The sequence below is a fragment of the Gordonia jacobaea genome (genome assembly GCF_001186365.1).
Classification (GTDB): Bacteria; Actinomycetota; Actinomycetes; order Mycobacteriales; family Mycobacteriaceae; genus Gordonia; species Gordonia jacobaea.
The window spans coordinates 170,626-228,296 of record NZ_LDTZ01000020.1 but is presented as its reverse complement, the minus strand read 5'-3'; the positions used below and the strand labels follow the sequence as shown (position 1 = coordinate 228,296).

Annotated in this window: 47 protein-coding genes and 2 pseudogenes; 30 read left to right on the top strand and 19 right to left on the bottom strand. The window is 65.4% G+C overall.

Going from position 1 to position 57,671, the window contains the following annotated elements; genetic code table 11:
- Positions 1-42: 42 nt before the first annotated feature.
- The 7 genes and pseudogenes from ABW18_RS17660 to ABW18_RS17630 form a co-directional block, all read right to left on the bottom strand.
- Positions 43-756, bottom strand: a pseudogene (locus ABW18_RS17660) (DUF1365 domain-containing protein); the annotation flags it as partial.
- The gene (locus tag ABW18_RS17655) at positions 753-2,102 is read right to left on the bottom strand and encodes an NAD(P)/FAD-dependent oxidoreductase (RefSeq protein WP_197494440.1); all 1,350 of its coding nucleotides are present in this window, start codon (positions 2,100-2,102) and stop codon (positions 753-755) included. The gene ABW18_RS17655 and the pseudogene ABW18_RS17660, both read right to left, overlap by 4 nt.
- A 76-nt stretch (positions 2,103-2,178) precedes the next feature.
- The gene (locus tag ABW18_RS17650; protein WP_049700270.1) at positions 2,179-2,595 is read right to left on the bottom strand and encodes a YccF domain-containing protein; all 417 of its coding nucleotides are present in this window, start codon (positions 2,593-2,595) and stop codon (positions 2,179-2,181) included.
- Positions 2,596-2,634: 39 nt separating this feature from the next.
- A pseudogene (locus ABW18_RS17645) lies at positions 2,635-4,407 on the bottom strand (dipeptide ABC transporter ATP-binding protein).
- The gene (locus tag ABW18_RS17640) at positions 4,407-5,387 is read right to left on the bottom strand and encodes an ABC transporter permease (RefSeq protein ID WP_049700269.1); all 981 of its coding nucleotides are present in this window, start codon (positions 5,385-5,387) and stop codon (positions 4,407-4,409) included. Before ABW18_RS17640 ends, ABW18_RS17645 begins: the two are co-directional and overlap by 1 nt.
- The gene (locus ABW18_RS17635) at positions 5,380-6,306 is read right to left on the bottom strand and encodes an ABC transporter permease (RefSeq protein ID WP_083444445.1); all 927 of its coding nucleotides are present in this window, start codon (positions 6,304-6,306) and stop codon (positions 5,380-5,382) included. The genes ABW18_RS17640 and ABW18_RS17635 overlap by 8 nt, the downstream gene beginning before the upstream one ends.
- A gap of 4 nt (positions 6,307-6,310) precedes the next feature.
- Positions 6,311-7,897: a peptide ABC transporter substrate-binding protein gene (locus tag ABW18_RS17630; RefSeq protein WP_420841313.1), complete on the bottom strand. Its 1,587-nt coding sequence runs from the start codon at positions 7,895-7,897 to the stop codon at positions 6,311-6,313.
- A gap of 214 nt (positions 7,898-8,111) precedes the next feature.
- Between ABW18_RS17630 and ABW18_RS17625 the strand changes: the two genes are divergently transcribed.
- The 10 genes from ABW18_RS17625 (at position 8,112) to ABW18_RS17580 (ending at position 18,043) form a co-directional block, all read left to right on the top strand.
- A complete protein-coding gene (locus ABW18_RS17625) occupies positions 8,112-8,369 on the top strand; it encodes a hypothetical protein (RefSeq protein WP_049700268.1) in 258 nt (85 codons plus the stop codon).
- A 107-nt stretch (positions 8,370-8,476) separates the two neighbouring features.
- Entirely contained in the window at positions 8,477-9,745 is a 1,269-nt protein-coding gene (locus ABW18_RS17620) for a helix-turn-helix domain-containing protein (protein WP_049700267.1), read from the top strand.
- Positions 9,746-9,833: 88 nt separating this feature from the next.
- A complete protein-coding gene (locus tag ABW18_RS17615; RefSeq protein WP_049700325.1) occupies positions 9,834-10,502 on the top strand; it encodes a response regulator transcription factor in 669 nt (222 codons plus the stop codon).
- 74 nt (positions 10,503-10,576) lie between these two features.
- Positions 10,577-11,677 carry a sensor histidine kinase gene (locus ABW18_RS17610; protein ID WP_049700266.1) on the top strand — a complete coding sequence of 367 codons (1,101 nt, stop codon included), beginning with the start codon at positions 10,577-10,579 and terminating at the stop codon, positions 11,675-11,677.
- Positions 11,665-12,666: a hypothetical protein gene (locus ABW18_RS17605; RefSeq protein ID WP_152930131.1), complete on the top strand. Its 1,002-nt coding sequence runs from the start codon at positions 11,665-11,667 to the stop codon at positions 12,664-12,666. Before ABW18_RS17610 ends, ABW18_RS17605 begins: the two co-directional genes overlap by 13 nt.
- A gap of 183 nt (positions 12,667-12,849) precedes the next feature.
- Positions 12,850-13,947 carry a baeRF11 domain-containing protein gene (locus ABW18_RS17600; protein ID WP_152930130.1) on the top strand — a complete coding sequence of 366 codons (1,098 nt, stop codon included), beginning with the start codon at positions 12,850-12,852 and terminating at the stop codon, positions 13,945-13,947.
- A 3-nt stretch (positions 13,948-13,950) separates the two neighbouring features.
- Positions 13,951-14,916: a linear amide C-N hydrolase gene (locus ABW18_RS17595; protein WP_049700263.1), complete on the top strand. Its 966-nt coding sequence runs from the start codon at positions 13,951-13,953 to the stop codon at positions 14,914-14,916.
- A gap of 157 nt (positions 14,917-15,073) precedes the next feature.
- A complete protein-coding gene (gene exaC / locus ABW18_RS17590) occupies positions 15,074-16,597 on the top strand; it encodes an acetaldehyde dehydrogenase ExaC (RefSeq protein WP_049700262.1) in 1,524 nt (507 codons plus the stop codon).
- A gap of 130 nt (positions 16,598-16,727) precedes the next feature.
- A complete protein-coding gene (locus tag ABW18_RS17585; protein WP_049700261.1) occupies positions 16,728-17,192 on the top strand; it encodes a DUF779 domain-containing protein in 465 nt (154 codons plus the stop codon).
- Positions 17,193-17,350: 158 nt separating this feature from the next.
- A complete protein-coding gene (locus ABW18_RS17580; RefSeq protein ID WP_049700260.1) occupies positions 17,351-18,043 on the top strand; it encodes a hypothetical protein in 693 nt (230 codons plus the stop codon).
- Between the two features lie 70 nt (positions 18,044-18,113).
- Here the strand turns inward: ABW18_RS17580 and ABW18_RS17575 are convergent, their stop codons facing one another.
- On the bottom strand, positions 18,114-18,722 hold the full coding sequence (locus ABW18_RS17575) for a dihydrofolate reductase family protein (protein WP_049700259.1): 609 nt from the start codon (positions 18,720-18,722) through the stop codon (positions 18,114-18,116).
- Positions 18,723-18,963: 241 nt separating this feature from the next.
- Between ABW18_RS17575 and ABW18_RS17570 the strand changes: the two genes are divergently transcribed.
- Both ABW18_RS17570 and ABW18_RS17565 read left to right on the top strand, forming a co-directional pair.
- A complete protein-coding gene (locus tag ABW18_RS17570; protein ID WP_049700258.1) occupies positions 18,964-19,530 on the top strand; it encodes a hypothetical protein in 567 nt (188 codons plus the stop codon).
- Between the two features lie 151 nt (positions 19,531-19,681).
- A complete protein-coding gene (locus tag ABW18_RS17565; protein ID WP_049700324.1) occupies positions 19,682-21,817 on the top strand; it encodes a DUF2254 family protein in 2,136 nt (711 codons plus the stop codon).
- On the opposite strand, the gene ABW18_RS17560 is transcribed toward ABW18_RS17565, so the two are convergent.
- Together ABW18_RS17560 and ABW18_RS17555 are read right to left on the bottom strand one after the other, a co-directional pair.
- Complete coding sequence (locus ABW18_RS17560; RefSeq protein ID WP_152930129.1) at positions 21,784-23,127, bottom strand: sensor histidine kinase; 1,344 nt, start codon at positions 23,125-23,127, stop codon at positions 21,784-21,786. The two genes, ABW18_RS17565 and ABW18_RS17560, sit on opposite strands and share 34 nt — an antisense overlap.
- Complete coding sequence (locus tag ABW18_RS17555) at positions 23,124-23,762, bottom strand: response regulator (protein ID WP_049700257.1); 639 nt, start codon at positions 23,760-23,762, stop codon at positions 23,124-23,126. Before ABW18_RS17555 ends, ABW18_RS17560 begins: the two co-directional genes overlap by 4 nt.
- Before the next feature lie 325 nt (positions 23,763-24,087).
- Between ABW18_RS17555 and gltB the strand changes: the two genes are divergently transcribed.
- Complete coding sequence (gene gltB, locus ABW18_RS17550; RefSeq protein ID WP_049700256.1) at positions 24,088-28,671, top strand: glutamate synthase large subunit; 4,584 nt, start codon at positions 24,088-24,090, stop codon at positions 28,669-28,671.
- Positions 28,664-30,118: a glutamate synthase subunit beta gene (locus tag ABW18_RS17545; RefSeq protein ID WP_049700255.1), complete on the top strand. Its 1,455-nt coding sequence runs from the start codon at positions 28,664-28,666 to the stop codon at positions 30,116-30,118. Before gltB ends, ABW18_RS17545 begins: the two co-directional genes overlap by 8 nt.
- 148 nt (positions 30,119-30,266) lie before the next feature.
- Here the strand turns inward: ABW18_RS17545 and ABW18_RS17540 are convergent, their stop codons facing one another.
- The gene (locus ABW18_RS17540) at positions 30,267-30,701 is read right to left on the bottom strand and encodes an SRPBCC family protein (RefSeq protein ID WP_049700322.1); all 435 of its coding nucleotides are present in this window, start codon (positions 30,699-30,701) and stop codon (positions 30,267-30,269) included.
- A 178-nt stretch (positions 30,702-30,879) separates the two neighbouring features.
- Between ABW18_RS17540 and ABW18_RS17535 the strand changes: the two genes are divergently transcribed.
- Positions 30,880-31,743, top strand: a complete 864-nt coding sequence (locus ABW18_RS17535) for a cutinase family protein (RefSeq protein WP_152930128.1) — start codon at positions 30,880-30,882, stop codon at positions 31,741-31,743.
- A gap of 131 nt (positions 31,744-31,874) precedes the next feature.
- The gene (locus ABW18_RS23025; protein WP_197494607.1) at positions 31,875-32,030 is read left to right on the top strand and encodes a hypothetical protein; all 156 of its coding nucleotides are present in this window, start codon (positions 31,875-31,877) and stop codon (positions 32,028-32,030) included.
- A 12-nt stretch (positions 32,031-32,042) separates the two neighbouring features.
- Here the strand turns inward: ABW18_RS23025 and ABW18_RS17530 are convergent, their stop codons facing one another.
- Positions 32,043-32,267 (bottom strand): RNA-binding S4 domain-containing protein, encoded by a 225-nt coding sequence (locus ABW18_RS17530; protein ID WP_049700253.1) that lies wholly within the window; start codon positions 32,265-32,267, stop codon positions 32,043-32,045.
- Positions 32,268-32,334: 67 nt separating this feature from the next.
- Here ABW18_RS17530 and lysX point away from each other — a divergent pair, with 67 nt between their 5' ends.
- From lysX to ABW18_RS17490, 8 genes are all read left to right on the top strand, one after another.
- Positions 32,335-35,745 carry a bifunctional lysylphosphatidylglycerol synthetase/lysine--tRNA ligase LysX gene (lysX, locus tag ABW18_RS17525; RefSeq protein ID WP_152930127.1) on the top strand — a complete coding sequence of 1,137 codons (3,411 nt, stop codon included), beginning with the start codon at positions 32,335-32,337 and terminating at the stop codon, positions 35,743-35,745.
- Between the two features lie 3 nt (positions 35,746-35,748).
- On the top strand, positions 35,749-36,636 hold the full coding sequence (locus tag ABW18_RS17520) for an alpha/beta fold hydrolase (protein ID WP_197494606.1): 888 nt from the start codon (positions 35,749-35,751) through the stop codon (positions 36,634-36,636).
- 60 nt (positions 36,637-36,696) lie between these two features.
- Positions 36,697-37,191 (top strand): ribonuclease E activity regulator RraA, encoded by a 495-nt coding sequence (rraA, locus tag ABW18_RS17515; RefSeq protein WP_049700252.1) that lies wholly within the window; start codon positions 36,697-36,699, stop codon positions 37,189-37,191.
- A 28-nt stretch (positions 37,192-37,219) separates the two neighbouring features.
- Entirely contained in the window at positions 37,220-38,800 is a 1,581-nt protein-coding gene (locus tag ABW18_RS17510) for a succinic semialdehyde dehydrogenase (protein ID WP_268760681.1), read from the top strand.
- 77 nt (positions 38,801-38,877) lie between these two features.
- Positions 38,878-40,089, top strand: coding sequence for a PQQ-dependent sugar dehydrogenase (locus tag ABW18_RS17505; protein ID WP_049700250.1), 1,212 nt, complete (start codon positions 38,878-38,880; stop codon positions 40,087-40,089).
- 46 nt (positions 40,090-40,135) lie between these two features.
- Positions 40,136-40,939 (top strand): cyclase family protein, encoded by an 804-nt coding sequence (locus tag ABW18_RS17500; protein WP_049700319.1) that lies wholly within the window; start codon positions 40,136-40,138, stop codon positions 40,937-40,939.
- 122 nt (positions 40,940-41,061) lie between these two features.
- On the top strand, positions 41,062-43,164 hold the full coding sequence (locus tag ABW18_RS17495; protein WP_049700318.1) for an ArnT family glycosyltransferase: 2,103 nt from the start codon (positions 41,062-41,064) through the stop codon (positions 43,162-43,164).
- A gap of 135 nt (positions 43,165-43,299) precedes the next feature.
- A complete protein-coding gene (locus ABW18_RS17490; RefSeq protein WP_049700249.1) occupies positions 43,300-44,160 on the top strand; it encodes an alpha/beta fold hydrolase in 861 nt (286 codons plus the stop codon).
- Between the two features lie 23 nt (positions 44,161-44,183).
- Here ABW18_RS17490 and ABW18_RS17485 read toward each other — a convergent pair whose 3' ends face one another.
- On the bottom strand, positions 44,184-44,918 hold the full coding sequence (locus ABW18_RS17485) for a hypothetical protein (protein WP_235434429.1): 735 nt from the start codon (positions 44,916-44,918) through the stop codon (positions 44,184-44,186).
- Between the two features lie 121 nt (positions 44,919-45,039).
- Entirely contained in the window at positions 45,040-45,732 is a 693-nt protein-coding gene (locus tag ABW18_RS17480; protein WP_049700247.1) for a DUF6474 family protein, read from the bottom strand.
- A gap of 132 nt (positions 45,733-45,864) precedes the next feature.
- On the opposite strand from ABW18_RS17480, the gene ABW18_RS17475 reads away from it, so the two are divergent.
- Positions 45,865-47,577 (top strand): TM0106 family RecB-like putative nuclease, encoded by a 1,713-nt coding sequence (locus tag ABW18_RS17475; RefSeq protein WP_049700246.1) that lies wholly within the window; start codon positions 45,865-45,867, stop codon positions 47,575-47,577.
- Here ABW18_RS17475 and ABW18_RS17470 read toward each other — a convergent pair.
- Positions 47,527-48,450: a hypothetical protein gene (locus tag ABW18_RS17470; protein WP_049700245.1), complete on the bottom strand. Its 924-nt coding sequence runs from the start codon at positions 48,448-48,450 to the stop codon at positions 47,527-47,529. The two genes, ABW18_RS17475 and ABW18_RS17470, sit on opposite strands and share 51 nt — an antisense overlap.
- 312 nt (positions 48,451-48,762) lie before the next feature.
- On the opposite strand from ABW18_RS17470, the gene ABW18_RS17465 reads away from it, so the two are divergent.
- Genes ABW18_RS17465 through ABW18_RS17455 form a run of 3 tightly spaced genes read left to right on the top strand, consistent with a single transcriptional unit; the run spans position 48,763 to position 51,071 of the window.
- On the top strand, positions 48,763-49,302 hold the full coding sequence (locus ABW18_RS17465; RefSeq protein WP_414651994.1) for an XRE family transcriptional regulator: 540 nt from the start codon (positions 48,763-48,765) through the stop codon (positions 49,300-49,302).
- A gap of 21 nt (positions 49,303-49,323) precedes the next feature.
- Positions 49,324-49,866, top strand: coding sequence for a hypothetical protein (locus ABW18_RS17460; RefSeq protein ID WP_049700243.1), 543 nt, complete (start codon positions 49,324-49,326; stop codon positions 49,864-49,866).
- 11 nt (positions 49,867-49,877) lie between these two features.
- Entirely contained in the window at positions 49,878-51,071 is a 1,194-nt protein-coding gene (locus ABW18_RS17455; RefSeq protein WP_049700242.1) for an MAB_1171c family putative transporter, read from the top strand.
- Between the two features lie 25 nt (positions 51,072-51,096).
- Here ABW18_RS17455 and ABW18_RS17450 read toward each other — a convergent pair whose 3' ends face one another.
- The 3 genes from ABW18_RS17450 to ABW18_RS17440 all read right to left on the bottom strand — a co-directional run bounded on the left by ABW18_RS17450 (position 51,097) and on the right by ABW18_RS17440 (position 53,350).
- A complete protein-coding gene (locus ABW18_RS17450; RefSeq protein ID WP_049700241.1) occupies positions 51,097-51,858 on the bottom strand; it encodes an SDR family NAD(P)-dependent oxidoreductase in 762 nt (253 codons plus the stop codon).
- A gap of 119 nt (positions 51,859-51,977) precedes the next feature.
- Positions 51,978-52,706, bottom strand: a complete 729-nt coding sequence (locus ABW18_RS17445) for a TMEM165/GDT1 family protein (protein ID WP_049700240.1) — start codon at positions 52,704-52,706, stop codon at positions 51,978-51,980.
- A gap of 119 nt (positions 52,707-52,825) precedes the next feature.
- Positions 52,826-53,350, bottom strand: a complete 525-nt coding sequence (locus tag ABW18_RS17440) for a hypothetical protein (protein ID WP_049700317.1) — start codon at positions 53,348-53,350, stop codon at positions 52,826-52,828.
- Positions 53,351-53,513: 163 nt separating this feature from the next.
- Here ABW18_RS17440 and ABW18_RS17435 point away from each other — a divergent pair, with 163 nt between their 5' ends.
- A complete protein-coding gene (locus ABW18_RS17435) occupies positions 53,514-55,706 on the top strand; it encodes an ABC transporter ATP-binding protein (protein ID WP_235434430.1) in 2,193 nt (730 codons plus the stop codon).
- The gene (locus tag ABW18_RS17430; RefSeq protein ID WP_049700316.1) at positions 55,703-56,449 is read left to right on the top strand and encodes an energy-coupling factor transporter transmembrane component T family protein; all 747 of its coding nucleotides are present in this window, start codon (positions 55,703-55,705) and stop codon (positions 56,447-56,449) included. The genes ABW18_RS17435 and ABW18_RS17430 overlap by 4 nt, the downstream gene beginning before the upstream one ends.
- Before the next feature lie 502 nt (positions 56,450-56,951).
- Here the strand turns inward: ABW18_RS17430 and ABW18_RS17425 are convergent.
- Entirely contained in the window at positions 56,952-57,581 is a 630-nt protein-coding gene (locus tag ABW18_RS17425) for a superoxide dismutase (protein WP_005206140.1), read from the bottom strand.
- Between the last annotated feature and the right edge of the window lie 90 nt (positions 57,582-57,671).

The window sequence follows — 57,671 nt, the reverse complement described above, 5'->3', positions numbered from 1 at the left end:
CAGAGGTTCCGTGGGCTCGGCCGGCGGGGCGGAGTCCTGCGGGGGGCGGGGCGCGATCGGAAGTCGTTTGGCCCACAGCTTGATTCCCTGGAATCGGATGCGGGCCGAGACTACGAGCGGGGCGAGCGGCGCGCGCATCTGGGTCGCGACGATCGCACGCGACGTCGCGGGTTCGATGCGCCCCGACAGCGATGCGACGAAAGGCTCGTGACCGTCGCGCTCCAGGACGATCGAGACGGCGACGCGACCGTCGGTGGGTGGCGGCATCCGCAGGCGGTAGTTGCCCGACACGTCGTTGAAGGGCGAGACGTAGAACTCCTTGTCGACTTCTGCGCGCCCGTGGTCGTCGAGTTCGACGACGTAGCAATGCCGGCCGCCGTAGGTGTTGTGGACCTCGGCGACCGCGTACGCGAGTGAACCATCGGCGCGATAGCACCAGTACACGCTCAGCGGGTTGAAGACGTAGCCCGCGACGCGCGGTGACGTCAGAGCGACGACCTTTCCGTCTGGAGGGCGTTTGCCGACGCTGAGGAGGTGGGCGTTCAGGCGATCGCGCAGGGTCTGGCCGTCGACCATCGGTTCGGGGAAGTGGTCGGCTCCGCGGAACTGAGCGAAGGGTCGCAGCGGGGCGGAAAGTGTTGGCAGGCTGTCGATATCGACGAGCCAGGAGACACTGCGGTATGTGAAGGCGTGCCGCACCGGCGATAGCCGGGTATGGGTGATGCGACTATGCACCAGTTGGGCGTTCCCGGTCATGCCGACTCCCGCTCGTCGTCGACCGTGGTCTGCCGCGCGAAATCCCACGCGACACCGAGACGCTCCGCGGCGCGTGCTCCGGAGAGCGCGCCGTCCTCGTGGAAACCCCACCCGTGGTAGGCGCCCGCGAAGACGATCGCGTCGGTGTTGATATCCGGTAGCAGTGCCTGTGCGGCAACCGATTCCGTGGTGTATATGGGGTGCTCGTATGTCATCTCGGCGATGACGGTCGACGCATCGACGAGGTCGGTGCGGCCCAGTGTCACCAGCATGCGGGGATGCTCGGGATTCAGGCGCATGAGCCGGGTGAGGTCGTAGGTGACCGCGACCTGCGAGTCGTCTACTGCCCCCGACGCGTCGCCGTGGATCTGGTAGTTCCACGATGCCCACGCGCGACGTGCCCGTGGCATAAGTGAGATATCAGAGTGCAGCACAGCAGGTTTCGGTGCGTACTCCATGGCGGAGAGAACTCGACGCTGCTGCGGGGTCGGGGCGTCGAGCAGTCGGAGAGCCTGGTGAGGATGGGTGGCGACGACGACCGCGTCGAAGTTCTGTGTTCCGGATGAGATGGCGAGTTCGACTGTGCCGTCGGAGTTCTCGGAGATGTGCCGGACCGGGGTGCTCAGGTTGACTGCGCCGCCGCGGCTTCGGACACCGTCGGCGACGGCTTGGACATACGTGTCCGACCCGCCGTCGACGGTGCGCCACGTCGGCGACCCGAACACCGACAGCATGCCGTGGTGATCGAGGAAGGTGAAGAGGTAGCGCGCAGGGTAGCGGCTCGCGGTTGCCGCGTCGCACGACCACACAGCGGCGACGAGCGGCAGCATGAAGTGTTCGCGGAAGTACGGGGAGAAGTTCTCGCGGTCGAGGAAGTCGTCGAGCGGCTCGTCGGAGTCGGGGGTGTCGAGAAGTGCGCGCGCCGCCCGGTGGAATCGGGTCACCTCGCCGAGCATGCGCAGATAGCGGCCTCGCGTGGCGTTGCGCGGGGTGGGGAACAACCCGGAGAAGCCGAGGGCGCCCGCATACTCGAGGCCGGTCACCGTCGAGCTGACCGACATGGACATGTCGGTGTCCTTGGTTGCCACGCCCAGCTCGGCGAAGAGGCGCAGCAGCGTCGGGTAGGTGCGGTCGTTGTGGACGATGAAACCGGAATCGACGCCGACGACACTTCCGTCGGGCATGGGCACCGAGTGCGTGTGGGCGTGGCCGCCGAGGCGATCGTCGGCTTCGAATAGCGTCACCCGGCTGCTTCCGGAGAGCACGTGCGCAGCGGTCAATCCCGCGACCCCGCTGCCGACCACGGCGACGTTGGAGGGCGGGGCGGATCGCTGGCGGATACTCATGCCCGGTGTTCGGATCCGGTCACGGGAGTGGATGGGTCGAATCGAACGGAGTGTCTCGTCTGCGTCGATTCACGGGTCAGGCTGCTCGCGTCGCGCCCATGATCGGGTCGTTGCGCACCGCATCACTGGGCACGATCCGCGCGCCGAGAGGCACGAGTGAGATCGGGATCATCTTGAAGCTGGCGATGCCGAGCGGTATGCCAATGATCGTCAGACACATCGCGATTCCGGTCGTGAGGTGCCCGATTGCCAGCCACCAACCTGCGACGATGATCCAGATCACATTCCCGATCACCGACCACGCTCCCGACTGGGGATCGCGGACCACTGTCCGACCGAACGGCCACAGTGCGTAGTTGGCCATCCGGAACGACGCGATACCGAAGGGGATCGTGATGATCAGGATGCAGCAGATGATGCCCGCGATGACGTAGCCGAGCGCCATCCAGAAACCACAGAGAACCAACCAGATGATGTTCAGCAACGTTTTCATCTGTCCATTGTCGCCCTTCGACGACGCCGAGCGCGAGGATTACTGCTGAAGTTCGAGGTTTCGCCCGGGGATGGCTGCGAGTAGTTCACGCGTGTAGTCCGAGGTCGGGTTCTCGTACACGTCGTCGACGGTGCCCTCGTCGACGACCTTGCCCTTGCGCATGACGAGCACGCGGTCGGCGATCTGACGGACGACGGCCAGGTCGTGTGTGATGAACAGGTACGTCAGGTCGAGTTCGTGCTGCAGGTCGTCGAGGAGGGTCAGGATCTGCTCCTGCACCAGGACGTCGAGGGCGGACACCGCCTCGTCACAGACGACGACCTCGGGGTTCAGCGCAAGCGCACGTGCGATCGCGACCCGCTGACGCTGCCCGCCGGAGAGCTCGTTGGGGAACCGCTGCATCACCGATGACGGGAGTGCGACGAGGTCGAGAAGTTCGCGAACGCGTGCGATGCGGGAAGCCTTGTCGCCGATATTGTGCACGACGAGCGGCTCGGAGATCGCACGGTAAATCGAGTACATCGGGTCGAGCGAGCCGTACGGGTTCTGGAAGACCGGCTGCACGCGGCGTCGAAAAGACTTGGCCTGAGCGCCTTTCAGCGATGTCACGTCGCTGCCGTCGAATTGGACTGTGCCCGAGGTTGGTTCGAGGAGTCCGAGCACCATGCGCGCGACCGTCGACTTGCCGGAGCCGGACTCGCCGACGACTGCTGTGGTGGTGCCACGGTTGAGCGTGAAGCTGACATCGTCGACCGCGCGGAACGGCGTGGCCTTGCGGAAGGGGACCGAGCCGCGGATCGGGAAGTCCTTCACGAGATTCGACGCGACGACGACCTGGGGCGGGGTGGTCTCGACTCGGCTGCTCGCTGCGCTCGCGGCCGGCTCGACCAGCGAGGAGGTCGGCTCGACCACCGGGTTGGGCTCGACCGGCGGGGTGGGCTCGGCGGGCTTGTGGCGGTCGGCGCGGCGCGACGAGAGCGACGGCGCGGCGTCGACGAGTCGCTTGGTGTACTCGTGATGCGGGTTGGTCAGGATCTCCTGTGCCGGGCCGGATTCGACGATCCGTCCGCGATACATGACCACCAGGTGGCTGGCGCGCTCGGCGGCGAGGCCGAGGTCGTGTGTGATCAGCAGGACGGCCGTGCCGAGTTCGTCGGTGAGAGAGGCGAGGTGGTCGAGGATCTCGCGCTGCACCGTGACGTCGAGTGCCGACGTCGGTTCGTCGGCGATGAGCAGCTTGGGTTTTCCGGCGAGACCGATCGCGATGAGCGCGCGCTGCTTCATGCCGCCGGAGAACTCGTGCGGATACTGCGCCGCACGCTTCTCCGGATCGCGCAGGCCGGCCTGTCGGAGCACCTCGACGGCACGTGTGCGGACCTCGCCGCGCTTGGCCGCACCGTTGGCGACGAGCGTCTAACGAACCTGGAAGCCGACGCGCCACACCGGGTCGAGGTTGGTGTTGGGATCCTGTGGCACGAGGCCGATTCCGCTACCGCGCACCTTCTCGAACTCACGTCGCGAGGCCTGTGCGAGGTCCTTGCCGTCGAACAGTATTTTGCCACCGGTTACGGTGCCGTTGCCGGGCAGCAGCCCGAGAACCGCCGCGGCAGTTGTCGACTTACCCGAGCCGGATTCGCCGACGATGGCGACGGTCTGACCGGGATACACGGTAAGTCCGACGCCGCGCACCGCGGGTACGTCGCGCCCGCGTGAGCGGAAATCGACTCGTAGGTCGGAGATTTCGAGCAGCGGTGCCGGTGCGGCAGTCTCGTTCTCGGAGGTCAGCTCGGAGTTCGTTGTGTCCGTTGTCATCAGCGGGTCCTCGCCTTCGGGTCGAGTGCGTCGCGCAGCACGTCGCCGAGCATCATGAACACGAGGACCGTGATGGCAAGTGCGGCAGCGGGATAGAACAGGATGGGCTGACCTTCGCGCAGCAACTGCTGGCCTGCGGCGATGTCGATGCCCCAGGAGACGGCGGTCGACGGCAGGCCGATGCCCAGGTACGACAGGGTCGCCTCGGTGACGATGAAGACGCCGAGCGAGATCGTCGAGATGACGATGACCGGGCCGAGCGAGTTCGGCAGCACGTGGGTGAACAGCGTGCGCAGCCGTGACGAGCCCAGCGAGCGCGACGCGTCGACGAACTCTTCGTTGCGCGCCGAGATCGCGGAAGACCGTGCGATACGGGCGATCTGGGGCCAACTGAAGATCGCGAGGACCAGCACCACCGTGTAGACGGTGCGCGCCGAGATCATCTGCATGGTGACCACGGCCGCCAGGATCAGCGGGATGGCGAAGAAGATGTCGGCGAGTCGGGAGATCAGCGAATCGAGCCAGCCGCCGTAGAAGCCCGCGAAGATGCCGAGGAGTCCACCGACGAGCACCACCGCGAGCGTCGTCAGAATGCCGACGAGTACGGAGTCGCGCGCGCCGTAGATTACGCGCGCGTAGATGTCGTGGCCCTGCAGGTCGGTGCCGAACCAGTGCGCGGAACTCGGTGAGAGCAGTGAGTCCTCGAGGTTTGCGTACCGCGGATCCTGGTGTGCGAACAGGCCGGGGAACGCGACGATCAGCAGGATGAGGACGAGCAGGATCATCGAGACGATGAACACCGGCTTGGTCCGGATCTCCTGCCACGCCGACTTCCAGAAGCCCGCTGGATCGACATCGTCGACGAACTCGTCGACCTTGAGTAGCTCGACGTCTTCGGCGTCGGCGACGAAGCGGTCCTGGCCGGGAAAGAAGCTGGGGTACGCGTTCAGGGCAGCGTCGGTGCGTGGGGTCTCAGGCATAGCGAATCCTCGGATCGAGTGCGGCATAAAGCAAGTCGACGACGATGTTGCAGACGAGGTAGATCAGCACGAGCACCGTGACGAAGGAGACGACGGTCGGGGCCTCGCCGCGGATCACCGCTTGATAGATCGTTCCGCCGACGCCGGGGATGTTGAAGATGCCCTCGGTGACGACGGCTCCACCCATCAGCACGCCGACGTCGGTGCCGATGAACGTGACGACCGGAATCAGTGAGTTGCGCAGGACGTGCACGGTGATTACGCGGGGTCGTCGAAGGCCCTTGGCCGACGCGGTGCGAACGTAGTCGGCGGTCAGATTGTCGGCGACCTCCGACCGCGTGAGCCGCACGATGTAGGCGAAAGAGACTGCGCCGAGCACGAATCCGGGAAGGATGAGGTGATAGAAGTCGAGGTTTCCGCCGACCGTGACCGGGAACAGATGCCACTTCACACCGAGCAGGTACTGCGCGACGAAGCCGAGCACGAAGATCGGTATCGCGATGATGATGAGAGTGACGATCAGGATCGCGGTGTCGTACCAGCGTCCCTTGTTCAGGCCGGAGATCACACCGAACACCACGCCACCGATCGTTTCGACGACCAGCGCGATGAGTGTCAGGTTGACCGTCACCGGGAACGCGCGCTTCATCACGTCGAACACCGGTTGCCCGGAGAACGACGTGCCGAAGTCGAGATGGAACACCCCGCCGATGTAGTTGAAGTACTGCACGTAGAACGGTTGGTCGAGGTGATACTGCGCGCGCAGTTGCGCAATCAGGGCCGGGGACATGGGTTTTCCGCCACCGAGAGCCGCGATGGGATCGGAGGGGACGAGAAAGACCATGGCGTAGATGAGGAACGTGGCGCCGAAGAAGACGATCACCATCTGTCCCAGACGGATGAGGAGATATCTGGTCACCGGGTCACTCCTTCGCTTCCTTGGTGATGCTCGGGTAGTCGGGCAAGCCGTTCCAGGCCAACTGCGCGGTCACTTCCGGCCCGGTACCGCCGGCGCCGATGTAGTCCCACAGCGGAATGTTCGGCAGGTCCTTCAGCAGGGTTTCCTGTGCGACGTTGGTGAGCCGGTAGGACTCGTCGTCGGACCGCGCACGCTGCGCGGCAGTCAGCCGTGCGTCGAACTCCGGCGAGACGTATTGCGAGTCATTGGATCCGGCTCCCGTCACGAAGATCGGCGCGAGGAACTCCAGCATCGACGGGTAGTCGCCCTGCCAGCCCGTCCTCGCGGCGGTCTTGATCGTCTTGCTCGTGATCGCCGAGCGGATCTGCTTGAACGTCGGCTGCGGAGCGCCGTGTGAGTCGATACCGAGGGTGTTCTTGATCTGGTTGCACACCGCGTCGACCCAGACCTGGTGATCACCGTCGGAGTTGTAGGCGATTTGGAAGGAGCCGCTCCACGGCGCGATGGCGTTGGCCTCCTGCCACAGTTGTTTGGCCTTCTCGGGGTTGTAGTCGAGGACGTCGCTACCCGGGATGTCGTCGCTCCATCCGGGTAGGGAGCGCGCCGTGAAATCTCTTGACGGCGTGCGCGCACCACGGAAGACAACCTTGGTGACCTCCGGACGGTTGATGGCCATCGAGAGCGCTGCACGACGCAGCTCTCCTTCGCGCCCCGCGGAGAAATGTGGCAGGTAGTAGGGGATCGCGATCTGTTGGTTGGACGCCGTCGGCTTGGTCAGTGCGTGCGCGCCGAGCGCCTTCTTGTAGGAGTTGAGCGCACTGACCGGCACAGTGTCGGTGACGTCGAGATTGCCGGAGGTGAGGTCGGTGTAGGCGGTGTCGAGGCTGGAGTAGAGGACGAAGTTGATGCCGCCGTTGCGTGCCTTGTCGGGACCCTTGTAGTCGTCGTTGCGCACCACGTTGATCTGGACGTTGTGTCGCCAGGCGTCGGGACCCGCCATCTTGTAGGCGCCGTTTCCGATCGGGTGTTCGCCGAATTCCTTTGCGCCCTCGGTGAAGAAGACGTCGGGGAGCGGCTTGAACGGCGTGAAGCCCAGTCCCAGTTTGAAGTCGATGTTCGGTTGCGTCAGGCGAACCGTGAAGGTGTGGTCGTCGACGACCTTCAGGCCCGACATCTGATCGGCCGTCGAATCCTCGCCTGCGACCGCCTCGTATCCGTCGATCGGCTCGAAAAAGCTTTGCTGCAGTTGGGCGTTCTTCGTCGCGGCGCCGAAATTCCATGCGCGAACGTAGTTTTCGGCCTTGACTGGTGTTCCGTCGGTGAACTTCCAGTCCTTCTTGAGATGGATTGTGTAGTTCTGGTTGTCCGTGGTGTCGACGGACTCAGCGTTTGCCAGTGAGGGTTTGCCGTCGGCGTCGTACGAGTACAACCCGGTGAACAGCGCATCCACCACGCGGCCACCGCCGTTTTCGGCGGTGTTCGTCGTGACGAGCCCGTTCTGCGGTTCGGTGCCGTTGGCACTGATGATGGCATCCGGACCGGTCGTGTTGACCGTCCGTGCGCCGTCCATGCTGCAGCCCGTGGCGACCATGGTGGTCGCCGAGGCGAGTGCGAACAGGACGAGCGCGATGTGCCGGCGTGGACGATGACGGCGTCGCAAACGAGCCTCCCCCGGATCATTGTTTTGTAGACATTCCTACTGACCTTACGACCAAAAAAGTTAGACCTGCTCACGAAAATGGACTAATCGGACAGTGAACTTCTCCGGCCCTGCTCGCAGCAGGGAAGATCGATACCCTTGTGTCGTGAAAACCAGCTCGTACGAGCAGACCCGTGTCGTTTTGTGGTCGGTTGTCACCACGCTTGTCCTGATCGTGCGCTTCTCGGCGGTCTTGTTGACCGTCGTCTGCGTGATCGCGTGGGCGATCGCGATGGTTCGCGATTCGTGGAACAACACGTTCTTCGTTCCCGCGATCGTGTCGGCGGTTTCGCTCCTCGTCAGCACGTATCTGTACAGCTATTTGCGGGCGCGGTACCCGCGCCGCAACGGCCGCCTGCTGTAGTCGGTGCCGCTCACACCTCGGTGTTGTTGCTGAGATCACACTCTCCACGGCACAATTGAGTGAACGTCGGGTGTCGATCAGCCCCGACGGGATCACTTGGAGGGCGCATGACCGACGCTGCTGCGGTGTCCTCGACGATCCGCCGGGCGTACGAGGAGTTCTTGGCAAGCGGTGCGGTCCCCGAGACTGTCCGATCTCTGGTCGGCGATTCCTGGGCGCGTTCGCTGCAACGCGGCATCGACCCGGCGGCGGGCGCCGTCGAAGCGCAGGCGATGAGCGACGAAGAGTTTGTGCGCTATCGCGAGGCGCATCCCATCACCGCGGTGCGTCCAGTCGTGCAGTCCCTGATGCTCGACGACATCGCCGACTCTGGTGTTGTGCTTGCGCTGACCGACAATGTCGGTCGGCTTCTGTGGGTGGAGGGCGAGGCGTCTGCGCGTGATCGCGCCAGCCGGATCAACTTCATCGAGGGGTCGGTGTGGAGCGAAGAGGTGGTCGGCACCAACGCTCCGGGACTCGCGCTGGCCACCGGTCGCGGCGTGCAGGTGGTGGGGCCCGAGCACTTCTCGAGTCCCGTTCAGGAGTGGAGTTGCGCGGCAGCGCCGGTGCACGATCCCGCGACCGGCCACGTCATCGGAGTGATAGACGTGACCGGTGGGCGCGAGGTGGCCGCTCCCTTCGCGTTGGCGGCGGTTCGTTCCGTTGTGGCTGTCGTCGAGCGTGAATTGAAGGCACGGGCCGTCGACCTTTCCGTTGCGTCGACCTTCGAGGCCGGCTCTCAGGCACGACTGACCGTGCTCGCCGACAACGCCTATCGCTGGCAGCGTGGGGGAGATGGTGCCAACGGGAGGTCGCTGTCTCGGCGTCACGCCGAGATCCTCCTGCTGCTGCAGCACTATCCCGAGGGCCTGAACACCGAACAGCTCGCGCTGATGCTCGCCGACGACGGCATCGACCCGGTCACCGTCCGCGCCGAGATCTCTCGTTTGCGCCGCGACCTCGGTACCGATGTGATCGAGTCCAGGCCGTACCGACTGACCGTCGAATTGTCGTCTGACGTGGGAGATCTTCGCGAACAGATCTCGGGCCACGGCGATCTCGTTCCGGTCATCGAGGCGATCGGTCGTGGTGGGTTGCTCGTCGAGTCGAACGCTCCCGGGATCACCGAATTGTTCGAAGAGCTTCGCGAGGACGTCCGCTCGCGGGTCATCGCCGAGGGGCAGGTCGCCGCGCTGCGGGCATGGACGTCGTCGGTGCATGGCCGCGACGACCTGGCCGCGTGGCGCAGATTTGAGCATCGACTACCGGTCGGGCACCCCGACCGCGCGCTCGTCGGGGGGCGGATCAGGATTCTTGACCGCCGGTACGGTCTCTGACGGTTTCGCGAAACAGTAAAACCGCTGGTCAAGCGCAAATTCGACGCGCCTGATCATTGTAAATCCGCTATCGTTGATCCCCGAGAACATGAGCACAGGGACCAGCGAAGTGACCGCGCAAGCACGGATCGGGATCGTCGACGATCACCCAGCGGTGATGGTCGGCGTGGCGACGATCGTGAATCACGAGCCGGATATGTGCGTCGTTGCAACCGCCGCCTCGGTAAGCGAATTGATCGCCACCGGTCAGTCCTTTGACGGAGTGATGCTGGACCTATTGCTGGCCGATGGCTCGACTCCCACCGAGAACATCGCCTCGCTCGGTTCGCTGAATGTCCCGGTGCTCGTCTACACGTCGGGGGACCGCCCTGCGCTGGTACGCGAGGCTGCGCGAGCCGGTGCCGCGGGGATGGTGCGCAAGTCGGAGGAGCCCGGCGAGATCGTCGAGGCCGTTCGCCTCGTGGTGCGGGGAGAAGTCGCGGCATCGGCAGACTGGGCGGCTGCGATCGAGAGCGACCCGCAGTTCGTTCCCGTTCAGCTTTCTCCACGTGAAGCCGAGATCCTCGGTCACTGCGCGGCCGGTGAAACCGCTGTGCGCGTTGCGCAGTTGTTGTTCATTTCTCGGGAGACCGTCCTGGACCATATACGTCGAATCCGGGTGAAGTACGCCGCGGCGAAACGTCCGGCTCCCACCAAGATCGACCTCTATCAGCGGGCGTTGGAGGACGGGATCGTCGCGCCGATACCGCAGATCTGACGGATGCCCTGAACGCCGCATTTCTGCAGCCCGAAGGGCTGACGATCACACAGACGAATCGGACGCTGGGATGGTTGATCGCCATTGGTGGCGTCATTTTGCTGCTCGATCAAACTGTCTTCGTCTACTCGGATGCCGCCGAGGTCGCGACGTGGTGGAACTTCGGCGGACTCGTCGTATGCGGGTGTGTGGTGATTCTCGCCTGCTTCGGCAGGATGCTCGCGCCGTCGGTGCTGTGGATCGCTTGGCGTGTGGTTCCGGCATTGTTCTGGGCGCTTCAAGCTTCTTGGTGCGTTGCCTACTTCGGGACTGAACGCGCTACCGCGGTCCCGTGGCTCTGGACTGTCGAGCCGGCGGTCATCACACTTCTGCCGCTTGTTGTGCGCCCTGCATATGCGGTGGTCGCCGCGCTGTTCGTGTCGGCCACGCCCGCGCTGAGCTCCTTCGTCGTGTTCGGTGCCATCCCGCACGGGATCGCCCACAGCACCTTTGATGCGCTGGGAAACCTGGTGTATGTGGTGGTGTTCATCGGGCTGCGCACACAGCTCGAACGGCTCAGTCGTGCCGAGTCGGAGGTTCGACGACAACGTCGCCGCGCATTCGACGCTGCCGCGACGTCGGAGAAGCGCGTCGAGATGACCAGGCTTGTGCACGACGAAATCCTGTCCACCTTGTCGGCTGCCCTTCTCGTCGGTGATTCGCCACCACCCGTCCTGCGCGAGCAGGCGCACCAGGCCAAGTGCATTCTCGACGGGGCGCTCGCCGACGACAGACCGGTCACCGCGGGTCGGATTGATACCCACGAAGCCATGGGACGACTGTCACGAGCGCTGAAACGTGCCGATCCGGAGATCGCTATCGCCACACGGATAGAGGCGGACACCGTCGCTCTCGACGTCGCAGAGGAGACGGCGCGCGCCGCTCTCGAGGCAGTGCGCAACAGCGTGCGTCACGCGGGGCCGTCGGCGCGTCGCGAAGTTCTTGTCGCCATCTCCGATGCCCGCGTGCGCATGGCGATCCGCGACGACGGGTGTGGGTTCGATCCTGATGGGCAGGCCGCCGGCTTCGGTCTGACCGAGAGTATTGCCGGGCGCATGAATCGACTAGGTGGAACCGCAACCATCAGGTCCGCGCCTAACGCCGGTACGGAGGTGGTCTTGCGATGCCCAACCTGACGACCGGCAACACCCGCGCTGGTGGGCTTGCCACGTGGCCTGCGAGATGGAGTTTTCTGCTCCTGTGGTCCACCGGGGTCGCACTTGTCGTAATCGACTCACCCGACTCTGTGTTCGATCCCAAGACTCTCGTCGTCTTCGCCGCTGCACTGGTAGGTGCTCTGCTACTGACCACCCCGACACCGGGGCCACTGCGTCCCGGTCCAGCGCTCGCGTTGGTGCCGATCGCATTGCTCGTCGGCATGACCTCTCTCGCCGCCTCGCCGCTGTCCGGGGAGACGTGGGGCCTGACGTTCGGCGCGTACCTCGTCGCCTTCCTGATACCGCGTGGCAACCCGCGAATCGGTGCACTGGGCAGCGCGTTGTTCATCGGCTGCATCATCGCGTGGTCAGCACTTCACGACCTTTCTCAGCACCAGCTTGCCGATGCACTGGGCATTCCCATCGGATGCGTCATGGCAGCCGTCGTCTGGAGGCTGGTACTGCGGTCGATTGTCCGTCGCGAACGGATGCATCGCAGTCAATCCGAGCGGATATTCGAGGATGCGCTCGCTCGAGCGGCGCACGATTCCCGGAAGGACCTCAGTGAGATCAGGACTGTTGTCGAGCCCATCCTGACTCGACTCGCCGCGGGCGACGAGATCGATGAGCGCTTTCGCAACGACATCGTGAGACTGGAAGCGGCGCTACGCGACAGGATCAGGGTTCCACGAGCGCACAATCGCCTGCTGATCGACCAGATCGAGCGGCTGCGAGAACGTGACGTCGCGGTCGTGCTGCTTGGCGAGCCGAACACCGACGGGGATGCGATCTCCGACGATCTGGCGATCAGCCTGGCGCGATTGATCGCATCTGTTGAGTCCGGGAAGGTGACGATCCGGGTGTTGCCGGATGGGCGCGCTGCCGCGGCAACCGTGGTCATGCCCACCGCGAGCGGAGTCGAGCAGATCGTCCTCGCAGACTGCGGAAAGATCCTCTCCCGTATCTGACGGGAGAGGCGGGTTCTCAGCTCGTCGGTTGGGTGAATGGTCGCGATCCCCTAGAAGCGGGGATACCGGAGTCGATCGCTGTCGCACTAACGTTCTGCTGGGCGTGCGTCGCCGGTCGTTGCTCGGGCGCGCACGCATTGCCATCGTCTACTTCTCCCGGAGTTGGTCCTCATGCATCTCGATATGCCCACGCCCCACGACATCGAGCACCTTGCGGCGGCACGCGACCCACTCAGCGCAACGCTCTACGTTCCCACTACCCCGGGCGGCATCGACGCCGATTCCAACCGCTTGGCCGCGCGCGGTCTCTGGGAGCCGGTGCTGCTCGAGATGTACGGGCGTGCCGATAAGCGAGATGTCTGGCCGATCGAAGAAATGATGAACACCCTGCTCGACGACGACGAGTTCTGGGAACATCTCGGTCGGAGCCTCGCGATCTTCGTCTCGTCGAAGGGCATAGTCGAGTTCCGGCTCCCCAACTCCTTCGAGTCCTATGCGACTCTGGCCGACCGGTTCACCATCACTCCGCTACTGCGTGCGACGACCTTTCCGAACGACGCTTACACACTCGCGCTGTCGCAGAACGGCGCCCGGCTGATCGAGATCTCGGCTGACGAGCCGCCGAGGGAGGTGACCGTGTCCGACATGCCGCGCAGCGCCGAGAAGGCAGTGGGTCTGCGCTCGATCGGTGGACGGTCTCCGTACGGCAGGTTGCACGGAGACGAGGGCCGCAAGGTGCGGCTGACGCAGTATGCGCGTGCGGTCGACCATGCGATTCGTCCGACACTGAACGCTGCGTCGCTGCCACTTGTCGTGGCCGCGACGCAGCCACTCGCGGCGATCTTCACCAACCTGAGCGGATACCGGCACGTCGTCGCGGCTCCGCTGCGGGGAAATCCCGACGAGATGACCGACGCCGAGATCGCCGCCGAAACCAGGGTCGTGCTCGACCAGCTCAACGAAGCGAGCCTCGATGAGCTGCGTACCACTTTCAAGGAACGACGCAATTCGGGTAGAGCGGTCACCGACCTGGCCGAACTTGCCCGAGCGGCAACCTTTGGGCAGGTCGACACCGTCATCATCGACATGAACGCCCACGTTGCCGGCCACATCGACATCGGCGGCGCGCTGGTCCTCGACCCTGCAGACGACCTCGATGTCCTCGAGGAGATCGCGCGGGCCGCACTGGGTACCGGTGCCCGTGTGATGAGCGTGCGGTCCGACGATCTACCCGACGGTGTCTCCGCTGCCGGGCTCCTGCGATTCGCTACCGAGGGCTGACCGATGTGCACACGAATCCTGTGGAACAAGAGCGAGCCGTACGTCGTAGCGCGCACCATGGATTGGCCCGACACCACGATGCCGGTGATCACCGCGATGCCACGTGGAATCGCGCGCGACGGTGCGCTTGCAGGCGGGGAAGAGATCGCTGAGAACGGTGCTCGCTGGACGTCGAAGTACGGTTCGGTCGTCACGACGATCTACGGCGTCGGAACCGCGGACGGCATGAATGAGCGTGGCTTCGGCGCACACCTTCTCTACTTGGAGAATGCTGACTTCGGTGAGCGTGATCTGCGCAAGCCGGCAGTGGGAGCGCATTTGTGGACTCAGTATCTCCTCGACCAGGCGGCTACCGTCGCCGAGGCGGTGGACCTGCTCGACGAGGTCCAGATCGTCATGATGTCCGCTGAGGGCCACAAGGCCAAGACCCACCTCGCCATCGAGGACGCCACCGGAGACTCCGCGATCGTCGAGGTACTCGACGGCACCGTTCGGGTTCACCGTGATCGTCGATACACGGTCCTGACCAACGAGCCACCGTATCGAGAGCAGCTGAGACTCCTGGAGCAGGAGGACTTCTCGGCTCCCAATGACCGGATTCCGCTCGACGGCAATGTCAATCCGGTGGCGCGTTTCCAACGAGCGAGTTACTTCACCAAGATCCTCCCGCATCCGACCGGAGCTCGGGAGGCTGTCGCGGGAGTGCTGGCCATCGCGCGGAATGTCTCGATTCCGTTCGGCGCACCGTACGAGGGTTTCGGTCTGTACAACACCGAGTACCGCACGGTCGCCGACCTGACCAACCGGCGGTACTTCTTCGAGCTGACCACCGCACCCAGCGTCCTCTGGGTGGAGTTCGACGAGCTCGATTTCTCGGAGAGCGACCGCTGCCTCGTCATCGATCCGGCAGATGTCTCGCTTACCGGAGACGTCACGAAGGCCATGGCAGTGGCCGAGCTGCCGTTCTGATTCAGTGCTCTGAACTGCGACGATGCGACGCCGCAACGTTGCAAACGTGACTGCAACGTGGCTGCAACCACTTTGCTCCTAGTGTGTGCAACAGATCACACACGGCCTATCGAGTGGCTTGTGTGGCAACGAGAAAATGGCACTGAGGAGCTACACAATGACTGTCTACGCAAAGCCGGGTACCGACGGCTCGGTGATGTCCTTCGAGTCCCGCTACGACAACTGGATCGGCGGACAGTGGGTCCCGCCCGTGAAGGGGCAGTACTTCGAGAACCCGTCGCCCGTCGACGGCAAGACCTTCTGCGAGGTCGCGCGCTCGACCGCCGAGGACATCGACCTCGCGCTCGACGCAGCGCACAAGGCCGCTCCGGGATGGGGCAAGACGGCTGTCGCGGAGCGCGCGCTGGTGCTGCTGCGTATCGCAGACCGCCTCGAGGAGAACCTCGAAAAGATCGCCGTCGCCGAGACCTGGGACAACGGCAAGGCTGTCCGTGAGACCCTCGCCGCCGACATCCCGCTGGCAATCGATCACTTCCGCTACTTCGCGGGCGCTCTGCGTGCTCAGGAGGGCTCGATCTCGGAGGTCGACGAGGACACCGTCGCCTACCACTTCCACGAGCCGCTCGGCGTCGTCGGCCAGATCATCCCGTGGAACTTCCCGATCCTGATGGCCGTGTGGAAGCTCGCACCCGCTCTCGCCGCGGGCAACGCCGTTGTCCTCAAGCCTGCGGAGCAGACCCCGGCGTCGATCCTGTACGTGATGAGTCTGATCGCCGACATCCTCCCCGCCGGCGTCATCAACGTGGTCAACGGCTTCGGTGTCGAGGCGGGCAAGCCGCTCGCGTCGAGCAACCGCATCCGCAAGATCGCGTTCACCGGTGAGACCACGACCGGCCGTCTGATCATGCAGTACGCCTCGGAGAACCTGATCCCGGTCACCCTCGAACTCGGCGGCAAGAGCCCCAACATCTTCTTCAACGACGTGATGGCTGCCGACGACGGCTTCTTCGACCGTGCGCTGGAGGGCTTTTCGATGTTCGCGCTCAACCAGGGCGAGGTGTGCACCTGCCCGAGTCGCGCCCTCATCCAGGAGGACATCTACAACGACTTCATCGAGAAGGCCGTCGACCGTGTCTCGAAGATCAAGCAGGGCAACCCCCTCGACACCGAGACCATGATGGGTGCGCAGGCGTCGAACGATCAGTACGAGAAGATCCAGTCGTACCTCGCGATCGGCCGGGACGAGGGTGCCAAGGTCCTCATCGGTGGCGAGGCTGCTCACCTCGGTGGCGACCTCGAGGGCGGCTACTACATCAAGCCGACCGTCTTCTCCGGACAGAACAACATGCGCATCTTCCAGGAGGAGATCTTCGGTCCGGTGCTGGCCGTCACGACCTTCAAGGACTACGCCGACGCCATCCACATCGCCAACGACACCCTCTACGGATTGGGCGCGGGCGTGTGGAGCCGTGACGGTGCCACCGCCTACCGCGCAGGCCGCGAGATCCAGGCCGGACGCGTGTGGACGAACACCTACCACGACTACCCGGCACACGCCGCGTTCGGTGGCTACAAGCAGTCCGGTATCGGCCGCGAGACCCACCTGATGATGCTCGAGCACTACCAGCAGACCAAGAACCTGCTGGTGGGCTACGCGCAGAACGCCAAGGGCTTCTTCTGATCCTGACGGCAGGCACGTCGACGCCGCCACGCAACCTTTTTCAGGTTGTGTGGCGGCGTTCGTCGTGTGCAACGCGCCTGCAACAGAACAGCGACTACTCTGTGGTTCAGATCACAGTGAGAGGTAAACGATGAGCAGTACAGAATCAACCCCGTCGACGTCGGCCTCAGCGGCCGCGGACGGAGCGGTGCCTGATCGTGTGATCGCCACAGACGCCGCCGTGCAGCTCCTGACCAAGTTGTCGGAGCTGCACGGCGGGCTCATGATTCACCAGTCCGGCGGATGCTGCGACGGTTCGGCGCCGATGTGTTACCCCGTCGGTGACTATCGGGTCGGCCAGCGCGACGTCCTCGTCGGAACCATCGAACTGCCCGAGCCCCTGCCCGACGTGCGGGTCTGGATCAACGGCGACCAGTTCGAGTTGTGGAAGCACACCCAGTTGATCCTCGACGTCGTGAAGGGTCGCGGCGCCGGATTCAGTCTCGAGGCGCCGGAAGGGGTTCGATTCCTCTCTCGTGCAAGGGCTTTCAGTGATGAGGAAAATGCCGTTCTCGCGGCGAACCCACCGCTGACCGGCGCCGCGGTCGGCGTCTGACAGCGGTCTGTTCTTCGGCGAGGGCTGCTGTCCGAGTCGCCCGAAGGGTCCGAACTGCGAGGTCACTGTGAGTGTTGGTCATTTGATCTGCTAGCTTTCTCACGTCGTCATCGACGATGTGGTCGGGGACACAAAGCTAGAACAGAGGATTTACAAGAATGAACCGCAAGATCAGTTGTGCAGTTGCCATCGCGGCCGCGGCGGGAGCCGTCTCGTTCGCACTGCCGGGTACGGCATCGGCCGCACCGGCGTTCAACTGCGCCAAGGTCGCCACCCCGTCGAACTCGAACGGTTGGGGCAACACCGTGCCCGACGAAAGAGGTCAGGCAGGCAAGATCACCGCTGGAGTGGCCTCCGACAACGACGGCTCGCTGGAGTTCGCGACCTCGGCATCGACCAAGCGCCAGGCGTCGTACCACTCGGCGGGCCAACTGCCGCTCGCCGATCTCAACGGCAGCGCGCTCACATTCCAGAAGTCGAACGGCAATGCCAACTGGCAGATCCGCATCACGGGCGCGAACACCGGCACGTCGAGCGGATTCGCCACGCTCGTGTGGGGAGCTCCTATCGGAGCGGGCAAGGCCGACGCGACGTCGTCGAACCAGTGGTGGGCGACCCGCAAGCTGGGCAACATCCCAGCCGCGCAGAACGCATCGCTGTCGGCCCTCATCGCCGCCGCGAACTCGGACGGCAAGAAGGCCGTCGTCGATCTGTACGGAATCTCCAGTCAGCCCGGTGGCACGGCTGATGCGAAGGTCAACGTCGACGAGGTGACGTTCAACAGCTGCACGACCAACTTCAAGGTCTCCGGCGGAAACGGCTCGATCGAGTTCCCGAGCTTCGGTTCATAACCACGTCGTTTAGCAACGTCAGTGATTCCTCGACCGGGGTGGCCGCAAGCAGGCCGCCCCGGTCGAGTCGTCAGCGCTGCGACATGTCGCCGGTGGCGGGCACGCCGTCGGCGAGTTCGTAGCGCAGGAACACCGTGCCACTCGGACTCGCGACGGGAGGGTCGACGAGTCTGAGATTCGCGGGCACCGTCCCGGCGTCGAAGATGCGTTTGCCGCTGCCCAGGAGAATGGGGTGGACCCAGAGGTCAAGGCGGTCAAAGAGTCTCTCGGACAAGAGGGTTTGGACCAGATCGAGGCTGCCGACGACCGTGACGTGCTGATGGCGGTCACGGATTTCGCCGATCGCCGCCGGAAGGTCGGGGCCGAGTTGTGTTGAGCCATCCCATGTCAGGTCGGCCGAACCGCGCGAGGCAACGTACTTCGGAATCCTGTTGAACAAGGCGCCGAACTCGTCGTCCTGATGCGGCCAGTAGTCGGCGAAGATGTCGTAGGTCCGTCGGCCCAGAAGCAGAGCGTCGGTCTCGGCGTACGCGGCGACGACCTGAGCGCCCGACGTTTCGTTCAGTAGCGGTGCTTGCCAGCCTCCGAAGTCGAAATCATCGGGATCCTCTTCCGGTCCTCCAGGTGACTGTCCGACGAGGTCGAGTGTGGTGAACAGTTCGATCTGAATGATCCCCATGGTGTGCTCCTGATGTTGGCGGGTCGACGGAGGGCAGACCCGACGTCGTCCGGAAAGTCATCGCCGAGGCACGACGTTCGGCGAGCTCCGGGTCTTTGCATCCGCCGATCGGTGGATGCGCTCATCACCCGGCCAATCGGCCTTGCGGTGGATGTGAGCCCGCGGGAATCAGGCCGAAACTCATTGGTGTCGAAAGAAAAACACCAGATCGGCCGCGAGACCGGGAAATCGAGAAGTAGCCATGTTCACCACAACACAGGACCCCAGCATCGGCGCCACCGGCAGTGCAGCCACAGCATCTGCTCCCAAGCGCAAGAACGTGATCGTCGGCGTCATCGCCGGACTCGCACTGATCATCGCGGCCATCGGAATCGGCCTCGGCGTGACGGCAATGGGCCACAGCGGCACCTCGCATGCCGCGACGACGCCCTATAGCAACTCGTCGACGAGTGGCGGTGGCTCGCAGTCCGACGGCGCCGGCACGGTGTCTCCCGCAGTGCCGTCGCAGCCGGGTAACGACGTGTCGCCCGCTGTCCCGTCGCAGCCGGGTAACAACGTGTCACCTGCCGTGCCGTCGCAGCCGGGCAACAACGTCTCACCTGCTGTGCCGTCGACTCCGACCAACAATGTCTCGCCTGCTGTGCCGTCGCAGCCGGGTAACAATGTGTCGCCCGCCCAACCGTCGACGCCGGGCAACAACGTGACCCCTGCTCAGCCGTCGACGCCCACGGGCAGCATCTCGCCTGCTCAGCCGTCGACCCCGACCGGAAGCGGCATCATCACACCAGCGAGCCAGGCGGCTGCGTGACCTGCTCCCACACGACCTACTCAGGCACGACGAGGTCCGCGACCGCACCGGTCGCGGACCTCGTCGTCGTTGCTGATCCGGCCGTCTTCCCGACTGCTCGCCGGTAGGCTCACTCCATCGACACGGTGTGCGCCCGGCCGAGGGCATTGAGATGACCTGGTTCCACAGATCGATCGTGGAGACCGGTCGTCTTCCCCTGTTCTTGTTCTTGATCGCATTCATAGCGACGTTCATCTTCATCCGGATCAGCGTTCGCCTGATTCGTGCGGAAGTGCGCTGGTGGCCAGGCAATGTCGCGCCGGGCGGACTCCACCTGCACCACGAGTTCTTCGGCGTGATCGTCATGGTGTTGTCGGGATTCGGGCTGGTCGCGGTCTCTCGCTTCGATACTCCGATCGCAGACTGCGTGCTCGCGGCTCTCTTCGGAATCGGCTGTGCCCTCGTCCTCGACGAGTTCGCGCTCATCCTGCATCTGCGAGACGTGTACTGGGAGAAGGAGGGTCGGGCGTCGGTCGACGCGGTGTTCGTCGCCATCGCGATCGGCGCGTTGTTCCTGATGGGCTTTCGGCCACTCGACCTGACGTCTGCGGCCGACGAGTTCCGCGATGATCCGAACGTGACGGCGCGGATCGTTGTCATGCTCGGCATCGTGGTGAATGTCGTGTTGGCGGCGATCACTCTCGCCAAGGGAAAGCTGTGGACCGGACTGGTCGGTATGTTCTTTCCGGTTCTCCTGGTGGTCGGCGCCATTCGCATCGCGCGCCCGGCGTCACCGTGGGCGCGTTGGTTCTACCGCAGCCGAGAAGGCAAGTACGACAAAGCGGTCCGACGCGAACAGCGGCTTCGGGAACCGCTCATTCGGTGGAAGATCGTGGTGCAGGAGGCGCTCGCGGGCCGATTCGGTGTCCCAGATCTGCCGCCCGACCCGGTGCCCGAGGTTGTTGCGGCGGCTCCGGGTGGCGTCGCGCTTCCGAGCAGAGCCGCGACAGCCGTGCGTTGGCGTCGGGTGCGACATCGGCTTCGTGTGGTCCCCACGTGGCGACTGCCGGTGATCCTCGTGTTAATCGCGATCGTCGCGGCGCTGCTGTGCATCACGATCGACGAGAACCTCGGTCTCGACGTCGACTCGGGAACCTTGGCGACCGTACTCGGCGTGATCGCCGGGGCCACAGCCACTTTGACGGGCCTCGTTTTCACCGCGGTGACGCTCGCGATGCAGTTCGGGGCGTCGCAGATCTCGGTTCGCGTCATCCCCATGCTGCAGCGTGAGCCGGTGATGCGCTGGTCTGTCGGGTTCTTCCTTGCCACATTCGTGTTCAGCGTGATGGTGGCGATGGATCTCGCTTTGACCGGCCCCGATGACGGGACTCCTGGAGCTTCGACGGCGATTGCGGCCTTCCTGACGGTGGTGTCGGCGATCCTGTTCGTCGCGCTGGTCAGCAAGGTCGGCGCGGTTCTGAACGTTGCGCAGTTGATGCGATGGATCGCTGCGGACGGTCGTGCGTCGATCCGCCGGCTGTACCCGGAGGAGTCGCTCGAGACCCAGGTGCCGAACGTGGCACCCACGCCTGACACCGCTCTCGACGAAGAGTCACGTCACGTGATCATGTTGCGCGAGATAGGTTCTCGGGGTCGGGTGTTGCTCGCGGTGAACGTGCCGATGTTGGAACGGTACGCGGCGGCCTGGGGTGTGAGATTCGATCTGCTGGTGATGGTCGGCGACAACGTGCCGCACAACGTCGGCGTGATCGCGGTGGTCGGCAACCCTCGAGGCGGGCCGGTGCCCGAGCACAAAGTGTTGCGGTGCTTGCTCTTCGGCGATATGCACCAGCCGTCGGTGAGTCCTGTCGCTGCGCTGCAGGCTATTTCAGACATTGCGCTCAAGGCGATCTCGACCGCGGGCAATGATCCGAGCACCGTGGTGTTGGCGCTCGACCACATCGAGGACATGCTGCTGATGCTTGCGCCTCGTGTCCACGCGGACGCGGTTCGACGTTCGCCTGCGGTGCGCGGCTATCGACGGACGTGGGCGGACTATGTCGCGATCGGCACCGATGAGATCCGTAGGCACAGTCACGGCCAGGCCCAGGTGCATCGACGACTGCGTGCGCTCTACGAGACCGTCGCGGCACAGTGCGGCGCGGACCAACAGCCGCCGATCGTCGAACGTCTTGCGGCACTGGACGAACAGGTCGCGCTCGATTGGCCGATAGCCCTCGACCGTCGGCTCGCGGAGCGTCCGGACCGGCAGGGTTACGGCTCTGAGCGCGGGTCGACGTTCGACTGAGCACGCGCTCCGGCGTCGACCACCGGAACCTCGGCGATCGCGGCCGTCCCACCGCCGGGACGTCGGGTGACGGTCAACGAGCCGCCCTGTTGCTCGAGGCGCACCCGACGCGAGACAAGTCCGATGTGTCCCTCGGCGACGCGACGATCGAGGGCCGACTCGTCGACACCGCGTCCGTCGTCGACAACAACCACACGAGCTGTGCCGTCGTCGAATTCGACTGACAGTTCGACGGCGTGGGCGTCGGCATGCTTGACCACGTTGGTCAGCAGCTCGCGTGCGGTTGCGAACAGCATGGGATCGGACGTGGTGCGCAGATCGCTCGGCCAGCCGACGGTGTCCACCGAGATCGTCAGCGGGGCACGCTGTTCGACCGAGGCCGCGAGGTCGGTGACCGCAGTGGCGAGTCCTCCCTGTTCGAGTACGGCGGGATGGAGTTCGCCCAACGTCGAGCGCAGTAGCCTCGACGCCTCCCGAAGCGCTGTGTCGACCCGTCCGAGAGCGTCGGGATCTGTGCCGTCGCGCGCGGCATCGAGTTCCTGCCGCGCGCCGAGCACGTACTGCAACGCGCCGTCGTGGAGGTGCTCGGCGAGGTCGCGACGTTCGCGTTCCTCGATGCGGACGGTCTCGTCGAGAAGCCGAGCACGTTGTGCCGCAAGAGATCCGATCGTCGACACTCGTGAGCGCTGAACGGTCGAGAGCATCACGCTGCCCAGTGCGAGGATCGCGACGACAAGCGTGCGCATCGCGATCAGCGACCACGGTTCGCCGTTGGGGACACGGGCCAGAGCGCTCGCGAGGAAGTAGACGACGACGGTCGGGATCACCACGAGCGCACAGACTCTGGGGCGCAGTTGCGTCGCGGCGATCATCGGGATGGCCACGAATCCGTTGACGAGTACATCCGAGGTCCAACTGACCTGATCGGAACGACTCGCCACGACGATCAGCACGACGAGGACAGCGAGGTCGACAAACAAAGCGAGCCAAGCGAATCGGATCATGCCCACCCGTATTCGGGAGGCCGCCAGCACACCCGCGAGACACCAGACGGCGTAGAGCACCGCGACCACGATGCAGAACGCGGCGCCGTCGGCCGGCGGATCGAGGAGCACTGTCGCCAGCACGAAGATCGCGAGCAGCATGCGCAGCACGACCTGCACTCGGACGCCGAGAAGTGCGTAATCGATCAAGATCTCGGAGATGCGCGGCTCGTCGATCAGCTCCGTCAGGCCGAGCTGCGGCGCCTGGCCATCCGGGTTGCCCGAGCGTCCATAGCTCAGGCGTCTGAACAATGAGGGTCGAGTCATTCGAGGAGTCCGCGACGCATCGCCTCGGCGACGGCGGCAGCGCGGTCGGACACGCCGAGCTTCTCGTACAGGTGTTGTGCATGTGTTTTGACGGTCGACGCCCCGATGAAGAGCTCGCCTGCGACCTGCGGGATCGACAGGCCGCGAGCGAAGCCTTCGAGTACCTGGCGTTCACGCTCACTGAGCGCTGGGCCGTCGTTGCGCGCATGCGACCTGATCTCACCGACGAGCCCTGCGGCCAACTCCGCGGGGACCACCGTCTCGCCTTTGGCGACCCGCGTGACGGCTCCGACGATCTCGTCGCGGCTCGATTCCTTACTGAGATACCCCGCAGCACCCTTCTCCAGCGCGGCGAAGACGATGGGCGCGTGGGTGACAGCGGAGAGAATAAGGACCCTTGTCCGCAGTCCGTCCCTGGTCACCGCGTGCGCGACGTCGACGCCGGTCAGTCCCGGCATCTGATAGTCGACGACGGCCACGTCCGGCAGGTCAGCACGAATGAGTTCGAGGCCCGAGGTGCCGTCGCCTGCCTCGCCCACCACGCGAACGCGGCCACTCTGGGTGAGTCCGCGAGAGATGCCATCCCGGAAGAACGGATGGTCGTCGATCACCACAGCAGTCACCAGCGATTCCACCGACTCAGGATAGGCGTTCGACGTCCCGTTTGTTGCACGTAACCTGCGCAATCAGCGGCGATGTGGTAGCCGGATTTCAATACTGGGTACTCCCCGTGAGAAAATATTCGACAATGCTCATGAAGCAGTGGGGTGTCAGCGCGATCTCAGGGTCGGCGCACCCCCGCCAGCAACGGCGCTGGCACGAGGCAGCCACCGAGTGATCACAGGATCAGCCCAGGTCAGCCCACGATGAGGGTGGATTCTGTTGGCTCGGAAGGACTGCTGTCAACGACGAAACGGGTGACAGCTCTGCGCAACGTCGCGCACCTAGTGAGGCGAATACATGAAGCACGCTCCAGGCCCCATTGGGCTCTATGACCCGGCCAACGAACACGACGCGTGCGGTGTTGCGTTTGTAGTCGATATGCATGGTCGTCGCAGCCGCGACATCGTGGACAAGGCGATCACCGCGCTGATCAACCTCGAGCACCGTGGTGCTGCGGGCGCAGAGCCGAACACCGGCGACGGTGCCGGAATCATGATCCAGGTGCCCGACCGCTTCCTGCGTGAGGTTGTCGACTTCGAACTGCCCGCCGAGGGCAGCTACGCGACCGGTATCGCCTTCCTGCCGCAGGGCTCGAACGACGCCGCGACCGCCGCCGAGGGCGTCGAGAAGATCATCGAGTCCGAAGGTCTGACCGTGCTCGGCTGGCGCGAGGTACCCACCAACGAGAACGGCCTCGGTGCGCTCGCGCGCGACGCGATGCCGACCTTCCGTCAGGTGTTCCTCGCCGGTGCCTCGGGCATGGAGCTCGAGCGCAAGGCATTCGTCGTACGCAAGCGTGTTCAGCACGAACTCGGCAACAAGGGTGCCGGTGCCGACGGCCCGGGCCGCGAGACCGTGTACTTCCCGAGCCTGTCGGGCACGACCTTCGTCTACAAGGGCATGCTCACCACCCCGCAGCTGCGGGAGTTCTACCTCGACCTGCAGGACTCGCGGGTGGAGAGCGCGCTCGGCCTCGTGCACTCGCGCTTCTCGACGAACACCTTCCCGTCGTGGCCGCTCGCCCATCCGTTCCGCCGGGTCGCGCACAACGGCGAGATCAACACCGTCACCGGCAACGAGAACTGGATGCGTGCCCGTGAGGCGCTGATCGACACGTCGCTGTTCGGCGATGGCGCAGCGCAGAAGATCTTCCCGGTGTGTACTCCCGGAGCGTCGGACACGGCACGCTTCGATGAGGTGCTCGAGATGCTGCACCTCGGTGGGCGCAGCCTGCCGCACGCGGTCCTGATGATGATCCCCGAGGCGTGGGAACGCCAAGAGGCGATGAAGCCGGAGCACCGCGCGTTCTACGAGTACCACGCGTCGCTCATGGAGCCGTGGGACGGACCGGCATCGGTCTGCTTCACCGACGGCACCGTCGTCGGCGCCGTGCTCGACCGAAATGGCCTGCGCCCCAGCCGAATCTGGGTCACAAAGGACGGCCTCGTCGTGATGGCCTCCGAGGTCGGCGTGCTCGACATCGACCAGGCCGACGTCGTGCAGAAGCTGCGCCTGCAGCCGGGCCGCATGTTCCTCGTCGACACCGAGGCGGGCCGCATCGTCGACGACGAGGAGATCAAGGACGAGCTCGCCGCCGAGCATCCGTACGCGGAGTGGCTCGAAAAGGGTCTCGTCCACATCGACCACGTCAAAGCATTGCCGCACGAGCACATGTCCCATCACCGGGTCACGTTGCGGCAGTTGGTGTTCGGTTACACCACCGAGGAGCTCAACCTGCTGGTCGCGCCGATGGCGAAGACCGGAGCCGAGGCCATCGGCTCGATGGGTACCGATACCCCGATCGCGGTGTTGTCGGCCCGTCCGCGAATGCTGTTCGACTACTTCCAGCAGCTTTTCGCGCAGGTGACCAACCCGCCGCTCGATGCGATCCGCGAGGAGATCGTCACCAGCATCGGCGGGACCATCGGGTCCGAAGCCGATCTGCTGCATCCGGGTCCGGAGTCGTGCCGCCAGATCTCGCTTCCCTCACCGGTGATCGACAACGACACACTCGCCAAGTTGGTCCGGATCAACGAGGATGACGCGCTTCCCGACTTCCGCAGCATCCAGATCCACGGGCTCTACCCGGTGTCCGAGGGTGGTGCCGGGCTGCGCAAGGCGCTCGACGAGATCCGCGCCAAGGTCAGTGCTGCCATCGACGACGGCGTGAGCCTCGTCGTGCTCAGCGACAGGGAATCCGACGAGACGCTCGCACCGATTCCGTCGTTGCTGCTGACAGCCGCGGTTCACCACCACCTGGTCCGCGAGCGCAAGCGCACCCGTGTCGGCCTGATCGTCGAATCGGGTGATTGCCGCGAGGTCCACCACGTCGCCACGTTGGTGGGATTCGGTGCGGCAGCGGTCAATCCGTACATGGCCTTCGAATCGATCGAGGACATGGTCGAGCGCGGAGTGCTCGGCGACATCGAATTCGAGACCGCCCGCAACAACTACATCAAGGCCGCGGGCAAGGGCGTGCTCAAGGTGATGAGCAAGATGGGCATCTCCACGGTCGCCTCGTACACCGGCGCCCAGCTCTTCCAGGTGATCGGTCTCGACCAGGACGCCGTCGACGAGTTCTTCAGCGGAATGAACAGCCAGCTCGGAGGCGTCGGACTCGACGAGATCGCCGCCGACGTCGCAACGCGACATGCCTTGGCATTCAACGACCGTCCGTCCGAGCGCGCACATCGCGAGCTCCCGGTCGGCGGCGAGTACCAGTGGCGGCGCGAGGGTGAATACCACCTGTTCAACCCGGACACCGTGTTCAAGCTTCAGCACGCCACGCGCACCGGTCAGTACAAGGTGTTCAAGGAGTACACCAAGATGGTCGACGATCAGTCGGCCCGAATGGCAACTCTGCGTGGACTGTTCGACTTCAACTTCGGCGATCGTGACCCGATCCCGATCGACAAGGTCGAACCCGCGAGCGAGATCGTCAAGCGTTTCTCGACCGGCGCGATGAGCTTCGGTTCGATCTCGGCCGAGGCGCACGAGACCTTGGCCATCGCCATGAACCGACTCGGCGGACGGTCGAATTCCGGTGAGGGCGGCGAGGATCCGCGTCGTTTCCATCACGACGAGAACGGTGACTGGCGTCGCAGTGCGATCAAGCAGGTCGCGTCGGGACGCTTCGGTGTCACCTCGCACTACCTGAGCAACTGCACCGATATCCAGATCAAGATGGCGCAGGGTGCGAAACCCGGTGAGGGTGGCCAGCTTCCGCCGCACAAGGTGTACCCGTGGGTCGCCGAGGTTCGTGGTTCGACGCCGGGCGTCGGCCTCATCTCGCCGCCCCCGCACCACGACATCTACTCGATCGAGGATCTCGCCCAGCTCATCCACGATCTGAAGAACGCCAATCCGCAGGCGCGCGTACACGTCAAGCTCGTCAGTGAGCTCGGCGTCGGAACGGTCGCCGCGGGTGTGTCGAAGGCACACGCCGACGTCGTGCTGATCTCCGGCCACGACGGCGGTACCGGTGCGTCGCCGCTGACATCGTTGAAGCATGCGGGTGCCCCCTGGGAGATCGGTCTCGCCGAGACGCAGCAGACCCTGCTGCTGAACGGACTTCGGGACCGCATCTCGGTGCAGGTCGACGGTCAGCTCAAGACCGGACGCGACGTCGTCATCGGTGCACTGCTCGGAGCCGAGGAATTCGGCTTCGCGACAGCGCCTCTCGTCGTCTCGGGTTGCGTCATGATGCGCGTCTGCCATCTCGACACCTGCCCCGTCGGCGTCGCCACCCAGAATCCGCTGCTGCGTGAGCGTTTCACCGGCAAGCCGGAGTTCGTCGAGAACTTCTTCATGTTCATCGCCGAAGAGGTACGCGAACTGCTCGCTCGCCTCGGGTTCCGCACCCTGCAGGAGGCTGTCGGCCACGTCGAGGCGCTCGACACGACAAAGGCGCTCGCACACTGGAAGTCGTCGAAGGCGGGCAAGCTCGACCTGTCGCCGATCTTGTCGACGCCCGAATCGCCGTTCATGAACCAGGACCTGTACTGCTCCGGCGTGCAGGACCACGGGTTGGAGAAGGCGCTCGACCAGCAACTCATCGCGCAGAGTCGTGAGGCGATCGATCACGGCACCAGGGTGTCGTTCACGTCGAAGATCACCAACGTGAACCGGACCGTCGGAACGATGCTCGGCCATGAGGTCACCAAGACGCATGGCGCACAGGGTCTTCCCGAGGGCACGATCATCATCGACTTCGAGGGTTCCGCAGGCAACAGCTTCGGTGCCTTCGTGCCGAAGGGCATCACGCTTCGACTCGAGGGCGACGCCAACGACTTCGTGGGCAAGGGTCTCTCGGGTGGACGCATCGTGGTGCGGCCGCCGGCGGGAACGCCGGAAGGCTTTGTCGCAGAAGACAACATCATCGCCGGAAACGTGATCGGCTTCGGCGCCACCAAGGGAAAGATCTTCCTGCGGGGCGTAGTCGGAGAGCGCTTCTGCGTGCGTAACTCGGGTGCCACCGCGGTGGTCGAGGGCGTCGGCGATCACGGCTGCGAGTACATGACCGGCGGACGAGTGGTGGTGCTCGGCGACACCGGGCGCAACTTCGCGGCCGGTATGTCGGGCGGCATCGCCTACGTGTACGACCCAGAGAACAAGCTGGGCACCAACCTGAACCCCGAACTCGTCGACCTCGAACCACTCGACGACGAAGACATCGAGTTCTTGTCCGGCATCATCGGTGAGCATCGTGGCGAGACGGCGTCGCCCGTCGCCGCAGCGATTCTCGCCGATTGGGAGAACACCCAGCAGGCGTTCGCCAAGGTCATGCCGCGCGATTTCAAGCGCGTGCTTGCCGCGATCGACGCCGCAGAGAAGTCCGGACGAGACGTGAACGAAGCGATCATGGAGGCCGCACGTGGCTGACCCCAGAGGATTCCTCAAGCACACCGAGCGTGAACTGCCCGAGCGGCGTCCGGTCGACCTGCGGTTGATGGACTGGAAAGAGGTCTACAACGACTTCGACAAGTCGGAGCTGCAGACCCAGGCCAGTCGCTGCATGGACTGCGGTATCCCGTTCTGCCACAACGGTTGTCCGCTGGGCAATCTGATCCCGGAGTGGAACGACCTCGTCTACCGGGATCAGTGGAAAGAGGGCATCGAGCGCCTGCACGCGACCAACAACTTCCCGGAGTTCACGGGTCGTCTGTGCCCGGCGCCGTGCGAGGCGTCGTGCGTGCTCGGTATCAACCAGCCCGCGGTGACCATCAAGCAGGTCGAGGTGGAGTTGATCGACAACGCCTTCGACAGCGGCTGGGTGCAGCCGGTGCTGCCGACTGAGCGCACCGGCAAATCGGTTGCGGTCGTCGGTTCGGGTCCCGCGGGACTCGCTGCGGCGCAACAGCTCACGCGCGCGGGCCACACGGTCTACGTGTACGAGCGCGCCGACCGCATCGGCGGACTGCTGCGCTACGGCATCCCCGAGTTCAAGATGGAGAAGCGCCACATCGACCGTCGTCTCGAGCAGATGCGGGCCGAGGGCACCGTCTTCCGCCCAGGCGTCAACGTGGGCGTCGACATCACCGTCGCACAGCTTCGCGAGGACTTCGACGCCGTCGTGCTCGCGATGGGTTCGACGATCGGTCGCGATCTGCCGATCCCCGGACGTGAGCTCGACGGCATCCACCAGGCGATGGAGTTCTTGCCGCAGGCCAACCGGATTCAGCTCGGCGACACCGTCGACGGTCAGATCAGCGCCAAGGGCAAGAAGGTCGTCATCATCGGCGGTGGCGACACCGGCGCCGACTGCCTCGGTACGTCGCTGCGTCAGGGTGCCGAGATTGTGCACCAGTTCGAGATCATGCCCAAGCCGCCGACCGAGCGCGCCGAGCAGACCCCGTGGCCGACGTACCCGCTGATGTACCGCGTGTCATCTGCCCACGAAGAGGGTGGCGAGCGTGTGTTCTCGGTCAACACCGAGCAGTTCACCGGCGAGAACGGCAAGGTCACCGCGCTCAAGGCCCACGAGGTTGCGATGCGCGACGGTCGGTTCGAGAAGGTCGAGGGCTCGGACTTCGAGCTCGAATGCGATCTGGTGCTGCTGGCCATGGGCTTCGTCGGCCCCGAGCGCGCCGACCTGCTCGACAAGCTGGGCGTCGAATACGACCAGCGCGGCAACATCAAGCGCGACAACGACTTCGCTGCCATCGGGCAGGAGGGCGTGTACGTCGCGGGCGATGCCGGGCGCGGACAGTCGCTGATCGTGTGGGCCATCGCGGAGGGTCGCTCGGCGGCCGCTGCGGCGGACCGATACCTCGCGGGGGCGTCGGATCTTCCCGCACCGATCGTGCCGACACAGGTCGCGCAGCGCTGACCTGCTGACTCCGCTGGGGGTGGTCTCGACAGGCTCGACCAGCGGGGACAGCTCGGCCGGCGGGTGGGGCGCTCGACCGGCGGGTGGGGCGCTCGACCAGCGGGGACAGCTCGACCAGCGGTGGGGCGCTCGACCTTGGGCGGGGCCGTCAGAGCTTCTCGAGCACGCTCGTCATCTGGGTGGGCACCGAGTCGGCGAGGCGGCCGAAGATGAAGCCGAAGAGCGGTTCGCCGATCAGCTTGAAGCGGTGGAAGTCGACGAGCGCACGGTAGGTGACGCTCGTCGTTCCATCGCCGAGGTCGGTGAACGAGAGGTCGTCGGACGTCGTAGCGGTCTTGTTCGAGCCGGAGAACACGACGTGGTCGGGGTCGTCGCGGGTCAGCTCGTAGGTCAGCTCCGTCGAGATCCCGTACAGCTTCGACTTGTTGTGCCAGCGGGTGCCGAGTGCGATCGGGGCGCCGTCTTCCTGCGTGCATTCGACGGTCCCCGGGTCCCACTGCTCCGCGTGGGAGAAGTCGCGCAGATAGGCGACAATCACCTCCCGCGGCTGTCGGACAGTGAAAGTGCGCGAGACGTCGACCACCGTGGCCTCCTTCATGTGGCGGGTAGCTCTGTTCCGTAGACAAAGGTTCTATGAGAGTTCGGTGAGACGACGCTGCCGGATGGGTGGATCCCTGCCTACACTCTCTTGGTCGGGCCGCGGCTGATTCGCCGTGGACACGTGGTTGCGGAGGTACAGGTCGGTGCGCAGGCTTCTCGGGATGGCAGTGGCGGTGGTGTTGGCGGCGTGTGGCGTCGTTGTCGCAACGGCGGGTTCGGCGTCGGCGGCGCCGGGACCGTGCCCCAAGGTATATGTGCTGGCGATCCCCGGGACGTGGTCTGACGGCCCGGGTCTGCTCGGTGCGGTCACGTCGAATCTCGGGCCGGACACCAAGGTCTCCTATGTCGGCTACGACGCCACGGCGTTCCCGTGGGAGAGCGCCATCTACGGAAAGTCGAAGGCGCAGGCCGTAGCCAATACCAAGGGGCTCGCCCTGGACATGCTCAAGCGGTGTCCCGGCACCAAGATCGCGCTCACCGGGTACAGCCAGGGAGCCGACGCCGCGGGCGATGTCGCGTCGGAGATCGGTACCGGCCGTGAGAAGATCCGTCCGCAGCAGGTCGCAGGCGTTGTCCTGATCGCAGACCCCCGCCGCTCGTCGAAGGACAATCTGGTCGGTCCGCCCCTCACCGGACAGGGGAGCGGAGGGCCGCGCCTCCACGGCATGGGCTACGTGCTGCCGCACGCCTTCACCATCTGCGCGCCCAAAGACCTCTACTGCAACGTGCCACGTGATTACTACGTGACGCGCGTGATCGGCTACCTCGCAGAGACCAGTGATCCGACGCCGAGCCAGGTCGGTCAGTACCAGGCAGAGGCGGGCGCGATCGTCAACGAGTTGCTCACCAGGGGCGGACCGGGGAACGTCGTCAACGAGCTCAGCAACGCTCGCGCACGGCAGCAGATCATCGAGTTCAATCGATTCCTGCAGTCCGGTTCACACGGCGACTACGGGAGTTTCCAGGTCAAGCCGGGCGTGACTGCCGTGGCTTGGGCGCATCAGTTCCTCGCCGGATTGGGCTGAACGGCGCGTCGGTCTCTGGCTGGTAACGAATCCTGTGTGACGATCGATACGTAAGGGTGAGTTGCGCCGACGAAGTCGGCAATACAAGATAGTAAAGATCGTATCCATTCTGACGCAGGAAACGTATCGTCATGAAGCTGGCAGCAACGTTCCAAACACCCCGTCGACACTCGATGCTGAGTGCCATCTCCGGCGGCCGACTCGGCCGCAGTCGGGAACCTCAGCGATTCCCCGCGGAGGCCGAGCGCCTCGTCACCGCGGCGGAACTCAAGCGACTGACTGCGTGAGCAGGACGCTGGTCACTCTGCGGTGACCCGCGCCGATGCATCACCCAGAGAGATCACGTCGCCGACGGCCAACTGCCTACCTCGTCGTGTTTCCACATCTCCGTTGACGGTGACGAGACCGTCAGAGATGACCTCCTTGGCCTCGGCCCCGGACTCGATGAGATTGGCCAGTTTCAGGAACTGACCGAGCCGGATTCCGTCTTCCCGGACTGGCACATCGAACGCGTCGTCGTCCATGTCTGAGATACTGCCTGACCGGCGAACAGTACGCACCGTTGAACCGCCGGTGAACTACCTTTGATCCATGGCGGTCGAGTCCCCATCTCACGTACACCCGGGTGCCCCCACAGATCCCGACGTCGCGGTGCAGCGGTCGGAACGCGCAGAGGCGGATCGCCGGTCGGCCGATCTACTCGAGCGCATCCGCCACCCTCGCGGATTCGGAAGCCACGCGCCACAGATCGCAGGGCTCGTCGTCGGGATCATGGCGACCATCGCGTTGCTGTCGAGCATCTTCCCGTTCTTCCGGCACTGGATTCACGTACCGCGCGACTACGTGGACGACTTCATCATCTCGATGCCCGACACGAGCTTCGCGTGGTCGTTCGTGTTGGCGCTCGTCGCCATCGCACTGACAGCCCGAAAACGCATCGCGTGGTGGATCTGCGTCATCTACCTGCTGCTGTTCATGGCAGGAAACGCGCTGCTCCTGTGGCAGCCGGTCGCCGACGACTTCGACGTCGACGACACCGAGCGGATGAACATCGTGATCGGTCTCGGTATCGATCTCGCGGCGCTGGTCTTCCTGCTTGTCACGTATCGGCAGTTCTATACCCGGGTTCGACGCGGCGCCCTGCTGCGCGCGCTCGTGGTGCTCGTGGTCGGACTTGCGGTGGCAACCGGCATCGGGTTCGCGTTGGTGTGGCTGTTCCCGGGCAGCCTCGAACGCTCCGAGCGTCTGCCCTACGCGTTCAACCGGGTCGTCGCGTTCGCCGCGATCGACCAGCGGACCTTCGACGGCCACCACACCTATCCGCCGGTCAATGGTGCTCTGGGCCTGTTCGGCGCACTCGCGCTGATCGTCGCGGCGTCGGTGCTGTTCCGATCGCAGCGGCTCAAGTCGCTGATGACCGCGACCGACGAACGACTGATCCGTGCGCTGATCGCGCGATTCAACGACGACGACTCGCTGGCCTACTTCTCGACGCGACGCGACAAAGCAGTCGTCTTCTCGCGCGATGGCCGCGCCGCGATCACCTACCGCGTCGAACTCGGTGTCGGGCTTGCCGGTGGTGATCCGATCGGCGACCCCGAGTCCTGGCCCGACGCGATCGCAGAGTTCCTGGTGCTGTGCGAGCGCTACGGGTGGCACCCCGCGGCGATGGGTTCCAGCGAACGGGGCGCGGCGGCATTCGAGGCCGCGGGATTCACGTCGCTGAACATCGGCGACGAGGCGATCCTGCACACACGGCAGTACACGATCAGCGGCCCGACGATGAAGGGCGTGCGCCAGGCGGTCACACGAACCCGACGTGCAGGCGTCACCACCCGCATCCGCAGGCACCGCGACATTCCGCCGACCGAGATGGTCGACGTGGTCGCGCGGGCCGACGCCTGGCGCGACACCGAGGAGGAGCGCGGCTTCGCGATGGCGCTCTCCCGCATCGGCGATCCCGCAGACGGCGACTGCCTGCTGGTGGAGGCGGTCCTGAATGAGGGTGAGCCCGACGAGAAGGTCGTCGGGATGCTGTCATTTGTTCCGTGGGGTCGGCGCGGGGTCTCGCTCGACCTGATGCGCCGCGACCGCAGCGGCATCAACGGTGTCGTCGAGACAATGGTCAGCGACCTGTGCCGCGACTCGGAGAACTTCGGGATCACCGACATCTCCCTGAACTTCGCGACGTTCCGCGCCGTGTTCGAGAAGGGCCAGGAGATCGGCGCGGGCCCCGTCATGCGCGGGAGCTATGCCGTGCTGATGTTCGGCTCCAAGTTCTTCCAGATGGAGTCGCTCTACCGGTCCAACGCGAAATACCTTCCCGACTGGCAGCCGCGATTCCTGTGCTTCGAGGACACCCGAATCCTGGCGCGGGCCGGTCTGGCGGCCGTCGTCACCGAGGGCTTCGTCAGGCTCCCCAGGTTCGGTCGCAAGCAGCAGTACACCGCGGGACAGTCGTCGATTCCCGCAGGCATCGATGTCGACGCGTTGATCGCTGAACTCGACGCCGAGGCGGAGGCGCAGAACGCGGTCGCGGCGCATCGTCCGGAACAGGTCAGGGTGCGGCTTGCCAAGCTGGACAGGATGATCGACGACGGCGTCGACCCGTATCCGCCAGCCGATCCGCCGTCGCACTCGATCGCGGAGGCCGTCGCCGCGCCTGCGGGCACGCCGGTGTCGATTGCCGGCCGCATCACGCGGCTCCGTGACTTCGGCAAGGTGGTCTTCGCCGATGTCCATGACTGGTCGGGGCAGGTGCAGATCCTGGTGGAGGCATCGCGACTCGATTCCGGCTCAAGGGATTTCGCGTCTGACGTCGACCTCGGTGATCTGGTCGAGGTGCACGGTGAGATGGGCACGAGCCGCAAGGGCGAGGTGTCGGTGCTCGTGGACCGCTGGGCGATGATCGGAAAGTCGCTGCGTCCGCTGCCCGACAAGTGGGCGGGCCTGACAGACCCGGAAGCCCGTGTGCGGCAACGATACGTCGACCTCGCGATCAATCCGCGTTCGCGGCAGTTGCTCGCCACGCGGAGCGTCGTGGTCAAGGCGCTGCGTGACTTCCTCTCTGCCCGTGGCTATCTCGAAGTCGAAACCCCGATTCTGCAGCAGATCCACGGTGGCGCGAACGCGACGCCGTTCACAACGCACATCAACGCCTACAATCTCGACCTCTACCTGCGCATCGCGCCGGAGTTGTATCTCAAGCGGTTGTGCGTCGGCGGCGTGGAGAAGGTGTTCGAGATCGGCAGGAACTTCCGCAACGAGGGCGTCGACTTCAGTCACAATCCGGAGTTCACGAGCCTGGAAGCCTATGAAGCGCACAGTGATTACCTGAAGATGCTCGATCTCACGCGCGAGATGATCCAGTTCGCGGCCACCGCCGCCTACGGTGAGCCGGTGATCGTGCGCTACGACGACGAGGGCAACGAGCAGCGAATCGACATCTCCGGACAGTGGCCGGTGAAGACCGTCTACGGGGTGGTGTCCGACGGCGCCGGCGAGGAGATCACGCCGGAGACGTCGGTGGAGCATCTGCGGGAGGTCTGCAAGCGCCTCGACATCGCGTTCCGTCCGGACTGGGACGCGGGCGCGATCGTGCAGGAACTCTACGAGCACCTCGGCGAAGACCGCACCACCTTCCCGACGTTCTACACCGATTTCCCGACGTCGGTCTCGCCGCTCACGCGGGCGCATCGCAGCGAGCCGGGAGTGGCCGAGCGATGGGATCTGGTGGCGTGGGGCGTCGAACTCGGCACCGCCTACACCGAGCTGACCGATCCGGTGGAACAGCGCAAAAGGCTTACCGCGCAATCGGTTCTGGCTGCCGACGGTGATCCGGAGGCAATGGAGCTCGACGAGGACTTCCTGCAGGCGCTCGAATACGCGATGCCGCCGACCGGTGGTCTCGGCGTCGGCGTCGACCGTGTGGTCATGTTGATCACGGGTCAGTCGATTCGCGAATCGTTGGCATTCCCGCTGGCCAAACCACAGGAGAACTGAGCGGTGGACGACGGTCGGCGCGAGGTCGATCGGCCGCCGCCGGGGCAGATCGTCGACGTCGACGGCCAACGCATTCACGTCGTCGACGAAGGGTCGGGTCGGCCACTGTTGCTCATGGCTGCGATGGGAAGCAACTGGTTCGATCTCGACCATCTCGCCGCACGACTCGTCGAGCGTGGTTGGCGGGTGGTCCGGTTCGACCGCCCGGGATATGGACTGTCCGAACAACTTTCGCGTGGCCGCGTGCTGACCCTGTCGCTCGAAGTCTCGTGGATGGCGGGCGTCCTGGATGCGCTGCGGATAGCAGAGCCCGTGACCGTCGTCGGACACTCGGTTGCCTCGCTGTATGTCGAGGCGTTTGCGCGAGTCCATCCCACGCGCACTGCGGGTGTTGTGATGCTCGACGGTTCTTACGTGCTGCTGCCGTGGCGGGTGGTGCCGCTCGGTGTACGAATCGACAACGCGCACAGGATGATCGACACGGGTAGGAGGGTGACGCAGCGGTTTCGGCTTCCGCGGCGTGGATTCTCGCGGGTGCGGACCGTCGTGCTGCCGAGGCCACCGGAGGGCTTCTATGATCACGAGCACTACTGGGCCGCAAAGGTCTTCGGCAACTGGCCGATGCTGCTCGCCACGATGGTGGAGAACGCTGCCTTCCCCGCGATCAACGCGTCACTGCGTCGCATGCGCAAAAATCATCCGATGCCACCGGTTCCGGTGATCGTGGTGGCCGCGCTCTCTGGTCCGAAGCCGTGGCAGCGTTTCTGGCTGTGGAAGCAGGCCCGCTATGCGCGGATGCTCGGTGGTCGGCTCATCCCGGTCGCCGCGCGCCACTTCGTCGTGCTGGAGATTCCCGACGAAGTCGCGGACGCGATCGATCAGGTGCGCTGATCGGCAGCGCGTTTCTTACCGCCCGGTAACCTGAGGTACCCATGACCGCGCGTCACACCTATGCTGTACGTCATGGCAGAGCTGACTTTCACCCCCACGGCCGACCTCGTCGACGAGATCGGTGCAGATGTCCGTAGCTGTGATCTCCAGTTCACCCAGTACGGCGGGGTCCGTGAGTTCGTCGGAACGGTGACAACGGTCCGCTGCTTCCAGGACAACGCGCTGCTCAAGTCGATCCTCGGCGAGTCGAATCCCGGCGGAGTGCTGGTGATCGACGGTGATGCCTCGGTGCACACGGCGCTGGTCGGCGACATCATCGCGGAGCTGGGCCGGTCGAACGGCTGGGTCGGGATCATCGCGAACGGCGCGATCCGCGACGCCAAGACCATCGGCGGGATGGAGATCGGCGTGAAGGCGCTCGGCACCAACCCCCGCAAATCCACCAAGACCGGAGAAGGTGAGCGCGACGTACCGGTGACGCTCGGTGGAGTCACCTTCACGCCCGGCGACACCGTGTACTCCGACGACGACGGCATCGTCCTCGTCGCGCCCTGACCTTTCTCGGCCTATCGACACTCTCTCGATCACTTTCACGCAGCAGGAGGCTCCGATGCCCAAGCCAACACCCGACTACTTCGAACGACTCGGCGCATTGGTCGCGATCGACAACGCTGCCGCACGCCCGACCCGATCGATTCTCGAAGCGTTCAGCGGCGTCGAAATGGCGACCATCCCTGTCGGCACCGCCGAGGATCTCGAGACCGCGGTGTCGCGGGCGCGGGCCGCTCAGCAGGGGTGGGCCAAGCAGTCACCCGCGGAGCGCGCGAAGGTGCTCAAGAAGTTCTCCGAGTTGGTGTTCGCCAACGCGGCGTCGTTGATGGATATCGCGCAGGCCGAGACGGGCAAGGCTCGCTCGTACGCGCAGGAAGAGGTTGTCGACGTCGCGCTCACCGCGCGGTACTACGCGACGCACGGCCCGAAGATGCTCGCCGAGCGCAAGGTGCAGGGGATGCTGCCCGGTGCCACCAAGGTGCGGGTGCGGTATCAGCCCAAGGGCGTCGTCGGAGTGATCAGCCCGTGGAATTACCCACTGACACTTGCTGTTTCGGATGCGGTCGCGGCCCTGCTCGCCGGCAACGGCGTGGTGATCAAGCCCGACAGCCAGACCCCCTACTGCGCGCTGGCGCTGGCCGAGCTGCTCTACGAGGCAGGTCTGCCGCCCGCGCTGTTCGCGGTGGTCCCGGGCCCGGGAAGTGTTGTGGGACAGGCCATCATGGCGACCTGCGACTACGTGATGTTCACCGGATCGTCGGAGACCGGAGCCTCGCTCGCCGAGCAGGCGGGGCGTCGACTCATCGGCTTCTCTGCAGAACTCGGTGGCAAGAACCCGATGATCGTGACGGCCAACGCCAAGATCGACCACGCCGTCGAAGGTGCTGCGCGAGCGTGCTATTCGAACTCCGGTCAGTTGTGCATCTCGATCGAGCGACTGTACGTCGACAAGGCGATCGCCGACGAGTTCACCGAGAAGTTCGGCACCTTTGTCCGCAACATGAAGCTCGGAGCCAACTACGACTTCAACGTCGACATGGGGTCGCTGGCTTCGGCTGCGCAGGTCGAGACCGCAGAAGCGCACGTCGACGATGCGGTGTCGAAGGGCGCGACGGTGGTCGCGGGCGGCAAGCGCCGCGCCGACCTCGGGCCCTTCTTCTTTGAGCCGACGGTCCTGTCGGGCGTGACCGACGAGATGACCTGCTTCCGTAACGAGACATTCGGCCCGGTGGTGTCGGTGTATCCGGTCGACTCAACGGACGAGGCGATCAAGCTCGCCAACGACACCGACTACGGTCTCAACGCGAGTGTCTTCGCGGGCAGCAGCGACGAGGCGCAGGCGATCGCGGAGCAGTTGCGTGCCGGCACCGTCAACATCAACGAGGGCTACGCGGCAGCGTGGGCGTCGACCGCGGCCCCGATGGGCGGCATGGGAATCTCGGGCGTCGGCCGCAGGCACGGCGAAGAAGGGCTGCTCAAGTACACCGAGCCGCAGACGATCGCCGAACAGCGCTTCATCGGCATCGACAAGGCTCCCGGAGTTCCGAAGAGTGTCTACCGCGCAGTCACCCCGCTCGCTGTGCGATCGCTGAAGTTCCTGCCGGGCCGGTAAACGTCGGGATCTCCCGCTACGGGCGATTCGTCGGGTTCTCGACCCCCGGACGCATGTGAGCCGTTACGGTTGGCCTCATGTCGCCGCAGCGCAGCGTACTCAAAACCGGTGTGATCTCGTGTGTGGTCGCGGCCGGTGTCGCAGGAACCGTGGCGGGTGCCCCGTCAGCCGAGGCCGCGCCGCGCCTTGCGGTCAGTTCGATCGCGACCGGGCTGAGTCACCCCTGGGATATCGTCACCGCGCCAGACGGCACGGCCCTCGTCACCGAGCGTGCCGGCCGCTTCGTGGCCATCAGACCAGGGCAGGCGCCGAAGACCATCCGGGTCGACCTGAGCGCGCTCTGGGTGCACCGCGAAGCCGGACTCATGGGTCTCGCGGTTGATCCGGGATTCGCGCAGAATCGTCGAATCTATTCGTGTCAGGCCGAGAAGGCCGGCACCGGATCGTCGGTCGCGCAGGGCGCCAAGATTCCGCAGGGTGTCGGAAGCGTGCCGCTGCCGTGGCCGAACACCGGGCAGCAGGTCACGGTGGCATCGTGGCGGGTGTCGCAGGACTGGTCGAGTATGCAGCGCGAACGGACGGTGCTGGCGGGTATCCCGTTGAACGCGGGCGGCAGGCATGCGGGATGCGGATTGGCGGCGGCGTCGGACGGGACACTGTGGATCGGCACCGGCGACAATGCGACGGCCGAGTATTCGCAGAGTCGAAAGTCGTTGGGCGGCAAGGTCCTACACGTCAATGCCGCAACCGGCCGGCCCGCTGCCGGTAACCCCGACCCCGCAAGTCCGATAGCGACGCTCGGCCACCGCAACGTGCAGGGCATCGCGCTGCAACCGGGTAGCGGACGGGTCTACTCGATCGAGCAGGGCACGAGCGCCGACGACGAGCTCAACCTCATCCGACCGGGCGCCAACTACGGCTACCGGCCCGACCGCGCGCCGGTGATCTACGACGAATCGGTGCCGATGACCGACCCCACGCGGGTGCCGGGTGCGGTCGGTCCGATCTGGAAATCGGGCGCGCCGACGATTGCGACGCCCGCACTCCAGTTCTTGCCGACCACCGGCTGGGGCGAGTGGAACGGGGCGGTCGTCATCGCCGCACAGAAGGCCAAGAAGTTGGTCGTGGTGAAGCTCGACGACAGCGGGACGCGGGTCGTCGACGTCGAAGAGGCACTGTCGGATCGGTACGGGCGACTGCGCGCACTGGCCGTCGACAGAGACGGCTCGCTTCTCGTCGGCACCGACACCGGTAAGGATCAGATCCTACGAATCCGCCCGGGAGCCTAGGTGTTGTGTGCGCTGTCGGTGACGGCACTTGTGTGTGACGGCAAACGTGTGTGACGACGACGTGGTGCGGCACGCGCACGAGGAAGCCAGACGAGTCAGTCGTCGAACCGCGTTGCGGATGACCGCAGCGGCCGGTGTTGCGGCCGCGGGGGTCGGTGCTGCGTCGCGACCCGCGCGCGCGTCCGCGCAACCCGGCGCGACCCGGGTCGTGGATCTGACCCATCGGCTCGGACCGGGTTTTCCGATGTGGCCCGGCAACCCGCCGGTGGTCAGCGTGCAGACGTCCCGAGTAGGGCCCGGCAACTCGGGCTTCGCCACCAGGTGGATGTCGTTTGCAGAGCACTCGGGAACCCACGTCGACGCCCCTGCGCACAAGATCGCAGGTGGACGAACCGTCGACGCCATACCGGCGCGCGATCTCGTGGTGCCGCTGGTGGTGATCAGCATCGCGGCCGCCGCGCGCGGTAATCGACGCGCGGTTCTGACCGAACGCGACGTCGAGGAGTACGAACGCGTTCACGGTCGCATTCCGCCACGTGCGTTGGTGGCACTGCACTCGGGGTGGCAACCCGCGACGGGCGGAGCCGACGCGCCAGGGTTCGATCCCACTGCGGCGCAGATGCTGGTGACCGAACGGGGAGTGTCGGCGCTCGGGACCGACACGTTGAGCGTCGACATCAGGGGAGCAGTCGGTGCGCATACCGCGATTCTCGGTGCCGGGCGGTACGCCGTCGAGGCGCTGGCCAATCTGACGGACGTTCCGCCCGCAGGGGCGCGCGTCGTCGTGGGTGCGCCTCGGTTCGCTGGTGGAACCGGCGGTCCGGCGAGGGTGCTCGCACTCGTCGACTGACGGACGCGCGCGTTCACAGACTTCTCCCAGCGAGAGTCCAGGGTCGCGGTAGCGAGGTCTCGGAATCTGGTAGTCGAACCCGAACCGAGACTTCTGCCTCACACCGAGATTCTGGAGGAATGATGACCGCACTTCTGGAGCGGCGCGACGTATCGCCGCCCGCCGACGATTCACCACCGACGCCAAGGCGTCGCCGATTGGCAAGGCGTCCGCTGTGGTGGAGTCCGTTCGCGCTCGCGGGACTCCTCGTATCGACCGCGGTGCTCTACCTGTGGAATCTCTCCGCCAGCGGATACGGCAACACCTTCTACGCGGCCGCGGCGTGGGCGGGCTCGCAGAGCTGGAAGGCCTGGTTCTTCGGAGCGCTCGACCCGTCGAACTTCATCACCGTGGACAAGCCCCCGGCGTCGCTCTGGATGACGGGACTGTCGGTGCGCGTCTTCGGGATGAACAGTTGGGCCGTGTTGGTGCCGCAGGCGCTGATGGGCGTCGCGGCGGTGGCGCTGATGTACGCGACGATGCGTCGAGTGATCACCGATCCGAGGCAGGGGACCGCTGCGGGACTGATCGCGGGCGCGGTGCTCGCCTTCACCCCTGCGGCCGCGTTGATGTTCCGCTTCAACAACCCCGACGCACTGCTGGTGCTCTTGATGGTTGCCGCGGGGTACTGCCTGGCACGGGCGATCGCGACGAACTCCGGCCGGTGGCTGGCGCTGGTGGGTGTCGCGCTCGGCTTCGCATTCCTGACGAAGATGTTGCAGGGCCTGTTGGTGCTGCCCGCGTTCGGTCTCGCCTACCTGCTGTTCGCAAACAACGGTTGGCTCAAGCGAATCGGGCAACTCGTCGTCGCGGCTGTGGCTCTCGTGGTGTCGGCCGGATGGTTCGTGGTGGCGACGATCCTGACACCTGCCAGCTCACGTCCCTACATCGGCGGCTCGACGAACAACACGTTCATGGATCTCGTCTGGGGCTACAACGGCGTCGGACGCATCAGCGGCGGTTCGGGCGGAGGCCCTGGCGGCGGCGGTGGTGGCGCAGGAGGTTCGTTCGGCGGATCGACGGGCCTGAGTCGGCTCTTCAGCTCGGAGATGGGCAACGAGATCTCATGGTTGCTCCCTGTCGCGCTCTTCGCCATTGCCTTCTGCGTGTACCTGATGATCCGCAGCTTCCCGATCTTCAACTATCGCAACGGTATTCATCGCACCGAGGCCGGCGCGGTTGTCGCCTGGGGTGGCTGGTTGCTGATCACCGCGATGATCTTCAGCTACATGAGCGGCACCATCCATCCCTACTACACGGTGGCGCTGGCGCCTGCTGTTGCCGCGATGGTTGCGCTCGGTGGAGTATTCGCGTGGCGTCGTCGAGCCAACTGGGACGGCCGAATCGCGTTGAGCGCCATGATCGGTCTGGCAGCATGGTGGTCGATCGTCCTGCTCAACCGCAACGAATGGGGTCCGGTCTGGTGTAGGTGGGTTATCGGCGCTGTGGCCGTGCTCGCAGTGATCGGCGTGCTCGCCGGAGGTGCGCTCGGACTCAAGAAGCTGTTCGTGGCTTCGGTGATCGCGGGAGCGATCGCGGGATTCGCAGGGACAGCGGCATTCTCGATCGCCACGGCCGCGACGGCACACCACGGGTCGATCCCGACAGCAGTACAGACGAGCGGCGTTCAGGGTGGCATGGGCGGACCGGGCGGGGGCGGTCCGAGCGGCTCGCGAGGCGGCAGCGCACAGAACGGCGGCGCGCAGAATGGCACAGCGCAGAACGGCACCGCGCAGTCGGGTTCGGGACAGCCGGGAATGGGTCAGCCTCCCAACGGAACTCAGTCGAACAGCGGGAATCAGTCCAACGGCGGAACCCAGAGCACGCGCTCGTTCGGTGGCGGCATGGGTACGGGCGGTCCGGGCGGCGAGTCGTCGACCAATGCCGAACTGGTGAAACTGCTCCAGAACACCAACAGCACCTGGGCGGCGGCGACCAACGGCTCGCAGTCGGCGGCGAACATCGAGATCGCGACGGGGAAGTCCGTCATGGCGATCGGCGGGTGGAGCGGCGATCCCGCACCGACGCTCGACGAGTTCAAGCAGTACGTGAAGGAAGGCAAGATCGCGTACTACATCGGCGGTGGTCAGGGTGGCCCCGGAGGCAACTCCGCGATCTCCACCTGGGTGGCCCAGAACTTCACTGCCACAACGGTCGGAGGCACCACGGTCTACAAGCTGACGTGACACGCCACGAGTTGACGTAGGGTCAAAGCACCATCGGCGGCCCACCTTTCGCGCCGAGCGCGGGGGTGGGTCGCCGATGTCGTCAGGCGATGCGGACACACGCCGAGCAGAAGCCGACCGAGCATTTGGAGAGCCATGACCGAGAAGATCACCGAGTTCAGCCGAGACGGATGGACCTTCGACGTCGTCGATTCCGGTCCGATACCCGGTGCGGCGTCGGACATTCCGGTGATACTGCTGCACGGCTTTCCGGAGCGGGCGTCGTGTTGGGAGGACGTGACACCGCTGCTCAATGAGCGCGGATTGCGCACCGTCGCACCCGATCAGCGTGGCTATTCGCCTGGCGCGCGGCCACAGTCGGTGCGCGACTACAGAATTGACGAACTCGTCGACGACGTCATCGCGTTGGCGGATGCGCTCGACGCGCCACGTTTCCACCTTGTCGGGCACGACTGGGGCGCGGCGGTCTCGTATGCGGTCGCAACCCGTCACCCTGATCGGGTGGCCACGTTGACGACGTTGGCCGTTCCACACACCGGTGCCTTCTTGCGTGCAATGCCCCGCGGCCAGGCGTTGAAATCGTGGTACATGGGGTTCTTCCAACTGCCCAAGGTGCCCGAGAAGTTGATTGCGTACGGCGCGAAGCACGGCGGCGGCGCGGGTGGGCGACTGGAGATGTATCCCGGCTTCTCCGAACGACTCTCACGCGAGATCGTCGACTACGGCGCACTCACCGGAGGGATCAACTGGTATCGCGCAATGCGGTTCTCGTCGATCGGTTCGTTGGCAGGAGACAAGGTGCGGGTGCCCACCACCTACCTCTACGGCGACAAGGATCGCTTCTTGAGTAAGGCGGGGGCGCGCGCGTGCTCTGAATTCATCGACGCCCCATACGAATTCGTGGTCTTGCCAGGCGTCGACCATTGGATGCCGCAGCGTGCTCCCGAGGCGATCGCCGACGCGATCACCGCGCGGGTGGAGTCCCTGCAGGACTGAGACTCTGCTGACGGACTGAGAAGCTACTGGCGGTGCCGTCGCCAGCGCAGCACGACCAGTAGTGCGATCGCGAGCGCCGCGAGTGCTCCGCTGATCGCCCCGAATGCGATCGGCATCGCCGGGTTCGTCGCGGGAACCTCTGTCCGCCCCGAGCTGATGCGCGCGAAACCCGCTCTCGCGGCGTCGGATTCGGCAACGGGATCGGATGTCGCCGGTGCCGGTGCCGGTGCCGGTGCCGCAGGCGCTGGGGCCGGCGCAGACTCCTGGACACCCGGGGGCTCGGAAGCCGGAGTCGATTGCGCATCCGCCTCGAACAAGGTCGGTTCGTCCGCCGCAGCAGCCGCGGGAGGAGTTGTCTTCGGGGGAGCCTTCTTCTCCGCGGCCTTGGTCGGCGGTGCCTTCTTTGCTGCGTTCTTTGCCGCAGACGGAGTCGCGGCGCCCTTCGCCGGGGCGCTCTTCTTTGCCGCGGTGGTCTTCTTCGCTGTGGTCGCCTTTTTTACCGGCGCGCTCTTCTTGGCTGCAGGCGCCTTCTTCGCAGGAGTGCTCTTCTTGGCGGGCGCTGCTTTCTTCGCCGCGGGAGAGGCCGGGGAGGACTCATCAGCAGGGGACTTCTCGGCAGGAGACGTATCCGCAGTCGACTTCTCGGCGGGCGACGCTTGCGCGGGCGCGGCCTTCTTGGCGGCGTCGTTCGTCTCGTCGGCGGCAGGTGTGCGCGACGCGTCGTCGGACGGTGTTTCGCCGGAAGTCGGGTCTGTCATGTCGGGACGCCCCCTGGGGTCGGTCTGGATGGTCCTCATCGTAAGCGCGGCGTCGAAGCAGTTGGAGATGTTCGAGCCGTTGGTGATGTTCGACGCCGCGCGAGGGTTGCGTGCGGTGTTGCTACGTGCGGACGCCGAGTCGGGCCATGATGTCGGCGTCGATGGCGCTCAACTCGTTCTCGACCGCCCTGTGTGCGGTCTTGCGCTGCTGCGCCGGCATCGGCTCGGCGGCGTCGACGGCGATGGCGAGATTGTCGAGGCGAGCGGTCATGGCGTCGACGAACTGCTTGGTGTCCGACGACGTGTCCTGCGCGGATACCTTCTGCAGTGACGTGCGCAGGGCCTCGATGCGGGCCAGTAGGGGCGCGCCGCTGCCCGAGTACTTGACCAACTGTGCCGGCGACACGCCGATGCGCTTGGCTTGGAGTTCGGTGATTTTGCCGCGGCCGGCGACGGCGAGGCGGTAGATCACGGGCACTGCGATGGGCGCGACGAGGCGTGTGACGGTGAGGAACCGCTTGACGCTCGCGGGGCTGAACGGCTTGGCGTCGGCAGTGGCTTTCGCTTTCGCGGCAACGGTTTTCGCCTCGGCCTTGGCCACCTTCTGAGCCGCCTTTGCCTCGGCCTTCAAGGTCTTGCGCTGTGCCTTGAGTTCCTTCTCGACGATCTTCTTGCGTGACTTGCGCAGTTCCTTGGACGCCCTGCGCCTGTCCTTCGCGGCCAGCTTCGCGTCGAGCTTCGCCTTGGCCTTGAGTGCCTTGGTTTCTGCGCGTCGTTGAGCACGAGTCTTACCGTCGGACGAGAACAATCCCATGCGGGCACCTTTCCCTGCGCCAGTTTGCTACAAGCATTGCATAGGCTCGATACAGACCGATCACATCCGTCGCACCGGCGGTGTGATCGACAGCCCAGATGTCTGATGAGCCGGTGAGAATCGAGGTGGGGTGTGGCCGCGGCCGTGTTGCATCCGCGCGACCTGGCGGGATGCGAGCATCGGGTCGCCCTGGACTTCAGCCATCCCGACCTCGTCCGCGGCCGTGCAGACACCCCCGAGGCCGCCCGTCGCAAGGAGTCCGCGCAGCTACGGCGTGAGCGTATCCGCGACTTTCTCCTCGGACTCCACAGCGGCGAACCGTCGAACACGTTTGTTGTCGTCGGCGACGGGCCACACTCAGAGCGCGTTGCTGCCACCCGAGAGGCTTGCTCGTCGGGTGCGCGGTGGATCTGGAATGCGACGCTGCCGACAGACCGCGAACACGGCAGACGAGGGCATTCAGAGCTCCTGCTGCGCGTCGGCGAGGCCGACGACGCGGCGTCGGGCTACATCCCGATCATCGTGGTGAACCATCGCGTGACGTATCCGGCGAAGAACCCGCGTCTGCACACCGCCGAGGTACCGACCCTCGTCACCAGTCCGCTGTGGGGGTGGATTCCGGCGCCCGACCCGTTCCGATCACCCCGAAGCAACCGCCGCGACCAGCTACGACTGGCGCATTTGACGCAGATGCTCCTCGACGAGGGACTCTCGCCCGACGTCGAAGAAGACGAGTTGCGCGCGGGGGTCATCGGACTCGACGCCGACTGCATCGTCGTGCACAGGGTAGGGACGTCGCTGCCCGACTATCGCGAGGTATTCGACCGTAGGCAGCGCGTCGCGGCGGGGGAGATCGCGACCACGCCGCGTCGGATCGGTGAGTGCCGCGGGTGCCCGTGGTGGGGTCGGTGTGGCCCTGAGCTGGAGGAACGTCGGGATGTCAGCCTCGTCGCCAACGGCAACCAGGGCGACGCGTTGCGCGCAGTCGGGATCACGACCATCGATCAACTCGCCCGCTTCGACGGCGACCCGCCGGCAGACTGGCCCGCCAACCAGAGCTTCGACGACGCGGTGATCTGCGCGATTGCGTGGCTCGCCGACATTCCGCTCGTCCGTCGCGTCGAGGAGCCGACTGTCGCGCGGGCCGACGTCGAGGTCGACGTCGACATGGAGAGCTTCGGCGAGGACGGCGCGTATCTGTGGGGCACGCTGCTGACCGACAACACCGACCCTGGTCGGGACGTCGTCTATCGCGGATTCGCCACCTGGACACCGCTGCCGACGGCCGACGAGGGCCGGGCGTTCGCCGAGTTCTGGACGTGGTTGATGGCCGAGCGCGCCGACGCCCACGCGGCAGGCAAGACCTTCGCCGCGTACTGCTACTCGCAGCAGGCCGAGAACAGGTGGCTGCGCGCGTCTGCCGAGAGGTTCAGTGATCAGCCGGGTGTGCCGACGCCGAACGAGGTCGAGCAGTTCATCGCGTCCGACGAGTGGGTCGACATCTTCGAGGCGGTGGGACGCAACTTTGTCGCACCGAACGGCAAGGGGCTCAAACGTGTTGCGCCCGTTGCCGGTTTCGGGTGGCGCGATGCTGAGGCCGGGGGCGAGGCGTCGATGGACTGGTACCGACGGGCGGTCGGGATCGGGGGCGTCGACGTCGACCTGAGTCAGCGTTCCCGCCTGCTCGAATACAACGAGGACGACGTGCTCGCCACGAAGGTCCTACGCGAGTGGATGGACGGCTCGGCCGTCGACGAGCTCCCGTTCGCCGACGACCTACTCGCTTTCCGACGCTCAGGCGCGAGTCGAGCGGAGGGCGTCGAGGAACGAACCGCTTCCGAGTAGCGCGACAGCGCCGAGAAGCAGCAGTGCGCCCGGCGCGATATCGGCGATGAAGCCCGTGAAGCTGCTCAGGCTGATGCCACCCGACGTCGCCGGCGCCGGTGATGCCTGCGCGGCGGCCGGGCCGGAGCCGCTGCCGTTGGTCGACGCCGAACCACCACCCTGTGTGCTCGAGGTGCTGCCCGGCTGCGAGCTGTTCGCCGACGATCCGCCGCCGGTCGAGGGACTCTGGGGCTGCGCGGGCGCAGCGGCGGGCGGCGCGGCCATCGGGACCGCGAACGCGGCTGCGGGAGGTTGCGCGGCCGGTCCGGGTGCGCTGCGGCCGGGACCGGGATTCGACGGTCCGGAACCTCCGGGTGGGCTGGGCGGTGGGTTGCCGCCCGGGCCCGCACCCGAGCCGGCGTGGGTTGTCGCGGTGGTCGGCGAGGTCTTGGTGCTCGTTGTGGTGCCGGGCTTGGTTGGGGCGCCGGGGTCGGTTGAGGTGCTCGGGTCCGTGGTTGTGCTCGGGTCCGTGGTGGTGCTCGGGTCCGTGGTGGTGCCGGGGATGGACGGCGTTGTCGACGACCCGTCGGTCGTCGTCGGATTCGCGGTAGTCGAGTTCTCGCCGGTCGTGGGGTCGACTGTGGCCGTCGGTTTCGGCGTGTGGGTGTGATGGTGGCCGTGGCCGCCGCCTTGATTGCCGCCGCCGTGATTACCGCCGCCGTGCGAGCTGGAGTGGTCGGAGCCGCCGTGTCGGGAACCCGAGTCGGTGTCGGGTCCGTCGGCCCAGCCGATGCCGCTGCCGATGGCCAAGAGAAGTGCTGCGGACAGTGCGAGAATCAACGCAGGGGTGCGCGGCCGCCTCGGGCGGCGGTTGCTGCTGACGCGATGCGTCATACTGCGCTCCTGTCGGTTTCACGTCGTGATCGGCCGAGTAAACGGTACCGTGGTCCACATAACGGCGGATCCTGTGATCAGATCGAGATGAAATGTTCACCCGCGGGGAGGTGTTCGTGATCAAACTGTGAATAATGCCACAGGGCGTTAAGGTAATGGTGTTGTGGCTGGTTGCCAGCTCGCACACGGGGGGACGTTGTGCGTCTAGCATGCCCATCGTTGCATTGGGGATGCGTGTCGGGCTTTAATGTTTGCAAGTTCAAATGTCGGCTTTCGGGGAGTTGAATGACTTCACAAGGGACGGATAACCCCATGGGTGACGCCGGTAGGGGTGGGTCCGACGAACGCTCCACGTCCGTCGATCCGGGTTTATTTGCTCGACGGCTCGAAGAGCTGTTTCGTACGGTGCCAGGACCCAACGGACGCGCGTACAGCGCCAAGGCGATCGCAGCCAGGAGTACGGAGCGCGGATTCAGGCTGGGCGAGTCGTACCTCAGTCAGCTTCGTTCGGGTAAGGCCAAGTCGCCGTCGTTCAGGACGGTCGAGGGAATTGCTGCAGCTTTCGGGGTGGATGTCCACTACTTCCTCGAAGATCGCGCAGCGCAACGTACTCGCGACGAGATCGATTTGATGCGGCTTCAGGCCGACACCGACGTCCAGCTCGCGGCGTTCCGACTGGCCGGACTGTCGAGTGATTCGGTGACAGTGGTCAACGAGCTGATCAAGGTTCTGCGCGAGCAGCAGGGGCTGCCGAAGGATCCGCCAGACGTCGTCGCTGCCGGTTTGACCGACGACGAGGTAGACGCCATCGAGGCGCGCCTTCGCGTCGTCGGCTTGTCCAACGACGACTAGTACTGACGTCCCCGCGGCATCGTGACGTCGAACAAGTCGGTCGATGAGGGTTCCCGCCGCAGTCAGCGGGCGCTGTGGGCACTGGTTCGCCGGTCGCTCGACGGCCTCGACCTCGACCTTCCGCTCGACGTCGGCCAGCTCTGCGAGCGGTACGGCGAGCGGCGGGGACGTCCGATCCGGCCACTCCCGTACGCGCTACCCGCGGGAATGCCAAACGGTGTCTGGTTGGCGGCCAAAGACGCCGACTACTTCTTCTATCAGGAGAACACGTCGTCGTTGCACCGAGATCAGATCATCGTGCACGAGTTCGGTCATCTCATCGCAGGTCACCAGATGCTCGGCGAGGCGTCACTGACCGGGCCATTGGCGGCTTCCGGCGACGAATCCGACGCCGCGCTGCGTCGAACGTGCTATTCCGACGACCGCGAGTGGGAAGCCGAGACGTTGGCTTCTATGATTCTGACGTGGGCACAGTCGGCGGGTAACAGCGTCGGGACGACGGCCGACAACAAGGAAGTGCGGGGCCTACAGCGGCTCCTCGGGGGTCATAAAGGCTGGCTGTGAGGTGACTTCAGATGACCGACGTGATCAATCTCGTCGCGCTCGTCGCCTTCGTGCTTGCGCTGTGTTGGCGTCTGGACAAGATCAGGCGGGGTAGCGGCGGCCTGCAGGCCATCGCGATGACGGTGGCGATTGCTGCGCTGACGCTGGCGTTCGTGGTCAGCACCAGGACGAGCGCGCACTTCCTCGACGAACACGTCTATGCGGGTAGTTCGCGCTGGTTGTACTACGCCCTGCTCGCACTCGGTGTGGCGGCATTGGTCATCGTGTTCTTCTTCCCCACCGCTCGCGCCAGTCGCGAGCGGCGTGCCGGTCACGAAGCCTTCCCACTTGTCGTCGCACTGATCGGCCTGCAGGTTGCGTTGGTGTTCACCCCGGACTCGTTGCGCACGTCGTCGGTCAGCGAGTGGAGCTTCAAGAACTGGGGATTTGCGCTCTTCTACATCATTGCCAGCGCGTATCTCGCGTACGGATTCGGTGCGTGCGTGCGCAATGTGTTCAAGTTCTATCGAGTGTCGCAGGGGTACCTCCGGTTCTCGCTCGCGCTGCTCCTCACGGGTTTCGGTTTGCTCGCTTTTGCGTCCGTCCTGCAGGTACTCGCGGTCGTCGGAAGTGCGAGCGGTCTCGTCGGAGCGGTCAATTCGCTGATCGCGGTGCGGACGCTCGACATCGTCGGGATCGTCGCATTCCTGCTGGGCATCAGCTTTCCGATGCTGCATTCGCGGTGGACCGAGTTGGCCGCACGGCGTCGTCATCGGCGTGCCGTCGCAGCTCTCGAACCGTTGTGGAGCCTTGTGACGAGCGCGATCCCCGAGGTCGTGCTGCCTGAGGCGGGCAAATCGCCGACGCGACGCCTGCACCGTCAGGTCATCGAGATTCGCGACTCGCTCACGCAGTTGAGCCCGCTGGTTCCCGAGGAATTCGACGACGTCGACGACGAGGTGAAGGTCGCGATGCTGCGCGACGCCGTCGAGGCCTACCGCGACGAAGGCGGAGCGTCGGGGCCGGTGCGCCCCATGGTGCCCGCTGACGGAACCGGACTCGACGCCGAGGCCGCACCCCTCATCCGACTGTCACGGTTCGTCGTCGAGGATTCCGGGCGCGACGATCCCGCCGACGACGATCCTGCCGACTACTTCGAAGGGTCCGGCGATCCTGGCCATGGGCCGCGGCCGCCAGCCGTGCGCGGGGTCGAGGCTCGCGACTGACCCCGCACAAGACGGTCGGTGCAGCTCAGCGAGGCGCCATCCGGAGTGCGCCGTCCATTCGGATGGTCTCGCCGTTGAGGTAGTTGTGCTCGACGATGAACTCCGCGAGCTGGGCGTACTCTGCCGGCTCGCCGAGGCGGTGCGGGAACGGAATGGCCTCGGCCAGCGTCTTCTGGAACTCCGGGGTGATGCCCGCGAGCATCGGCGTGCTGATCGTTCCCGGCGCGATGGTGCAGACGCGAATGCCGACGCGTGCGAGGTCGCGCGCCGCCGAGATCGTCATTGCGTGAACGCCGCCCTTCGACGCCGCGTACGCGATCTGACCGATCTGGCCCTCGAATGCCGCCACCGATGCGGTGTTGACGATGACGCCGCGTGCGCCGTCGTCATCCACGGTCGATTCGTCCTTCATCTGGTTGGCAGCGAGCCGCATGACGTTGAACGTGCCGACGAGGTTGATATCGATGATCTTGCGAAACAGGTCCAGATCGTGCGGACCATCCTTGGTCAGGATGCGCGACGCCCAGCCGACCCCCGCGCAGTTGACCGCAACACGAAGTGGAGCACCGGCCGCGGCGATGGTGTCGATGGCCGACTGCACCTGCGCCTCGTCGGTGACGTCGGTGGGGATCAGGGTGATGCCATCGGTCGGCTCGGCCTTGTCGATCGACGGCTGCAGATCAAGGCCGAAGACCTGTGCGCCCGCGGCAGCGAACCGGGCGGCCGTCGCGGCTCCGAGTCCGGATGCGGCGCCGGTGACGAGTACAGAAGAGCCGGAGATATCCATCGGGGTTTCCCTTCGTTCGGTAGCTGATCTGCCTCACCATAAATGGTGGGCTCAGCACAGTTAGTAGGAACCCCTACTAAAACCGACCGATCGCTCGGGAAACTACAGGCTTTGCGGTATCACTCCTGGTCAGATGCATGCCCGCTATGTGCGGGTTCTGCTGCGGGTGCCGTTGCGGCCAGCGCCGCCGCGCGGTGGACCCGGTGGATGTAGTACGAACCGATTCCAACGATGGCAACCACAGCCGACAGCGTTGCGATGACCGTGACAGACGACGAATCGCGCAGACCCTCGAAGAGAAGCCATGCGGCAAACCCGAAGAAGAGCACGGACGCGCCGATCGCAATGGTTCGCTCGGGCAGGTGCTTGCCGAGGAGTGCGCCAACAGCGATGGCCAGCGCGTCGGCGGCGACCATGCCGATCGTCGAACCGATCCACACGCCGAGCCAGTCGCTGTGGGCTGAGAGTGTGATGGTGGCGAGCATCGTCTTGTCGCCGAGTTCGGCGAGGAAGAACGACGACATCACCGCGAAGAACACCGACTTGCCGACGCGATCGGCTTTGCCTTGCTCGGAGTCGTCGAGGCTGTCGCCGCGAAGCGTCCAGAGGCCGAAGATCAACATTGCGATACCCGCGACGATCGACATGACGTTCGTCGGGATCGACAGGCCGAGGAAATGGCCGAAGAACACGGAGACCGCGTGGACGGCGGTCGTGGCAACGGTGATCGCGAGCAGGACGATCCACCACTTGTAACGCAGGGCGTACGTCATGGCCATCAGCTGCGACTTGTCGCCCAGCTCGGCGACAAAGATCACGCCGAAGCTCAACAGGAGGGCAGCAATCATGAAGTCGAGGTTAGCCAGACCTCAACTGCGATTGCAACAGATCGCAAACCCGCATTTGTGCAGGTAGGGGGCACAAAATCCGAAGTTCGGGTACCCGTCAAACGGCCGTTCGGACTCTCTCAGGCGACGAGCAGCATCGCCAGGACAGCGGTGTCGGGGTCGGCGTTGGGGTCGATCCCGACTTTGTTGCGCAGGTTGACCACCGTGCCGTCGGCTTCGGCTTCGGCCCACCCGGCACGGTGTTCGAGTCCGAGTTCCGGCAGTCCGGGAAGCAACACACAACCCGACGCGACGTCGGCGCATTCGGGAAGCGAGGGACGGGTGCGCGACGGCGGATGCAGCATCACCAACGCGGGTGGATTGCTGTCGAGCCGGCCTGCTTCGACAAAGCTGTCGTCGACGACGTTTCCGATCGCGACCATCATGCCCACGGCGGGTTCGTCGAGGTCGTCGGGGTGTTCTTCGACGACTCGAAAGATCGTCGTGGTGGGTAGGAAGCCGGGGCGGCACGCGATCCGCACCGAGGCGACGAGCGTCTGGGTCCACTCGAGGGTCGATTCCGGCCAGCGTCCGGAGATGAGGATTCCGTTGAGATGCCCGTGTTGTTGAACCGGTGTGAGTCCGATCGGGACAGAGGACTGCATGTTCTGACCTCCCTGTTCGTGAGATGAGAATCCACCCACTGCGCGGCGTCGTCCAGTCGAAGCGCCGTGTTGTGACGCTTCGTTTACACGAAGTAACGGCAGACGCGGCCCAGGCGTGGTCGGGGTCACCAGGCACTATGGATACGTGCACTCACCGTCCGAAATGCCCGACGCAAAGACTCGCGGCGCGTTGCGTCCGCTCGAGATCGCCTGGATCGCGATCTTCGGTGGCCTTGCTGTCGCGGCGGTCGTCATCGGATCGGTCATCCCGCTGGCCAGCGCTGTTCGTGTGCTCGCGCCTGTTCCGCTCGCGTTGATCGGGGCCCGTACTCGGCCCCGCGCGATGGTCGCGGCGACCGTATCCACCGCGGCCGTGAGTTTCGCGATGGCCGGAACCAGGGCGGCGACCGCACTGCTCGCCGCTGCAGTCGTCGGAGGCATCGTCGGCGAGATCAAACGACGCGGACACGGTTGGCCGACGCTTTTGGGGGTGTCGGCGCTAGCGGCTCCTCTGATCGGCGGTGTGTCGGTCGTCGTCTTGCTGGTGCTGGTGCCGCTGCGCGAGTTGGTGATCAAAGCGACGACGAACACCATCGGCGGACTCGCCAAGTGGGTCGAGAAGGTGCCGTCGGCGCAGCCGTTGGCCGACGGCATCAACGGGCTACGCCACAGCATCGAGCAGTACTGGTGGGTCTGGATCTGGGTAATGGGCGGCGTGGGAACCTTCATCACGATGGTGGTGGCCTGGTGGATTCTGGGTGCGGTGATCGATCGGCTCGCCGACATCCCCAGCGAAGACACCCTCGACGACGCCGTTGACGACGATCGGCCGGTGGTACCCCTGCCACTCGAGCTCGACCGCGTCGGGTTCTCCTACCAGCCGGGTGGACCCGAAGTCCTCGCCGACATCGAGCTCCGGATCGAACCGGGCGAGTTCATCGCTGTCGTGGGAGCAAACGGGTCGGGCAAGTCGACGCTCTCGAAGATCCTGGCGGGTCGGCGCCCGACGAGCGGAGCGGTGCACAGGCCCGGCGCCGCGGGGCTCGGTATGCACCGCGGAACGGCGATGGTGCTGCAGCGTCCCGAGACGCAGATGCTCGGCGCGCGCGCTGCCGACGACGTCGTATGGGGACTGCCGGAGGGAACCGAGGTCGACGTCGACGGTCTGCTGGCCGAGGTGGGACTGGCGGGGCTCGGCGACCGCGAGACGTCCGCCCTCTCCGGCGGTCAGCAGCAGCGGCTGTCCATCGCGGCTGCTCTCGCTCGCGATCCTGCGCTGCTCATCGCCGACGAGGTGACGTCAATGGTCGACCCTGCCGGTCGCGCCGAACTCCTCGAGGTACTCAGCGATCTTCCGCGCACTCGCGGTATCGCCGTCGTCATGATCACCCACAGGGCGATCGAGGCGGTCGCCGCCGACCGGGTCGTGCATCTCGTGGCGGGTCGCATCGTGCCGTATCGCCCGAATTGGTTGTCGGAGTTGCACGAGGTCGAGGCGGGAGCCGCCAAGAGGTTCGAACTCGACGCGTCGTGGCACGAGGCGTCGAGCGGGGACGTGGTCTCGGGGCCGGAGCCGACGAGCGAACCTGTGCTGTCGTTGAGCGGCGTCGGACACACGTATCTGCGCGGATCGCCGTGGGAAGTGAACGCACTCCACGATGTGAACCTCACGGTGCATCGGGGCGAGGGACTGTTGATTGTCGGCGGAAACGGTTCCGGCAAAACAACTCTCGCGTGGATCATGGCAGGACTCATCGAGCCGACCGAGGGCAGTTGCCTGCTCTACCTCCCGGAACGACCTGGGCAGGGTGAGCCGGTGAGCAAGCACGTCGGCGAGGTCGGGCTGGCGTTCCAACACGCGCGGCTGCAGTTGCAGAAGCAGAACGTCGGCGACGACATCATGGCGGTGGGCGGTCTCAAGATCGGCACGACCGAGGTGGCGCACACGCTCGAATCCGTCGGCCTCCCACGGACCATGGCGATCCGTCGGGTCGACGCGCTCAGCGGCGGGCAGATGCGACGTGTCGTGCTCGCCGGACTGATCGCGCGAGCGCCCCAGGTGATGATCCTCGACGAACCGCTCGCAGGTCTCGACCCCGTGGCGCGCGACGACGTCGTGGCACTGCTGGCGAGACTTCGCGCCGGCGGGATGACCATTGTGATCATCTCGCACGACTTCGCCTCACTGGGCCAACTGTGTACCCGACGCGTGCGCCTGGCCGACGGAACACTGGTGCCCGACCCGGCGCCCGGATACGACCCGGCGGGCCCAGATCACTACACAGGGCCAGAGAACCCGGCAGGCCCAGGAAGCCCCGCTGGCGCAGATAGCCCGACGCAATGGAGGATGCCATGAGCATGCGGACCATCCCGCTGCGGCAGGTGCCCGGCGACTCTCCGATTCACCGACTTTGGGCGGGCACCAAGCTGATCGGCGTGTTCGTGCTGGGGCTGATGACCGTGGTGCTGCCGACCTGGCCGTCGTTGGGGCTCGTCGCCGGGGTCATGCTGGTCACCGCCATCATCGCCGGAATCCCCGTCGGTGCGCTTCCCCGACCGCCCTGGTGGTTCTGGGGACTGATCGCCGTCGGCGCCGGGGTCAATGCGTCGTTCGGTCTCGAGGCGATCATCCTCTTCCTCCGTGCCACCGCATTGGGGCTGGTGCTGGTCGCGAGTTCGATCCTGGTCATCTGGACGACCCCGATGGCCGAGGTCGCCCCTGCTCTCTCACGGCTGATGTGGCCGCTGCGAAAGCTGAAGATGCCGGTCGACGAATGGGCCGTGTGCATTGCCCTCTGTCTACGTGGCCTGCCGCTGCTGATCGATGAGATCCGACTACTCGTCGCGGTCCACCGCCTTCGCCCGACATCGGGGCGGTCGGATCACCCGTCGGCCGAGATGGGGATCATGGACATGGTGACCGCGGCGATGTCGTCGGCGCTGCGTCGGAGTTCGGAGATGTCGGAGGCGATCACCGCCCGCGGCGGCACCGGCCGACTCACCGCGACGACGGCCGGCCCGCACCGGCGCGACGTGATCGCGCTCGTGCTGCTGGCGCTCGTCTGCGCCGTGGCGATCACGCTCTCCGTCGTGCTGTAGGTGGCCTCGACTGTCGAGATCACTCCCGCTGGTTGAGCGGACGGGAACTCGACCAGCCCCACGCCCGATCCGTATGACATTGGGCCGCGGTTTTCGGGCTGCGCGTCATACTGATCGGCGGCGTCGACCCGGGTTCAGCGGCCTGGCCTGTCGAGGTCACTTCCGCGGGGTGGGCCCTGTTTCCGCTGGTTGAGCGGGCGCGAGCGCAGCGAGCACCCGAGTCGAAACCACCTTCGCGGGCACAGTCGACTGCGGGGCGGTGGTCTCGACAAGCTCGACCAGCGGGGACGTGCTCGACGAGTGGGTGGTCTCGACAGGCTCGACCAGCGGTGGGAGCTCGACCAGCGGTGGGAGCTCGACGAGTGGGTGGTCTCGACAAGCTCGACCGGCGGAGCCGCTTGACCAGCGAGAGATCAGCTCGGCCGCCAAACGCCCGCAACGCAACGCGGCGGCCACCCGAAGGTGGCCGCCGCGTGTGGTTCGCGTGTGTTTACCTGCTAAATCAGGCCGGGACGACCAGGCCGGGGCCCTGCTTCGTCGCGGTGGCGAAACGCTCAGCGGCGTCGGCCCAGTTCACGACGTTCCACCATGCCTTGACGTAGTCGGGCTTGACGTTCTGGTAGTCGAGGTAGAAGGCGTGCTCCCACATGTCGAGCAGAACGATCGGGATGATCGCGGCGGGGATGTTGCCGCTCTGATCGGTGAGCTGCAGGATCACCAGGTTGCCTGCGATGGTGTCGTAGCCCAGGATCGCCCAGCCCGAACCCTGCAGCGTGGTGGCAGCGGCGGTGAAGTGCGCCTGGAACTTGTCGAAGCTGCCGAACTGCTGATCGATCGCGGCGGCGAGGTCGCCTTCCGGCTTGTCGCCACCGTTGGGCGACAGGTTCTTCCAGAAGATGGAGTGGTTGGTGTGACCGCCGAGGTGGAAGGCGAGGGTCGCCGAGAGTCCGTAGACCTTTCCGGCGATGCTGCCGTCCTCACGAGCCTCGGCCAGCTTGGCGAGGGTGTCGTTGGCGCCCTTCACATAGGTCGCGTGGTGCTTGTCGTGGTGGAGCTCCATGATCCTGCCGGAGATGTGCGGCTCGAGTGCCGCGTAGTCGTATGGAAGATCCGGCAAGGTGTATTCAGCCACGGGTTTCCTCTCTCTGCTCAAACCTTCGAGTCTGTGCTCAACCTGCGAGCGTTCATACCGTCGGGCACTGCTTCGGCTACTGCTCTTGGG

Coding starts and splice junctions, on each gene's coding strand:
- ABW18_RS17655 (WP_197494440.1), bottom strand. CDS start 2,102: ATGAGTATCCGCCAGCGATCCGCCCCGCCCTCCAACGTCGCCGTGGTC.
- ABW18_RS17650 (WP_049700270.1), bottom strand. CDS start 2,595: ATGAAAACGTTGCTGAACATCATCTGGTTGGTTCTCTGTGGTTTCTGG.
- ABW18_RS17640 (WP_049700269.1), bottom strand. CDS start 5,387: ATGCCTGAGACCCCACGCACCGACGCTGCCCTGAACGCGTACCCCAGC.
- ABW18_RS17630 (WP_420841313.1), bottom strand. CDS start 7,897: ATGGTCGCCACGGGCTGCAGCATGGACGGCGCACGGACGGTCAACACG.
- ABW18_RS17620 (WP_049700267.1), top strand. CDS start 8,477: ATGACCGACGCTGCTGCGGTGTCCTCGACGATCCGCCGGGCGTACGAG.
- ABW18_RS17615 (WP_049700325.1), top strand. CDS start 9,834: ATGAGCACAGGGACCAGCGAAGTGACCGCGCAAGCACGGATCGGGATC.
- ABW18_RS17605 (WP_152930131.1), top strand. CDS start 11,665: ATGCCCAACCTGACGACCGGCAACACCCGCGCTGGTGGGCTTGCCACG.
- ABW18_RS17600 (WP_152930130.1), top strand. CDS start 12,850: ATGCCCACGCCCCACGACATCGAGCACCTTGCGGCGGCACGCGACCCA.
- ABW18_RS17595 (WP_049700263.1), top strand. CDS start 13,951: ATGTGCACACGAATCCTGTGGAACAAGAGCGAGCCGTACGTCGTAGCG.
- exaC (WP_049700262.1), top strand. CDS start 15,074: ATGACTGTCTACGCAAAGCCGGGTACCGACGGCTCGGTGATGTCCTTC.
- ABW18_RS17585 (WP_049700261.1), top strand. CDS start 16,728: ATGAGCAGTACAGAATCAACCCCGTCGACGTCGGCCTCAGCGGCCGCG.
- ABW18_RS17580 (WP_049700260.1), top strand. CDS start 17,351: ATGAACCGCAAGATCAGTTGTGCAGTTGCCATCGCGGCCGCGGCGGGA.
- ABW18_RS17575 (WP_049700259.1), bottom strand. CDS start 18,722: ATGGGGATCATTCAGATCGAACTGTTCACCACACTCGACCTCGTCGGA.
- ABW18_RS17570 (WP_049700258.1), top strand. CDS start 18,964: ATGTTCACCACAACACAGGACCCCAGCATCGGCGCCACCGGCAGTGCA.
- ABW18_RS17565 (WP_049700324.1), top strand. CDS start 19,682: ATGACCTGGTTCCACAGATCGATCGTGGAGACCGGTCGTCTTCCCCTG.
- ABW18_RS17560 (WP_152930129.1), bottom strand. CDS start 23,127: ATGACTCGACCCTCATTGTTCAGACGCCTGAGCTATGGACGCTCGGGC.
- gltB (WP_049700256.1), top strand. CDS start 24,088: ATGAAGCACGCTCCAGGCCCCATTGGGCTCTATGACCCGGCCAACGAA.
- ABW18_RS17535 (WP_152930128.1), top strand. CDS start 30,880: ATGGCAGTGGCGGTGGTGTTGGCGGCGTGTGGCGTCGTTGTCGCAACG.
- ABW18_RS23025 (WP_197494607.1), top strand. CDS start 31,875: ATGAAGCTGGCAGCAACGTTCCAAACACCCCGTCGACACTCGATGCTG.
- ABW18_RS17530 (WP_049700253.1), bottom strand. CDS start 32,267: ATGGACGACGACGCGTTCGATGTGCCAGTCCGGGAAGACGGAATCCGG.
- lysX (WP_152930127.1), top strand. CDS start 32,335: ATGGCGGTCGAGTCCCCATCTCACGTACACCCGGGTGCCCCCACAGAT.
- rraA (WP_049700252.1), top strand. CDS start 36,697: ATGCTGTACGTCATGGCAGAGCTGACTTTCACCCCCACGGCCGACCTC.
- ABW18_RS17505 (WP_049700250.1), top strand. CDS start 38,878: ATGTCGCCGCAGCGCAGCGTACTCAAAACCGGTGTGATCTCGTGTGTG.
- ABW18_RS17495 (WP_049700318.1), top strand. CDS start 41,062: ATGACCGCACTTCTGGAGCGGCGCGACGTATCGCCGCCCGCCGACGAT.
- ABW18_RS17490 (WP_049700249.1), top strand. CDS start 43,300: ATGACCGAGAAGATCACCGAGTTCAGCCGAGACGGATGGACCTTCGAC.
- ABW18_RS17485 (WP_235434429.1), bottom strand. CDS start 44,918: ATGACAGACCCGACTTCCGGCGAAACACCGTCCGACGACGCGTCGCGC.
- ABW18_RS17480 (WP_049700247.1), bottom strand. CDS start 45,732: ATGGGATTGTTCTCGTCCGACGGTAAGACTCGTGCTCAACGACGCGCA.
- ABW18_RS17470 (WP_049700245.1), bottom strand. CDS start 48,450: ATGACGCATCGCGTCAGCAGCAACCGCCGCCCGAGGCGGCCGCGCACC.
- ABW18_RS17465 (WP_414651994.1), top strand. CDS start 48,763: ATGGGTGACGCCGGTAGGGGTGGGTCCGACGAACGCTCCACGTCCGTC.
- ABW18_RS17455 (WP_049700242.1), top strand. CDS start 49,878: ATGACCGACGTGATCAATCTCGTCGCGCTCGTCGCCTTCGTGCTTGCG.
- ABW18_RS17450 (WP_049700241.1), bottom strand. CDS start 51,858: ATGGATATCTCCGGCTCTTCTGTACTCGTCACCGGCGCCGCATCCGGA.
- ABW18_RS17445 (WP_049700240.1), bottom strand. CDS start 52,706: ATGATTGCTGCCCTCCTGTTGAGCTTCGGCGTGATCTTTGTCGCCGAG.
- ABW18_RS17440 (WP_049700317.1), bottom strand. CDS start 53,350: ATGCAGTCCTCTGTCCCGATCGGACTCACACCGGTTCAACAACACGGG.
- ABW18_RS17435 (WP_235434430.1), top strand. CDS start 53,514: ATGCCCGACGCAAAGACTCGCGGCGCGTTGCGTCCGCTCGAGATCGCC.
- ABW18_RS17430 (WP_049700316.1), top strand. CDS start 55,703: ATGAGCATGCGGACCATCCCGCTGCGGCAGGTGCCCGGCGACTCTCCG.